The organism is Aestuariivita boseongensis (assembly GCF_001262635.1).
GTDB classification, from domain to species: domain Bacteria; phylum Pseudomonadota; class Alphaproteobacteria; order Rhodobacterales; family Rhodobacteraceae; genus Aestuariivita; species Aestuariivita boseongensis.
On the sequence record NZ_JXYH01000001.1, the window covers coordinates 115,344 to 170,919 of the forward strand.

Annotated in this window: 59 protein-coding genes, 1 tRNA gene and 1 other RNA gene (1 of these 61 running past the window's edge); 36 read left to right on the top strand and 25 right to left on the bottom strand. The window is 58.5% G+C overall.

The window, feature by feature from the left end; genetic code table 11:
* Window positions 1–120, bottom strand: partial view of a metal-dependent hydrolase gene (locus TR61_RS00535; RefSeq protein ID WP_050927584.1) — the 5' portion only. It extends 573 nt beyond the left edge of the window; 120 of the gene's 693 nt are visible here — the first part of the coding sequence; its start codon is at window positions 118–120; its stop codon lies beyond the left edge, outside the window.
* 52 nt (window positions 121–172) lie between these two features.
* Here TR61_RS00535 and TR61_RS00540 point away from each other — a divergent pair, with 52 nt between their 5' ends.
* Window positions 173–814, top strand: a complete 642-nt coding sequence (locus TR61_RS00540) for a ceramidase domain-containing protein (RefSeq protein WP_050927585.1) — start codon at window positions 173–175, stop codon at window positions 812–814.
* Here the strand turns inward: TR61_RS00540 and TR61_RS00545 are convergent.
* From TR61_RS00545 to TR61_RS00555, 3 genes are all read right to left on the bottom strand, one after another.
* Window positions 811–1,404, bottom strand: coding sequence for a ferric reductase-like transmembrane domain-containing protein (locus TR61_RS00545; RefSeq protein WP_050927586.1), 594 nt, complete (start codon window positions 1,402–1,404; stop codon window positions 811–813). The two genes, TR61_RS00540 and TR61_RS00545, sit on opposite strands and share 4 nt — an antisense overlap.
* A 7-nt stretch (window positions 1,405–1,411) precedes the next feature.
* Window positions 1,412–1,900, bottom strand: a complete 489-nt coding sequence (locus TR61_RS00550) for a peptidase associated/transthyretin-like domain-containing protein (RefSeq protein ID WP_050927587.1) — start codon at window positions 1,898–1,900, stop codon at window positions 1,412–1,414.
* A 120-nt stretch (window positions 1,901–2,020) separates the two neighbouring features.
* Window positions 2,021–2,428, bottom strand: a complete 408-nt coding sequence (locus TR61_RS00555) for a VOC family protein (protein WP_050927588.1) — start codon at window positions 2,426–2,428, stop codon at window positions 2,021–2,023.
* A 126-nt stretch (window positions 2,429–2,554) separates the two neighbouring features.
* On the opposite strand from TR61_RS00555, the gene gatC reads away from it, so the two are divergent.
* The 7 genes from gatC to TR61_RS00585 all read left to right on the top strand — a co-directional run bounded on the left by gatC (window position 2,555) and on the right by TR61_RS00585 (window position 7,343).
* Window positions 2,555–2,842 carry an Asp-tRNA(Asn)/Glu-tRNA(Gln) amidotransferase subunit GatC gene (gene gatC, locus TR61_RS00560; protein ID WP_050927589.1) on the top strand — a complete coding sequence of 96 codons (288 nt, stop codon included), beginning with the start codon at window positions 2,555–2,557 and terminating at the stop codon, window positions 2,840–2,842.
* Window positions 2,842–4,329 carry an Asp-tRNA(Asn)/Glu-tRNA(Gln) amidotransferase subunit GatA gene (gatA, locus tag TR61_RS00565; RefSeq protein WP_050927590.1) on the top strand — a complete coding sequence of 496 codons (1,488 nt, stop codon included), beginning with the start codon at window positions 2,842–2,844 and terminating at the stop codon, window positions 4,327–4,329. The genes gatC and gatA overlap by 1 nt, the downstream gene beginning before the upstream one ends.
* 42 nt (window positions 4,330–4,371) lie before the next feature.
* Complete coding sequence (locus tag TR61_RS00570; protein ID WP_050927591.1) at window positions 4,372–5,169, top strand: excalibur calcium-binding domain-containing protein; 798 nt, start codon at window positions 4,372–4,374, stop codon at window positions 5,167–5,169.
* Complete coding sequence (locus TR61_RS00575) at window positions 5,130–5,846, top strand: N-acetylmuramoyl-L-alanine amidase (RefSeq protein WP_425394194.1); 717 nt, start codon at window positions 5,130–5,132, stop codon at window positions 5,844–5,846. Before TR61_RS00570 ends, TR61_RS00575 begins: the two co-directional genes overlap by 40 nt.
* 63 nt (window positions 5,847–5,909) lie before the next feature.
* Window positions 5,910–6,389, top strand: an RNA gene (rnpB, locus tag TR61_RS00985) — RNase P RNA component class A.
* A 193-nt stretch (window positions 6,390–6,582) separates the two neighbouring features.
* On the top strand, window positions 6,583–6,750 hold the full coding sequence (gene rpmG / locus TR61_RS00580) for a 50S ribosomal protein L33 (protein WP_050927593.1): 168 nt from the start codon (window positions 6,583–6,585) through the stop codon (window positions 6,748–6,750).
* An 80-nt stretch (window positions 6,751–6,830) separates the two neighbouring features.
* Window positions 6,831–7,343, top strand: coding sequence for a GNAT family N-acetyltransferase (locus TR61_RS00585; RefSeq protein ID WP_050927671.1), 513 nt, complete (start codon window positions 6,831–6,833; stop codon window positions 7,341–7,343).
* Between the two features lie 65 nt (window positions 7,344–7,408).
* On the opposite strand, the gene TR61_RS00590 is transcribed toward TR61_RS00585, so the two are convergent.
* Complete coding sequence (locus tag TR61_RS00590; protein ID WP_050927594.1) at window positions 7,409–8,146, bottom strand: Bax inhibitor-1/YccA family protein; 738 nt, start codon at window positions 8,144–8,146, stop codon at window positions 7,409–7,411.
* A gap of 191 nt (window positions 8,147–8,337) precedes the next feature.
* Entirely contained in the window at window positions 8,338–8,547 is a 210-nt protein-coding gene (locus tag TR61_RS00595) for a DUF1127 domain-containing protein (RefSeq protein WP_050927595.1), read from the bottom strand.
* A gap of 127 nt (window positions 8,548–8,674) precedes the next feature.
* Between TR61_RS00595 and TR61_RS00600 the strand changes: the two genes are divergently transcribed.
* On the top strand, window positions 8,675–9,556 hold the full coding sequence (locus TR61_RS00600) for a LysR family transcriptional regulator (protein ID WP_050927596.1): 882 nt from the start codon (window positions 8,675–8,677) through the stop codon (window positions 9,554–9,556).
* A gap of 33 nt (window positions 9,557–9,589) precedes the next feature.
* On the opposite strand, the gene TR61_RS00605 is transcribed toward TR61_RS00600, so the two are convergent.
* Window positions 9,590–10,549 carry an NADPH:quinone oxidoreductase family protein gene (locus TR61_RS00605; protein WP_050927597.1) on the bottom strand — a complete coding sequence of 320 codons (960 nt, stop codon included), beginning with the start codon at window positions 10,547–10,549 and terminating at the stop codon, window positions 9,590–9,592.
* A 363-nt stretch (window positions 10,550–10,912) separates the two neighbouring features.
* On the opposite strand from TR61_RS00605, the gene TR61_RS00610 reads away from it, so the two are divergent.
* The 3 genes from TR61_RS00610 (at window position 10,913) to TR61_RS00620 (ending at window position 13,548) form a co-directional block, all read left to right on the top strand.
* Entirely contained in the window at window positions 10,913–11,287 is a 375-nt protein-coding gene (locus TR61_RS00610) for a helix-turn-helix domain-containing protein (protein WP_050927598.1), read from the top strand.
* A gap of 74 nt (window positions 11,288–11,361) precedes the next feature.
* Window positions 11,362–12,162 (top strand): histidinol-phosphatase, encoded by an 801-nt coding sequence (gene hisN / locus TR61_RS00615; protein ID WP_082181769.1) that lies wholly within the window; start codon window positions 11,362–11,364, stop codon window positions 12,160–12,162.
* Between the two features lie 48 nt (window positions 12,163–12,210).
* Complete coding sequence (locus TR61_RS00620) at window positions 12,211–13,548, top strand: 8-oxoguanine deaminase (RefSeq protein WP_050927599.1); 1,338 nt, start codon at window positions 12,211–12,213, stop codon at window positions 13,546–13,548.
* A gap of 62 nt (window positions 13,549–13,610) precedes the next feature.
* Here TR61_RS00620 and guaD read toward each other — a convergent pair whose 3' ends face one another.
* Window positions 13,611–14,906, bottom strand: coding sequence for a guanine deaminase (guaD, locus tag TR61_RS00625; protein ID WP_050927600.1), 1,296 nt, complete (start codon window positions 14,904–14,906; stop codon window positions 13,611–13,613).
* 164 nt (window positions 14,907–15,070) lie between these two features.
* Between guaD and mgtE the strand changes: the two genes are divergently transcribed.
* Both mgtE and TR61_RS00635 read left to right on the top strand, forming a co-directional pair.
* Window positions 15,071–16,465 carry a magnesium transporter gene (gene mgtE, locus TR61_RS00630; protein ID WP_050927601.1) on the top strand — a complete coding sequence of 465 codons (1,395 nt, stop codon included), beginning with the start codon at window positions 15,071–15,073 and terminating at the stop codon, window positions 16,463–16,465.
* The gene (locus tag TR61_RS00635; RefSeq protein ID WP_050927602.1) at window positions 16,462–17,028 is read left to right on the top strand and encodes a 5-formyltetrahydrofolate cyclo-ligase; all 567 of its coding nucleotides are present in this window, start codon (window positions 16,462–16,464) and stop codon (window positions 17,026–17,028) included. Before mgtE ends, TR61_RS00635 begins: the two co-directional genes overlap by 4 nt.
* Window positions 17,029–17,031: 3 nt before the next feature.
* Here the strand turns inward: TR61_RS00635 and modC are convergent, their stop codons facing one another.
* The 4 genes from modC to TR61_RS00655 are packed head-to-tail and all read right to left on the bottom strand — an operon-like array spanning window position 17,032 to window position 20,513.
* On the bottom strand, window positions 17,032–18,120 hold the full coding sequence (gene modC / locus TR61_RS00640) for a molybdenum ABC transporter ATP-binding protein (RefSeq protein WP_050927603.1): 1,089 nt from the start codon (window positions 18,118–18,120) through the stop codon (window positions 17,032–17,034).
* Entirely contained in the window at window positions 18,117–18,827 is a 711-nt protein-coding gene (gene modB, locus TR61_RS00645; RefSeq protein WP_050927604.1) for a molybdate ABC transporter permease subunit, read from the bottom strand. Before modB ends, modC begins: the two co-directional genes overlap by 4 nt.
* The gene (gene modA, locus TR61_RS00650) at window positions 18,824–19,588 is read right to left on the bottom strand and encodes a molybdate ABC transporter substrate-binding protein (protein ID WP_050927673.1); all 765 of its coding nucleotides are present in this window, start codon (window positions 19,586–19,588) and stop codon (window positions 18,824–18,826) included. Before modA ends, modB begins: the two co-directional genes overlap by 4 nt.
* 49 nt (window positions 19,589–19,637) lie before the next feature.
* Entirely contained in the window at window positions 19,638–20,513 is an 876-nt protein-coding gene (locus TR61_RS00655) for a hypothetical protein (protein WP_050927605.1), read from the bottom strand.
* 133 nt (window positions 20,514–20,646) lie between these two features.
* On the opposite strand from TR61_RS00655, the gene TR61_RS00660 reads away from it, so the two are divergent.
* The 3 genes from TR61_RS00660 (at window position 20,647) to TR61_RS00670 (ending at window position 23,471) form a co-directional block, all read left to right on the top strand.
* A tRNA-Thr gene (locus tag TR61_RS00660) sits at window positions 20,647–20,722 on the top strand.
* A 144-nt stretch (window positions 20,723–20,866) separates the two neighbouring features.
* Window positions 20,867–21,643, top strand: a complete 777-nt coding sequence (locus tag TR61_RS00665) for a hypothetical protein (protein ID WP_050927606.1) — start codon at window positions 20,867–20,869, stop codon at window positions 21,641–21,643.
* A gap of 25 nt (window positions 21,644–21,668) precedes the next feature.
* A complete protein-coding gene (locus TR61_RS00670) occupies window positions 21,669–23,471 on the top strand; it encodes a 7-cyano-7-deazaguanine synthase (RefSeq protein WP_245626779.1) in 1,803 nt (600 codons plus the stop codon).
* Here TR61_RS00670 and TR61_RS00675 read toward each other — a convergent pair.
* The 5 genes from TR61_RS00675 to TR61_RS00690 form a co-directional block, all read right to left on the bottom strand.
* On the bottom strand, window positions 23,461–24,528 hold the full coding sequence (locus TR61_RS00675; RefSeq protein ID WP_050927674.1) for a tyrosine-type recombinase/integrase: 1,068 nt from the start codon (window positions 24,526–24,528) through the stop codon (window positions 23,461–23,463). The genes TR61_RS00670 and TR61_RS00675 overlap by 11 nt on opposite strands.
* Window positions 24,506–25,042, bottom strand: a complete 537-nt coding sequence (locus TR61_RS19540) for a helix-turn-helix domain-containing protein (protein ID WP_342669384.1) — start codon at window positions 25,040–25,042, stop codon at window positions 24,506–24,508. The genes TR61_RS00675 and TR61_RS19540 overlap by 23 nt, the downstream gene beginning before the upstream one ends.
* A complete protein-coding gene (locus TR61_RS19545; protein ID WP_082181771.1) occupies window positions 25,012–25,215 on the bottom strand; it encodes a helix-turn-helix transcriptional regulator in 204 nt (67 codons plus the stop codon). Before TR61_RS19545 ends, TR61_RS19540 begins: the two co-directional genes overlap by 31 nt.
* 453 nt (window positions 25,216–25,668) lie before the next feature.
* The gene (locus tag TR61_RS00685; protein ID WP_082181772.1) at window positions 25,669–27,105 is read right to left on the bottom strand and encodes a mechanosensitive ion channel family protein; all 1,437 of its coding nucleotides are present in this window, start codon (window positions 27,103–27,105) and stop codon (window positions 25,669–25,671) included.
* Window positions 27,106–28,375: 1,270 nt separating this feature from the next.
* A complete protein-coding gene (locus tag TR61_RS00690; protein ID WP_157440772.1) occupies window positions 28,376–29,902 on the bottom strand; it encodes a ShlB/FhaC/HecB family hemolysin secretion/activation protein in 1,527 nt (508 codons plus the stop codon).
* Between the two features lie 527 nt (window positions 29,903–30,429).
* Here TR61_RS00690 and TR61_RS20325 point away from each other — a divergent pair.
* Window positions 30,430–31,140 (top strand): lysozyme inhibitor LprI family protein, encoded by a 711-nt coding sequence (locus TR61_RS20325; RefSeq protein WP_245626780.1) that lies wholly within the window; start codon window positions 30,430–30,432, stop codon window positions 31,138–31,140.
* Between the two features lie 1,038 nt (window positions 31,141–32,178).
* Here TR61_RS20325 and TR61_RS00700 read toward each other — a convergent pair.
* From TR61_RS00700 to TR61_RS00725, 6 genes are all read right to left on the bottom strand, one after another.
* On the bottom strand, window positions 32,179–32,535 hold the full coding sequence (locus TR61_RS00700; protein ID WP_245626781.1) for a GlsB/YeaQ/YmgE family stress response membrane protein: 357 nt from the start codon (window positions 32,533–32,535) through the stop codon (window positions 32,179–32,181).
* A gap of 10 nt (window positions 32,536–32,545) precedes the next feature.
* The gene (locus TR61_RS20330) at window positions 32,546–33,289 is read right to left on the bottom strand and encodes a hypothetical protein (RefSeq protein ID WP_245626782.1); all 744 of its coding nucleotides are present in this window, start codon (window positions 33,287–33,289) and stop codon (window positions 32,546–32,548) included.
* A 112-nt stretch (window positions 33,290–33,401) separates the two neighbouring features.
* Entirely contained in the window at window positions 33,402–33,707 is a 306-nt protein-coding gene (locus TR61_RS00710) for a hypothetical protein (protein ID WP_050927611.1), read from the bottom strand.
* Between the two features lie 65 nt (window positions 33,708–33,772).
* Entirely contained in the window at window positions 33,773–34,426 is a 654-nt protein-coding gene (locus TR61_RS00715; protein WP_157440774.1) for a hypothetical protein, read from the bottom strand.
* Between the two features lie 78 nt (window positions 34,427–34,504).
* Window positions 34,505–36,013 carry an alpha/beta fold hydrolase gene (locus tag TR61_RS00720; RefSeq protein ID WP_050927613.1) on the bottom strand — a complete coding sequence of 503 codons (1,509 nt, stop codon included), beginning with the start codon at window positions 36,011–36,013 and terminating at the stop codon, window positions 34,505–34,507.
* 20 nt (window positions 36,014–36,033) lie between these two features.
* Window positions 36,034–38,070 carry an alpha/beta hydrolase gene (locus TR61_RS00725; protein WP_157440775.1) on the bottom strand — a complete coding sequence of 679 codons (2,037 nt, stop codon included), beginning with the start codon at window positions 38,068–38,070 and terminating at the stop codon, window positions 36,034–36,036.
* Window positions 38,071–38,712: 642 nt separating this feature from the next.
* On the opposite strand from TR61_RS00725, the gene TR61_RS00730 reads away from it, so the two are divergent.
* Window positions 38,713–39,372 (top strand): helix-turn-helix domain-containing protein, encoded by a 660-nt coding sequence (locus TR61_RS00730; RefSeq protein ID WP_050927615.1) that lies wholly within the window; start codon window positions 38,713–38,715, stop codon window positions 39,370–39,372.
* A 59-nt stretch (window positions 39,373–39,431) separates the two neighbouring features.
* Here TR61_RS00730 and TR61_RS19555 read toward each other — a convergent pair whose 3' ends face one another.
* Window positions 39,432–39,950 carry a GNAT family N-acetyltransferase gene (locus TR61_RS19555; protein ID WP_082181776.1) on the bottom strand — a complete coding sequence of 173 codons (519 nt, stop codon included), beginning with the start codon at window positions 39,948–39,950 and terminating at the stop codon, window positions 39,432–39,434.
* Between the two features lie 645 nt (window positions 39,951–40,595).
* On the opposite strand from TR61_RS19555, the gene TR61_RS00735 reads away from it, so the two are divergent.
* The 17 genes from TR61_RS00735 to TR61_RS00815 all read left to right on the top strand — a co-directional run bounded on the left by TR61_RS00735 (window position 40,596) and on the right by TR61_RS00815 (window position 54,251).
* A complete protein-coding gene (locus TR61_RS00735) occupies window positions 40,596–41,135 on the top strand; it encodes a hypothetical protein (RefSeq protein WP_050927616.1) in 540 nt (179 codons plus the stop codon).
* A gap of 115 nt (window positions 41,136–41,250) precedes the next feature.
* Window positions 41,251–42,525 (top strand): adenylate/guanylate cyclase domain-containing protein, encoded by a 1,275-nt coding sequence (locus TR61_RS00740; RefSeq protein WP_157440777.1) that lies wholly within the window; start codon window positions 41,251–41,253, stop codon window positions 42,523–42,525.
* A gap of 338 nt (window positions 42,526–42,863) precedes the next feature.
* Window positions 42,864–43,508: a protein-tyrosine phosphatase family protein gene (locus TR61_RS00745; protein ID WP_157440778.1), complete on the top strand. Its 645-nt coding sequence runs from the start codon at window positions 42,864–42,866 to the stop codon at window positions 43,506–43,508.
* A 41-nt stretch (window positions 43,509–43,549) separates the two neighbouring features.
* Entirely contained in the window at window positions 43,550–44,962 is a 1,413-nt protein-coding gene (locus TR61_RS00750; RefSeq protein WP_157440779.1) for a hypothetical protein, read from the top strand.
* Window positions 44,952–45,917, top strand: coding sequence for a metallophosphoesterase family protein (locus TR61_RS00755; protein ID WP_050927620.1), 966 nt, complete (start codon window positions 44,952–44,954; stop codon window positions 45,915–45,917). Before TR61_RS00750 ends, TR61_RS00755 begins: the two co-directional genes overlap by 11 nt.
* A 29-nt stretch (window positions 45,918–45,946) precedes the next feature.
* A complete protein-coding gene (locus TR61_RS00760) occupies window positions 45,947–46,711 on the top strand; it encodes a hypothetical protein (RefSeq protein ID WP_050927621.1) in 765 nt (254 codons plus the stop codon).
* 19 nt (window positions 46,712–46,730) lie between these two features.
* Entirely contained in the window at window positions 46,731–47,552 is an 822-nt protein-coding gene (locus tag TR61_RS00765) for an SdiA-regulated domain-containing protein (RefSeq protein ID WP_050927622.1), read from the top strand.
* Window positions 47,553–47,670: 118 nt separating this feature from the next.
* A complete protein-coding gene (locus TR61_RS00770; protein ID WP_082181779.1) occupies window positions 47,671–48,327 on the top strand; it encodes a helix-turn-helix domain-containing protein in 657 nt (218 codons plus the stop codon).
* 172 nt (window positions 48,328–48,499) lie between these two features.
* Window positions 48,500–49,495, top strand: a complete 996-nt coding sequence (locus TR61_RS00775) for an META domain-containing protein (RefSeq protein ID WP_050927624.1) — start codon at window positions 48,500–48,502, stop codon at window positions 49,493–49,495.
* A 36-nt stretch (window positions 49,496–49,531) separates the two neighbouring features.
* The gene (locus tag TR61_RS19800; protein WP_050927625.1) at window positions 49,532–50,434 is read left to right on the top strand and encodes an SH3 domain-containing protein; all 903 of its coding nucleotides are present in this window, start codon (window positions 49,532–49,534) and stop codon (window positions 50,432–50,434) included.
* Between the two features lie 26 nt (window positions 50,435–50,460).
* Window positions 50,461–50,811, top strand: a complete 351-nt coding sequence (locus tag TR61_RS00785; RefSeq protein WP_050927626.1) for a hypothetical protein — start codon at window positions 50,461–50,463, stop codon at window positions 50,809–50,811.
* An 89-nt stretch (window positions 50,812–50,900) separates the two neighbouring features.
* On the top strand, window positions 50,901–51,167 hold the full coding sequence (locus TR61_RS00790; RefSeq protein WP_245626783.1) for a GlsB/YeaQ/YmgE family stress response membrane protein: 267 nt from the start codon (window positions 50,901–50,903) through the stop codon (window positions 51,165–51,167).
* Window positions 51,168–51,198: 31 nt separating this feature from the next.
* Entirely contained in the window at window positions 51,199–52,341 is a 1,143-nt protein-coding gene (locus tag TR61_RS20335; protein ID WP_245626784.1) for an SH3 domain-containing protein, read from the top strand.
* Between the two features lie 140 nt (window positions 52,342–52,481).
* The gene (locus TR61_RS00800; RefSeq protein ID WP_245626785.1) at window positions 52,482–52,697 is read left to right on the top strand and encodes a hypothetical protein; all 216 of its coding nucleotides are present in this window, start codon (window positions 52,482–52,484) and stop codon (window positions 52,695–52,697) included.
* A 76-nt stretch (window positions 52,698–52,773) separates the two neighbouring features.
* Window positions 52,774–52,974: a hypothetical protein gene (locus tag TR61_RS00805; protein ID WP_082181786.1), complete on the top strand. Its 201-nt coding sequence runs from the start codon at window positions 52,774–52,776 to the stop codon at window positions 52,972–52,974.
* Window positions 52,975–53,214: 240 nt separating this feature from the next.
* On the top strand, window positions 53,215–53,520 hold the full coding sequence (locus TR61_RS00810; RefSeq protein ID WP_050927630.1) for a hypothetical protein: 306 nt from the start codon (window positions 53,215–53,217) through the stop codon (window positions 53,518–53,520).
* The gene (locus TR61_RS00815) at window positions 53,517–54,251 is read left to right on the top strand and encodes a heparan-alpha-glucosaminide N-acetyltransferase (protein ID WP_050927631.1); all 735 of its coding nucleotides are present in this window, start codon (window positions 53,517–53,519) and stop codon (window positions 54,249–54,251) included. The genes TR61_RS00810 and TR61_RS00815 overlap by 4 nt, the downstream gene beginning before the upstream one ends.
* A gap of 35 nt (window positions 54,252–54,286) precedes the next feature.
* Here the strand turns inward: TR61_RS00815 and TR61_RS00820 are convergent, their stop codons facing one another.
* Window positions 54,287–55,456 carry a tyrosine-type recombinase/integrase gene (locus TR61_RS00820; RefSeq protein ID WP_050927632.1) on the bottom strand — a complete coding sequence of 390 codons (1,170 nt, stop codon included), beginning with the start codon at window positions 55,454–55,456 and terminating at the stop codon, window positions 54,287–54,289.
* Window positions 55,457–55,576: the final 120 nt, after the last annotated feature.

A 55,576-nucleotide genomic window follows, 5' to 3' on the forward strand; every position in this document is an offset into this window, starting at 1 on the left:
GGCGGCATCGTGTTGATCTTCGGGTAGGACGGGGTTGCCGGACAGCCAGGGGTCCAGCAGCAGGGTTTGTCCTGCGATTTCAAAACGGAAGCTGCCGTGGCCCAACCAGATGATTTTCATGTCACTCTCCCTATGTTCTGGCATGAGGCTAACACGGGGCGGGCAAAAATCCATGGAATTGACGCGGGCGATTGACGGTTATTGCGAAAGGCTCGATCCCGGCTATTGGGCGGAGCCTGTCAATGCGGTGACGAATGCAGCGTTCCTGATCGCGGCGTTTGTGATGTTGCGGCGCAGTGCGGGGGTTGCTCTGGCGCAGGTGCTGGTGGTGATCCTGTTTGCGATTGGAGTGGGGAGTTATCTGTTTCACACCCATGCACAGGTCTGGGCGGCGCTTTTGGATGTGGTTCCGATCCTTTTGTTCATCCTGGTTGATATCTTTGCGATCAACCGGGATGTCTGGGGCTTTGGCACCTGGGGCGCGCTGGGCCTGACGGCTATGTTTTTCCCCTATGCGGCCGCCACGGTGCCGGTGTTTCAGCTGTTGCCGATTGGCGGGACAGCGGGCTATGCGCCGGTGCCGCTCTTGATCCTGATCTATGCTTTTCTGCTGCGCGGCAGGGAGCCGGCATTGGCGCGGGGCTTTGTCATCGGGGCGGGGATTTTGATCCTGTCGATGACGATGCGCACGATTGATGAGCCTTTATGCGATCTGATCCCGATGGGGACGCATTATTGGTGGCATCTCCTGAACGCGATGATGTTGGGTTGGATGATCGAGGTTTATCTGCGCTATCTGCGACATCAGGCTTAGGCGCGGCGGCGGGTCCAGATGCGCAAGTCGTGGATCACCTTCAGCGTAGCGAGGACGACCAGCAGGCACAGGGCGGTTTTTGACACTGTGCCCATGGTCCCCTCGATCAGCAATGCGTGGGCAGAGGTCCCGCCGACAATCACCAGCGCCAGGGCGGTATGCGCGCGCCGCCAGATGCGGGGCGGGAGGCGCAGCTTGCGGCGGAGGCTGGCCAGCAGGGCAGCGGCAAAGACAGCCCACATGGCCATCACGCCCCAGATGGCGAAGGGCGTGGGGGATCGGAAGGTGAGCGCGTCGATCACATCGGGAGGCGATGTGATCCAGAGGCCCGCGACATGGAGGATCACAGCCGTAACAATCGCCAGGCCAATCCACAGATGCACCCTCCTGCCTTTGGGGGCGGGCAGGCCGGGCAGCAGGCCTGCCGCCAGCAGCGGTTGCAGGGCCATGAGCGCGAGACCGATGACGCCTGCGAGGCCTGCGATGATGTAGATGGGCTCGCGCCAGGCCAGCAGGGGGCTGGTGGCCGCAACCCAGAGCGGGACAAGCAGGGCAGCCCCAAGCGCGCCCCAGATCAGCACGGCGCGCATGAAAGGGTCAGGCCGGTTGCAGGACGAAATGCGCGGCCAGCGTTGTGTCCGAGGCGTTCGGCATGACGGGGCGCAGAAAGACCGTCTCGAATTCCGGATCGTCATAGGCCAGATGCCCATGAGGCTGGCCGAAAGCGGGGACGATCTGGGGCATCTCCAGTCGGAATTCGCCGTTTGCATCGGTTAGTGTGGCGCCGTGACTTTCTGGATCGCGTTCATGGCCTTCGGTGGTGTGCGCCCAGATCTGGATGCGCGCGCCAGAAATGGGTGCGCCGTCACCTGCGCGGCGGACGGTGCCTGTCATCCAGAAGCCGCCGCCTCCGATCCGGTCCACGATGGGCGCGCCGGGGCGGTAGTTGTTGGCCCCGCCGCGCATGGACGGGGTGGGGGCCAGACCGGCGGCACGTGCGGGGACCAGAAGGCCGCTAGCGATTGTGGCCAGCGCGGCCCCTGTGGTGGCGATCAGGCTGCGGCGGGTGAGGGGGGAGGTCTTCATGTCTGAGGTCTCCTGTCATCTGGGGTCTTGCCCCTAAGATAGAGCACCGCGCGTGGATTTCAGATGGGTCAGGCGGGCGTGGCGCGCTCACGTCTGCGTGAGATGGCGCGCTCTGCCCGTTCACTCATCAACCTGATGCACCTCGATCACGTTGCCGTCGGGGTCATAGAAGAAGATCTGGCTCCAGCCCGCGACGGCCTGATTGCCCCAATCGGCGTAAGGAATGCCGTGATCTTCGAGGTGTTTCTTGAAGCCGTCGAGATCGGACGTGCGATAGGCGATATGCCCACGGCTGACCGGGTTCACGAACTGACCCGAGTTGAAGCCCGCATGGATGTCTTTTTGCGCCAGATGCATCTGGATGGCGCCGTCGGTACGGAAGGCCACGTCGCCGGCATAGCCCTTTTTCTTTTCCAGCGTGGGCAGGCCGCCCGATTCCTCGGAAAGGCCCAGCACGTCGCGATAGAAACGGTCGAGCCGTTCCACGTTTTCTGTTGCGAGGTTGATGTGATGCAGTTTCAGGTCCATCTGGCCGCTCCCCCGGGGTCAAATTTCGGGCAGAGTGCCCCGGCGCGCAGTCTGGCGCAAGCAGGTGGCTTGCGGGTCGGGGCAGGGGGCGGTAAATGCCCGTGAACCCATCAGAGAGACTGCACCATGTCGATTGATCAGAACACCGCCGCGAAGGTCGCCAAACTGGCGCGTATCAAGGTTGAAGAAGATGCGCTGCCCGCGCTGGCGCAGGAATTCAACACGATCCTTGGTTTTATCGAGCAACTGGGCGAGGTCGATGTGGAAGGTGTGGAGCCGATGGTGTCGGTCACGCCGATGCGCCTGAAGCGGCGCGAGGATGTGGTGACCGATGGCGACCAGCAGGAGAAAATCCTGTCGAACGCGCCCGATGCCCGCGAGGGGTTCTTTGCCGTGCCGAAGGTGGTTGAATAATGTCTGATCTGAACAAACTGGGCCTGGCCGAGGCGCGCGATGCGCTGCGCAAGGGTGACACAACTTCTGTTGAGCTGACCGAGGCGTGTCTGAGCGCGATTGATGCGGCGGATGCGCTGAACGCGTTCGTGCACAAGACGCCTGAGATTGCGATGGAGCGTGCCAAGGCGGCGGATGAGCGGATCAAGGCGGGCGATGCGCCGTCGATGTGCGGGCTGCCGATCGGGATCAAGGATCTCTTTTGCACCAAGGGTGTTCCGTCGCAGGCCGCTTCCCGCATTCTGGAAGGCTTCAAGCCGGAATATGAATCCACCGTCAGCCAGAACCTGGCGGATGCCGGGGCGGTGATGCTGGGCAAGCTGAACATGGACGAATTTGCCATGGGCTCGTCGAATGAGACATCTGTCTATGGCAACGCGATCAGCCCCTGGCGGCGCGGGAATGACGACACGCCGCTGACGCCGGGCGGATCTTCGGGTGGCTCGGCTGCGGCTGTGGCGGCGGATCTGTGTCTGGCGGCCACCGGCACCGATACGGGCGGGTCGATCCGCCAACCTGCGGCCTTCACCGGGATCACCGGCATCAAGCCGACCTATGGGCGCTGTTCGCGTTGGGGGATCGTGGCTTTTGCGTCCTCGCTGGATCAGGCGGGGCCGATGACCAAATCGGTGCGTGATGCGGCGATCATGCTGGAGGCGATGTGTTCGCATGATCCGAAGGATTCCACATCCGCCGATCTGCCCGTGCCGGATTTCGAAGCGGCGCTGACAGGTGATATCAAGGGCAAGACCATCGGCATTCCGCGCGAATACCGCATGGACGGTATGCCCGATGAGATCGAGGCGCTGTGGGCCGAGGGGCGCAAGATGATGGAAGATGCGGGGGCGAAGATCGTCGATATCTCGCTTCCCCATACGAAATACGCGCTGCCTGCCTATTATGTGATTGCACCTGCTGAGGCGTCGTCGAACCTCGCCCGTTATGATGGGGTGCGCTATGGCCATCGCGCCAAGCTGTCCCAAGGCGATGGCATCACAGAGATGTATGAAAAGACCCGTGCCGAAGGCTTCGGGGCCGAGGTGCAGCGCCGTGTGATGGTGGGCACCTATGTGCTGTCGGCGGGGTTCTATGACGCCTATTACAACCGGGCGCGCAAAGTGCGGGCGCTGATCAAGAAGGACTTTGATGATGTCTTTGCGCAAGGTGTCGATGCGATCCTGACGCCTGCGACGCCCTCGGCCTCTTTCGGGTTGGGAGAGATGACGGACGCGGATCCGGTGCAGATGTATCTGAACGACGTCTTCACCGTGACGGTGAACCTGGCCGGTCTGCCCGGCGTCAGCGTGCCTGCGGGCGTGGACAAGCAGGGCCTGCCCCTTGGTTTGCAGCTGATCGGCCGGCCCTGGGAAGAGGGCGATCTGCTGAATTCTGCCTTTGCGTTGGAGCGTGCGGCCGGATTTGTGGCAAAACCTGCAAAATGGTGGTAAAAGCGGTCCAAACAAAAGACCGTAAGGCAGGACAGCAGAGCTATGCGAATTGCATTCACAGCGTTGGCGCTGATTACCCTTGGTGCATGTGCACAAGTCCCGGACAGTGCCGCGGGCGTCGGATTTAACAATTCTCTGGACGATCAGCGGGCGCGGCAGGCGGTTCTGGCGCAGCAGGCTCCGGTGTCAACACCCGTGCCTGCCGGCGCGATTTCGGCCGAGAGCACTCAGCGTGCGCCCGTGCCGCTGCAGGTGGCACGGCCCGCCACCACGGCGGTGCCCGCGCCAGCGCCCGTTTCGACCGCGCAGGCCTTGCCAGCCGCGCAGCTGAACCAGCAGGACACGATCGTAGAGGCCGCGGCCGCCCTGGAACTGCGTCAGGCCAATTCCGGTGTTGAACCGCTTCAGGCCAGCCCGTCGAACCCGGCGCCGCAGATCATCAGCAATCCCGGCATTTCGGACGAGAATGATTTCCAGGCAGTCTCGGCCCGGGAATCGATCCAGAGCGATGCAGAGCGGATCGCCCAGAACCGCCAGCAATATCAGGTGGTGCAGCCCACGGCCGTGCCCACGCGCAATGGCGTCTCGCAGCCCAATATCGTGCAATATGCGCTTGAGACCCGTCATCCCAGGGGCACGCAGATCTATACGCGGGTGGGGTTGAACCTGGCGCAGCGCTCGGCGCGGAACTGTGCGCAATTCGCCTCCGCCGATCTGGCGCAGATCGAGTTTCTGGCCAATGGCGGGCCGCGGCGTGACCGCAATGCACTGGACCCAGATGGCGATGGATATGCCTGCAGCTGGGATCCGGCACCGTTCCGGGCCGCGGTGCAGAACTGACCAACACTGCGGTGATCTGGCACCCAAGCCCGAATTTCGGGCCCCGCCGGGATGGGCTGACGCCGCAGTTTGTGGTCTTGCATTACACCGCAATGGAGGGCGCCGAGGCGGCGCTTGAACGGTTGTGCGACCCGGAAGCGGAAGTGTCGGCGCATTATCTGATTGGTCGCGATGGCACCTGCTGGCAGATGGTCGAGGAGGACCAGCGCGCCTGGCATGCAGGTGTGGGGTCGTGGATGGGTGTGGAGGATATCAACTCCCGCTCCATCGGGATCGAGCTGGACAATCGCGGGTCGGAACCTTTTGGAGAACCGCTGATGGCCGCGTTAGAGGGGCTTTTGCGCGGGATCCTTGCGCGCTGGGATCTGCCGGCGGAGGCGGTGATCGGGCATTCCGATATGGCACCTGGGCGCAAATGTGATCCGGGGCCGCGGTTTGACTGGGCGCGGCTGGTCCGGCAGGGGTTGGCCGCATCTGCACCGGATGGGGATGCGGTCAGCGATGTGGAAGAGGCATTGCGCGCGGCGGGCTATACAGCCGATGCAAGCCCAGAGGCGCGTTTGACCGCCTTCCGGATGCGCTTTGCGCAAGCGTCGGCAGGACCCGTGACAGAGGCCGAACGGCGTATCCTGGGCGGGCTGGCGGCAAGATCTTCTGCAACCATTTTGCGGGGTTGAGGTTTTTCTGCAAAAAATCCGGATCTTGACGGGATGGGAGGGGCGATACTACCTCCATATTGCGCGGAAGGCTGGATGGCCGCGGCGTGTTGTGCCCAGAATACCAAGGGTACCGCTTTGGGGACATTTTCCTTTTGGAAAATACCCTGTCGCGGCCTGGCGTGTATTCCGGGGAAAACACGCCGAGGAAAGTCCGGACTCCCTGAAGCAACGGTGCCGGGTAACACCCGGGCGGGGCAACCCGACGGAAAGCGCCACAGAAAACAAACCGCCCCGGCGTGCCGGGGTCAGGGTGAAACGGTGGGGTAAGAGCCCACCGCGCGACTGGCAACAGGAGCGGCACGGCAAGCCCCACCGGGAGCAATGCCAAATAGGACCCCCGCGCGGGCTGGTCCCTTCGGGGATACCGCCGCTAGGCCTGCTTCAGCCGAGAGGGGTCGGGTCGGCAGCTAGAGGGGCCGGGGCAACCCGGTCTTGAGAGGAATGGTCATCCATCGGCCTTCGGGCCGGGGACAGAATCCGGCTTACAGGCCTTCCGCGCATATCTTTCGGGCCTGCTGACCATCGCCACGTCACCGCTGGGGGATGGGCCGGGATGGGCATTCGCGCGCTGATTTTGCAATAACGGCGGGATGCCCGCGAAAGCGGGTTGACTCGGAAGGCAAGGCGGGTAAAAGCGGGCGCTCATAAGGAATTCCCCGAAAGGCTGCGCCTTTTGGATGCAGGAGACTAGACCATGGCGAAGCCGACGACCATCAAGATCCGTCTGAACTCGACCGCTGGCACGGGCCACTTCTATGTGACCAAGAAAAACGCGCGTACCATGACTGAAAAGATGTCGGTCCGCAAATATGATCCCGTGGCCCGCAAGCATGTCGAGTATAAGGAAGGCAAAATCAAGTAAGCCTGTCCTGACGGCAGAGATTGAAAGGCCACGCATTTGCGTGGCCTTTTTCTTTTCGGGTTATGGAAGGCCCTGATCGCATGACCGAATCTGATCCGACAAAGGCCGGTTTTCGTTTGCGCCGCGCGCTGGCGTCCGATCTGGCGGCGGTGGACGCGCTTTTGGCGCGCAGCTATCCGAAATTGCTGAAGGCGGATTACCCGCCATCGGTCCTGGTGACGGCACTGCCGCTTATCAGCCGGGCGCAATCCGCTCTTTTGAGCTCCGGTACCTATTACGTGGTCGAAGATGCCGACGGCAGCGTGATCGGGGCTGGCGGCTGGACACCTGACAAAGCCAAACGCGCCCTGGGTCATATCCGCCACCTGGTGAGCGACGACCGGCAGCTGCGCCGGGGCATTGCGCGGGCCATCGTGGCCCATGTGCTGGCAGAGGCGCGCGGGCGCGGGATCATGCAGATGGAATGCTGGTCGACCCGCACCGCCGTGCCGTTCTATACGGCGATGGGGTTTCGCGCGTTGGGTCCGATTGATGTGCCGCTGGCACCCGGCATCAGCTTTCCCTGCATAAGGATGCAGCAGGCGCTGGAGTGAGGCGCGCATGAAAAAGGCCGGCTCTGATCAGAGCCGGCCCTTGAATGTCCGAAAGAACGGAAGTGTTACTCGCGGTTGCCGAAGAGCGACAGCAGCATCATGAACATGTTGATGAAGTTCAGATACAGGCTCAGCGCGCCCATGATGCCCGCTTTGGCCAGCCACTCCTGATCGCCATGCGCGGCATGGGCGATGTAGGTGTTCTTGATGTTCTGCGTGTCATAGGCAGTCAGACCGGCAAAGATCAGAACGCCCAGAACCGACACGGCAAACATCAGGGCCGAAGACATGATGAACAGGTTGATGATCGAGGCCGCGATCAGGCCGATCACGCCCATGATCAGGAACGACCCCCAGCCGGAGATGTCTTTCTTGGTGGTATAGCCCCAGAGCGACAGGCCGGCGAAGGCGATCGCGGTGATCAGAAAGACCTGCGCGATGGAGATGCCGGTGAACGCTTGGAAGATCCACGAGATCGACAGGCCCATCACGGCAGCGAACACATAGAAGAAGGTTTGTGCGCCGGCAGCCGACAGACGGTTGATCGCAGCGCTGAACGCAAAGACCATGATCAGCGGCGCGAACATGACGATCCAGCCCAGGATATTCGGGGCCAGCGTCACCGGATCGCGGAAGATCGACAGCAGCTCGGGGCTTGAGCCAACGGCCCAGGCCACGGCGAAGGTCATAAGCATGCCTACGGACATTGTGCCGTAGACCTTGTTCATATGCGCACGCAGCCCCTCATCAATCTGGGCAGTGCGTGCGCCAGCACTTGTCCGGATTGTGTCGAATTCAGCCATCTAGGTCTCCATAAAACGACGTTTGACATGCTGCCGGAGGATACCGGCAGCTCTCGTGTGCAAATATCGGAAAGGGAGTCATCTTTTTCAAGTATTTCCGTCAGGAATTTCGGCAAAATCCGCGGAAACTGGCTGCGCCCGCTGTCCCAGGGTCAGGAAAGCGGGCGCTGCGGGGTCTTTTGGGGGGCGCTTCAGTCGCGCCAGGTGGCGGGCACATCCCAGACCGGGCGTGCGGCTTCGGCGTCCGCTTCGCGCCGGGTCAGGCCGATATCGGCCAGCGCGCGGTCGTCGAGAGATTTCAGCTGGCGGCGGGTCCGCCACAGGTCGAGGAGCGACACGAGGCCAATCCGTTTCCGGGCAGGAGCGTGGAAGCGGGCGGTGTGGGTGTTGATATAGGTCATCTTCTTTGTCCTTTCGTCAAATCGTGATGGCGTTTCGGCGTCTGATCAATTGCCTTGATGTATATGGGAAGATGTGGTCATATTGAAAACGAATGTTTGTGAGGCGATAGATCAAGGATTGTGATATATGCGAAATCTCGACATCACCACGCTCAGATCCTTCGTGGCGGTCGCCGATAGCGGCGGTGTCACGCGCGCGGCGGGGTTCCTGCATTTGACGCAATCGGCCGTGTCGATGCAGCTGAAACGGTTGGAGGAAAGCCTGAACCTTGAATTGCTGGACCGCAGCGGGCGCGGTGTGACCCTGACCGCAGCGGGAGAGCAATTGCTGGGCTATGCGCGCCGTATTCTGGAGCTGAATGACGAGGCCTGGGGCCGGTTGACGGCCAAGGAATATGAAGGCGAGATCACGCTGGGCGTGCCCCATGACATTATCTACCCGGCCATTCCGCAGGTGCTGCGCCGCTTTGCCACGGATTTCCCGCGTATGCAGGTCAAGCTGATCTCGTCCCCCACGCGGGCCCTGCGCGAGATGTTCGGGCGTGGCCAATGCGACGTGATCATCACGACCGAGGATCAGGCCGGCCCCGGAGGGGAGGTTCTGGTGCGTCTGCCGCTGGTCTGGATCGGCGCAACCGATGGCACTGCGTGGAAGCGCGATCCACTGCCCGTGGCCTTTTGTTCGAATTGTATCTTCCGGCCCGATGTGCTGCGCCGGCTGGACGGGGCGGACATGCCCTGGGAGATGGTTGTGGAATCCGATATCGACAATGCGGTGGAGGCGGTGGTGAGCGCCGATCTGGCGGTGACAGCCGTGATCAAGGGATCATTCCCGCGTCAGACCGGGATGGTTGATCATGGCGGAACGCTGCCTGATCCGGGCGAGACGCGGATCATCATGTATGGCGACCGCGCCGACAACCCGGTGATCACCGCACTGTGCGGACTGGTGCGCAGCACCTATCGCAATGTGACCAAGACCCCGGAGCACGCGCAGCTATCGGCCTGAGGCCCGGCGGCGGGCAGGCCGCCGCCGCAGGGGTCAGGGTGTAATGATGACCTTGCCTGTGGATTTGCGTGCGCGCAGAAGCTCCATACCCTGTTCCACCTCGCTCAGCGGCAGGGTGTGGCTGATATGCGGATGCAGTTTGCCTTCAAGATACCAGCCGGTGAGGGTTTTCAGACTGTCGATGATCACATTGGGTTTGAACGCCATGTATCCGCCCCAGTAGAACCCTTCGATGCTCAGGTTCTTCACCAGAAGATGGTTGGCGGGAATGGTGGGGATATCGCCACTGGCAAAGCCGATGACGATAAGGCGCGCTTCAGGGTTGCAGGCGCGGAAAGCGGCCTTGAAGGCGTCACCACCTACCGGGTCATAGACCACATCCGCCCCGCCAAGCGCCTTGATCGCACCGCGCAGATCGTCGGTTTCGGCGTCGATCACGTGATCGGCCCCGGCCTTGCGCGCGACCTCAAGCTTGTCGGCACCGCGGGCCACGGCGATCACGGTGGCGCCCATCAGCTTGCCGATTTCCACCGCCGTCAGCCCGACGCCGCCGGCAGCGCCCAGCACCAGCAGTGTTTCGCCCGGCTGAAGGCGCGCGCGATAATCCAGCGCGACGTGGCTGGTGCCATAGGCGATCTGGAAGGCGGCGGCGTGTTCGAAGCTCATCGCGTCGGGCAGTTTGACCACCCGTGCCGCGTCATACACGCCCTGTTCTGCAAGACCGCCCGCGCCGCCAAAAACGGCTACGCGGTCACCCACTTTCAGGTGTGAAACCGATTCTCCCACCGCGTTGACTTCGCCTGAAACTTCCATTCCGAGGGTGAACGGGGCCTCTGGTGTGTCCTGATATGTGCCCGATTGCATCAAAAGATCAGCAAAGTTCAGACCGCAGGCGCGGATCGAAATGCGGACCTGATGTTGACCTGGTTCGGGGACGGCTATGTCGGTGAGGGCCGGCGCGTCTCCGGCGGTGGCGATATGATAAGCAAGCATGTTATTTTCCCTGTTTCACGGGCAATTAGCGGGTAAAGCCGCCCTGGAGTCAAACCGCGAAATCGGGGGTGACGTGGCGAAAATTCCGCACGGATTCGAAAAAAATGCTACAAAATGACTTGGGGTAAAATTAGGCATGCGCGTTAACGCATTGTTAACCAGTTGCACGAAACACTCGCTAGTGGTGAATCATAATCCTTGTGCTCAACTGCAAAGTAAGACTACTGTTTTGCAAGGTCATTGCCGTTTTTGTTAGAGTGTGCTGTGGCCACAGTGTAAGAGTGTGAATGGAAGCGCATATCTGCATTAAGTGAAGCTCACAGCGGATCGGTTTCGAAGACATGCTTGTGACGGAGGTAAAGAATGGCTCACCCTGTTGACGTCCACGTGGGCAAGCGTGTGCGACATAGGCGCTGGTTAATTGGCATGACACAACAACAACTGGCTGAAAAAGTCGGGATCAAGTTCCAGCAAATCCAGAAGTACGAGACCGGTGCCAACCGGATCAGTGCATCGCGCCTTTGGGATATTGCCGATGCGCTTGATGTTCAGGTCAGCTTCTTTTTCGAGGGGCTTGAGGGAGAAAATGCTTCAGGCAGCACCGAAAACAAAAGCGTGCCCGCGGATCTGTTGGGCGACAAGGAAGCGCTTGATCTGGTCCGGTCGTATTACGCTATTCCCGAAAACCAGCGCAAACGCCTGTTTGAACTTGCCCGTGTGCTCAGCGACGTCGCCTGAAGAGGGCGGTCTCTGATCGGGCAGAATACCCCTGTGGCTTGCGTCATCCCGCGAAGGGTGGCACATCCGCATGTATGAATGCCCCTCGTCTTTCAGATCTTGATGTTGCCCACGCCATGGCGGACGCTGCGCGCGCGGCAATCCTGCCGTTTTTTCGCGCGTCTTCCCTGATCTCGGACAACAAGGATGAGACCGGGTTCGATCCGGTCACTCAGGCCGATCGCGCGGCGGAAACCGCCATGCGCGATATTCTGGCGCTGCACCGGCCCCAGGATGGCATCTGGGGGGAGGAATTCGGTCAGCAAAGCGGGTCGAGCGCGCGGACATGGGTTCTGGACCCGATCGACGGAACGCGCGGATTCATCAGCGGCACGCCCACCTGGGGGGTGCTGATCGCGCTGAGCGACGGTGAGGGCGCACCGCATCTGGGCGTCGTTGATCAGCCTTATATCGGAGAGCGCTTCTGGGGCAGTGCAGAGGGCGCGTTTTGTGCCGGGCCTTGCGGAACATCTCCCATTCGCACCCGTGCCGCCCGCAATCTGGGAGAGGCGGTTTTGTTCACCACCTTCCCGGAAGTGGGCGAGGCGCGTGACAGGCAGGGATTCGACGCAGTGGCGGCGCAGGTGAGGCTGGTGCGCTATGGTATGGATTGTTATGCCTATGCGCTTCTGGCGGCGGGGCAGATTGACCTGGTGATCGAGGCGGGTCTGAACGCCTATGACATCCAGGCGCCCATGGCCGTGATCGAGGCCGCAGGCGGGATTGTCACAGACTGGCAGGGCGGGGCCGCGCATCTTGGCGGCCAGGTTTTGGCTGCGGCCAATGAAAGCGTGCACGAGGCCGCGCTGAAGCTATTGCGCCCCTTTTCGGCATGAACCTCGCGTCGCGATGTGTTGCGCGGCAAACAGTCTGACGGGGGCACCATGGCGCATGTTCTGATCCAAAACGCGCAGGTGATTCTGACCATGAACGACGCGCGCGACGAGCTGTCGGATGCCGATATCCGCATGCGCGACGGGGTGATTGCCGAAATCGGCCATGGGCTTGAGGTGAATGGTGCCGAGGTTGTCGCCGGAGCCGGGATCGTTGTCACACCGGGGCTCGTGAACACGCATCACCATCTTTACCAGACACTGACGCGGGCGGTTCCCGGCGGGCAGGATGCGCTGCTCTTCGGCTGGCTGCAGACGCTGTATCCGATCTGGGCGCGGTTTGGTCCCGAAGAGATGTTCACCTCAGCCCAGATTGGTCTGGCAGAGCTGGCGCTGTCGGGCTGCACGATGAGCTCGGATCACCTGTATCTTTACCCCAATGGCGCGCGGCTGGACGACACGATTGCTGCCGCGCAGGAGGTTGGCCTGCGCTTTCACCCCACGCGCGGGGCGATGAGCATTGGCGAAAGCGACGGTGGCCTGCCGCCCAATGCGCTGGTGGAGCGGGAAGACACCATTCTGGACGACATGATCCGGGTGATTGACGCCTTTCACGACCCGAAAGAGGGCGCAATGGTCCGCGTGGGCGTGGCGCCCTGTTCGCCCTTTTCGGTCAGTCGGGAGCTGATGCGCGATGCGGCCCTTCTGGCGCGCGACAAAGGGGTGATGATGCACACCCATCTGGCCGAGAATGACGAGGATATCGCCTATTCTCTGGCGCAGTTCGGCTGCCGTCCGGGGCAGTATGCCGATGACCTGGGATGGACCGGGCCGGATGTGTGGCATGCCCATTGCGTCAAGCTGGATGGGCGCGAGATTGACCTCTTTGCCAAAAGCGGTACGGGCGTGGCGCATTGCCCCTGTTCGAACTGCCGGCTGGGCAGTGGCATTGCGCCTTTGCGGGCGATGCGGGATGCGGGCGTGCCGGTTGGGCTGGGGGTGGACGGATCGGCCAGCAATGATGCCGGTAATCTGGTGGCCGAGGCGCGGCAGGCCATGCTGTTGCAGCGTGTGGCACGCGGGGCGGACGCGATGAGCGCGCGCGAGGCGCTGGAGATCGCCACGCGCGGCGGGGCCGAGGTACTGGGTCGGCCGGATTGCGGACAGATCGCGCCGGGCAAGCGGGCGGATCTGGCGCTTTGGGATGTGCGCGGTTTGGAAAGGGCGGGCAGTTGGGATCCTGCTGCGCTGTTGCTGGCTGGGCCCACCCGGGTGCGCCATCTTTTTGTCGAAGGGCGGCAGATCGTGCGGGACGGCCAGATCACGACGCTGGATCTGCCGCGCGTGATCGAACGGCAGAACGTATTGGCGCGGCGGCTCGGAAACTGACACAGTTTCCGGCCGGTTTCCGACGCGGAAACCAGGGGTGCATGAGAAACCGCGTCGGTTTCTCAGCCGGTTTTTGCGTCAAAAACCGGCTGGCCCGCGATCCAGACCTGCGCGATGGCGCGGTCATCGCCCATCATGATCGTGGGAAAGACAGCCTCCCACAGATCATCGGCGCGCGCGCTGCGTTGCGCGATGGCAGGAGTTGAGGCGAGGTCGATCGCGATCACATCTGCCTCCATCCCCGGAGCAAGATTGCCGATCCGGCCGCCCAGCTTCAGCGCTTGTGCGGACCCTGCGGTGGCCAGCCACAACAGCTGCGAGGGATGCAGTACCGTGCCATTCAACTGGCCCACCTCATAGGCTGAAGCCATCGTGCGCAGCATCGAAAAGGACGACCCGCCGCCGGTATCCGTGGCAAGCCCAACGCGGATACCTTTTGCCACCAGCCCGCCCATATCGAACAACCCCGATCCGATGAAGGTGTTCGAGGTCGGGCAATGCACCACCGCCGCGCCGGTTTCGTGCAGGCGGTCGATTTCGCGGGGCTCAAGATGGATGGCGTGACCGAAAAGACCGTTTTCGCCCAGAAGGCCATGGGCCTCATAGGTATCCAGGTAATCGCGGGCATCGGGATAAAGCTCTTTCACCCAGGCGATTTCGTCGGTCTGTTCGCTTAGATGGGTCTGCATCAGGCAATCGGGATGCTCCGACCAGAGCGCGCCCAGCGCCTCAAGTTGTTCGGGCGTCGATGTGGGCGAAAACCGTGGCGTGATGGCATAGCCCAGCCGATCCACGCCCTGCCAGCGGGCAATCAGGGCGGCGCTTTGATCATGGGCGGTCTGCGCGGTGTCGCGCAGCCCTTCGGGCGCGTTGCGGTCCATGCAGGTTTTGCCGGCAATCACGCGCTGGCCCCTGGTCTGCGCCTCGGCAAAGAACGCGTCCACGCTTTCGGGGTGGATCGTGCAATAGGAACAGACGGTGGTGGTGCCGGCCTGTGTGGTCAGGTCCAGATATCGCGCGGCGATCTGCGCGGCATAGGCCGGATCGGCAAAGCGCATCTCTTCGGGGAAGGTATAGGTGTTCAGCCAGTCGATCAGCCGTTTGCCCCAGCTGGCGATGATCGCGGTCTGGGGATAATGCACATGGGCATCGACAAATCCCGCGAGGATCAGCTGACCGGAATGATCGGCGATCTGCGCATCGGGGGCCTGGGCGCGCAGGTCGGCCAGCGGGCCGATCGCGGCGATGATGCCGTCTTCGATCAGAAGCGCCTCATGGATCTTTGTGGCGTCTTCCGGCGTTGCATCAATGGGGGATCGAACAAAGGACAGAACCTGCCCGGTGATAATCGTTGCCATGCGCGTCCCTTGCGATCCTGTTTTTTCAGCGCCTTCGCTTGCGTCAAGGCGCGCAACAGATTAGCCCGGCGGCACGGTCCGGTAAATCGGGGCATTATCATTGTTTTCAAGCAGCTCTTTCTTCTAGCTTGGGCAGGGAGGGCCGTACGCAGAAGGGGGCAGGCATGAGCGCAGATGACATCGTGACAGAACCCGAAGCGGCGCGGGACGAGGATGCCTATGCGCTGGACCGCAAGGCGATCAGTGCAATCCTCAACGCGGTGGAAGAGGGCGATCAGGTCACCCTGACCGAGCTGATGGAACCGCTTCATGCCGCCGATATCGCGGACATGCTGGAGCAGATCACCAGCTATGATCGTGCGCGGCTGATCCGGCTTTATGACCGCGAGTTTGACGGGGAAATCCTGTCGGAACTGGATGAAAGCATCCGGGAAGAGGTCATTTCGATCCTCACGCCCGAAGTTCTTGCCGAAGCTGTGCGGGAGCTGGAAAGCGACGATGTGGTCGATCTGGTCGAAGACCTGGATGAACCGCAACAGGAAGCGATCCTTGATGCGCTTGAGGATGCCGACCGCGTCGCGGTCGAGCAGGCGCTGTCTTATCCGGAGTATTCCGCGGGCCGTCTGATGCAGCGCGAGGTGGTGATCGCACCCGAACACTGGACGGTGGGGCAGGCGATCGACCATCTGCGCAGCTCGGACAGCCTGCCCGAGCAGTTCTATCACATCGTTCTGGTCGATCCGCGGTTTCACCCGGTGGGCAATGTCACGCTGGGCAAGCTGATGCGCTCGCGCCGGGACGTGCCGCTGGCGGATCTGACCGAACCGGTGTTCCAGATTATCCCCGTCACCCAGGACGAGGGCGATGTGGCCTATGCGTTCAACCAGTATCACCTGATTTCGGCCCCCGTGGTCGACGCCGAAGGGCGGTTGGTTGGCGTGATCACCATCGACGATGCCATGATCGTGCTGGATGAAGAGCACGAGGAGGACATCCTGCGCCTTGCCGGTGTGGGGGAGGAAAGTTCGCTCTCCGACCGCGTGATCGACACCACAAAGCGGCGCTTTCCGTGGCTCTTCGTCAACCTGATCACGGCGATTGTCGCGTCAATGGTCATTGCTCAGTTCGAGGCGGCGATTGCCCAGATCGTGGCGCTTGCGGTGCTGATGCCGATTGTCGCCTCCATGGGCGGGAATGCGGGGACGCAATCGCTGACGGTGGCGGTGCGGGCGATTGCCACGCGCGACCTGACCGGGTCGAACGTCTGGCGCGTGATCCGGCGGGAAGTTCTGGTGGGCCTGATCAACGGGCTGATCTTCGCCGTTGTGATGGGGATTGTGGGGCTGATCTGGTTCGGCTCGCCCGCGCTGGGCTATGTGATCGCGGCGGCCATGGTCATCAACCTGGTGGTCGCGGGCTTCGCGGGCACGGTGATCCCGGTGATTTTGGAGCGTTTCGGGGTCGACCCGGCTTTGGCCTCGGGCGCGTTTGTGACCACGGTGACCGATGTGGTGGGCTTTTTCGCCTTCCTGGGTCTGGCGGTTGTGGTCCTGCTGTGAGCGATCTGGCCCAGGTGAAGGCCGACGCGCGCAAGGCGGCCTTTGCGCGCCGCAAGACGGCCCATGCCGCGGCGGGGCCGGGGGCTTCGGCGCTATTGTCCGAAGTGCTGGCGGGCTATCGCGGGATGCCTTTGTCGGGATATATGCCCATCCGGACCGAGATTGACCCGCTTCCCGCCATGGCCGAGGCGGCGGCCCATGGCCCGGTGGGCGTGCCAGTCATCCAAGGTGCGGGGCAGCCCCTGCTGTTTTCGCGATGGGAGCCGGATGCACCCATGAAAGAAGGCCCCTTTGGCGCGCTGATCCCGGCGCGGGATGATTTTTTCGAACCTGAAATCGTGATTGTCCCGCTGGTGGCGTTCGACGGGCAGGGCGGCAGGCTGGGCTATGGCGGCGGGTTTTATGACCGCACGCTTGAGCTGCTGCGCGCAAGGCGCGCCACGCTGGCGATTGGCTTTGCCTTTGCCGCTCAAGAGGCCGAGGCGCTGCCGCTGGAACCGACCGATCAGCCGCTGGACATGATCGTGACAGAACGCGATGTGCGCCAGTTTGCGCGCCGCTGAGCCCTAAGCCGTCCCGATATCGACCCGCGCGATGGAGACGGATTTGACCACGGCATAGACCGTGTCGCCGGGGGTGATCGCCAGCGCCTCGGCCGACCTGCGGGTGATACGGGCGAGCAGCTTGTCCTCGCCCGCGCTCAGCTGCACGACGACACCCGGCCCTGTGCCTTCCCGCAGAGAAATCACCGTCGCTTTCAGGATATTCAGTGCCGACAACCCTTCCGGCGCGGTGTTCGACAGGATCACGTCCTGCGCCAGAATGCGCACCCGCGTGGCGGTGCCTTCTTCCGTTTCCATCCGGGGCAGAAACAGCCGGCCGCCCGAGGCCTCAAGTTCGGTGAGCCCGTCGGGATGGTGGCGTTTGACGCGGGCGGGCAGGACGGCGCCTGCCTCCCGCACGCCGATCTGGCGCACCATGTCGGGATCCGACAGGATCGCCTCGGCCGGGCCTGCGCGGGCGACGCGGCCCTCTTCCAGAACGACCATCGTGGTCGCAAGGCGCGCGACTTCGGCGACGGAGTGGCTGACATAGAGGATCGGAAGCGCCACCTGATCGCGCAGCCGTTCCAGATAGGGTAGGATTTCCGCCTTTCGCGCGCCATCCAGCGCGGCCAGCGGTTCGTCCATCAGCAACAGACGCGGACGCGACAGAAGAGCGCGCCCGATCGCCACGCGCTGACGTTCGCCCCCGGACAGACCCGAAGGCACGCGGTCAAGAAGCGGCGCGATGCCCAGAAGCGCTGCCACTTCGGCGGTGGAGGGGCCCTTGGCACCAGAAGGCGCAAAGCGCTGGCCGTATTCCAGGTTCTGCCGGACAGAGAGATGCGGGAAAAGCCGCGCTTCCTGGAAAACATATCCCATGCGCCGTTTGTGCACCGGAACGAAGATCTGGCTGTCGGTGTCGTTGAGCGTCTCATCTCCCATCACGATCCGCGCGCGCTGGGGTTTCAGCAGGCCCGCGACCGAGTTGATCGCCGTGGTCTTGCCCGAGCCGGAGCGGCCGAAAAGCACCGTGATCCCCTCGGGGGCGTCGAAAGACAAATCCAGCGCGAAGTCGGGGAAGCGGTGTGACAGCGAGACGGAGAGCGTCATGGCGATCCCTCCCGACCTGTTGCGCGGCGCTGGGCGCGGCGGGCCAGCAGTTCGGAGGCCAGAAGGGCCGCCATCGCGATGACGATGGAGATTGCCACCAGCCGCAACGCGCCGCTTTCGCCGCCCGGTACCTGCAAAAAGGCATAGATTGCCGAAGGGACCGTCTGGGTCTGACCGGGGATGTTCGACACGAAGGTGATGGTGGCGCCGAATTCCCCGATGGCCTTGGCGAATGCCAGAACAGCGCCCGCAATCAGGCCGGGGGTGATCAGCGGCAGGGTAACCGTGGAAAAGACCTGCAGGCGCGACGCGCCAAGGGTGGCGGCGGCTTCTTCCAGCTTTGGATCGACCGCTTCGATGGCCAGCCGAATGGCGCGCACCATCAGCGGGAAGGCCATGATGGCGGCCGCCAGTGCCGCGCCGGTCCAGCGAAAGGCCAGCACAATGCCGAAAGTCTGTTCCAGGAACGCCCCGACCGCGCCGCGCCGTCCGAAGATCAGAAGCAACAGATAGCCGGTGACCACCGGGGGCAGGATCAGCGGCAGATGAACGGCCATGTTCAGCAGCTGTTTGCCGCGAAATTCCCACCGGGCAAGCGCATAGGCCACGAAAACGCCAAAGGGCAGGCTGAGAAGCGTGGCCCAGAAGGACACTTGCAGCGACAGGACCACGGCCTGCCATTCTTCGGCGCCCAGCCAGTTGGTCATTGTGCAGGCCCCTGCAGGAAGCCGTGAGCGGTAAGAATGTCTTGTGCCGCCGGGGAGGTCAGGAAGGCCAGCAGGTCGGGCGCCTTTGCGTGCGTGCTGTCGCTGACCAGTGCCAAGGGATAAAGGATCGGCGGATGCGTTTCCGGGTCAAAACGGGCCACAATCTGCACGTCGGTTTCCTGCGCGGCATCGGTGGCATAGACAATGCCAAGCGGGGCCTCGCCCAGTGCGACAAGCCGCAACGCGGCGCGCACGTTGTCGGTTTGCGCAACCGAAGGCGCAAGCGCGTCCCAAAGACCAAGGTTTTGCAGCGCTGCCTTGCCATAGATCCCGGCAGGCACCGCATCCACCAGCGCCATGGCCAGCCTGCCATCGGGGCCAAGCGCGGCCCGGAACGCCTGCGCCGTCAGATCGAGCGGCTGCGCCTGCCTGCCGATAACCACAAGGCGATTGCCGGCAAGCACCCGACGGCTGTTGGCCCGGACCAGCCCCTGATCCTGCAGCACATCCATCCACATCAGATTGGCCGAGATGAACAGATCCGCAGGCGCCCCCTGCTGGATCTGTCGGGCCAAGGCCGAACTGCCCGCGTATGAGACGGCCACGGACTGGCCCGTAGTGGCCTCGAAAACCCCGACGGCCTGGTCCAGCGCGTTCTTCAGGCTTGCCGCGGCAAAGATCACCACATCGCGCGCCTGCACCGCCCCTGCGGCCAGAAGCAGAAAGCCTGTCAAAAGAAGGGTATAGAGGCGTGTTGTCATCTTGGCCCGATAAGACAGGCGAAGGCCCGTCAGTGCAAGCGCCACCCTGTCACGGAGAGATGAATTGCACACCCGGAATGCGCTGGATGTCGAAGACATCTTCGTCATAGATCTCGGTGATCTCATCGACCAGCTCTTCGGTCCAGCCGGGGATGTCCAGTTCTTCCTCGATCTCTTCTTCCAGGGCGAATTTGTCCAGGAAAGCCGCGATAACCCGGCGTTTCTGCATCTCGGTCAGGTTGCGGTGCTCGTGCAGATAGGCGCGGAAGCGCTTCATGCCTTCCGCGCTCATGATCGTTTTCAGCAGGTCGAAACCGCCCGTGATCTTCTCCCCGTGTTCCAGGCCGGCCATTTCGCGGATGATCTGCGCCCAAAGCAGGGGCGTGTCTTCGTTGCACCACACGGTGATGGGCACATCCGGTGCGGCCTCGCGGATGGCTTCGATCATCTCGGACCAGCGCAGGCTTCTCGGATCATTGCCGCCCAGAATCTCGGGCATTTCGCGTTCGGGCGATTTTTCCTTGACCAGCGGCAAGAAGGTGGCGGGGTTTCGGATGGCGATGAACATCTCCAACTCGTCCGTCGGGAACAGCTGGCGCAGCCCGGCCATGCGTTCGGGTGCCGCCGGATAAAGCACGCCGTTGCGCACAGCAGCGTTGGCGACGCCGAAAAAATGCGCGTTCGACAGGATCATGCGGTCGGCATCTTCGTCATCCAGAATCGCATCCATAAGCACGTCGCGCGCGCCAGGATCGGGGGACGCGGATTGCATCGCGCGCAAGGTGGAACGCAAAAGCTGGCGGTATTTCCCGGGGCCGGGAACGGCGATGCCGCGTTTCGAGAAGTCATCCTTGTTGCGCAACAGGCACCGCATCAGCCGATCATCGTCGGTAAAATGCGCGCCTGTATGAAAAATGATCTCCATCGTTCGGGGTCATCTCCGCCTTCTATGCTGATCTTTGGCCTAGCGCTTTGCCCGAACTCAGTCAAATCGCTTTCGGCTGATGGCTTTTTCTGTCTTGCAGTAGCGCGGTCTTGCGGGTAATCCCCGCGGCGGAGCCCCTATAGCTCAGCTGGTAGAGCAACTGATTTGTAATCAGTAGGTCCGCGGTTCGAGTCCGTGTGGGGGCACCATTCTTTTCAAAGACTTGCTGGTTTCGCGAGCGTTTCCATTGGGCAGCGGGTAAGCGCAGGGTAAGCGTACGCGCTGCAGAGTTCCGAATTTTGTTGCCATTTTTTCTGCTGTGCCCCAGCCTTGGGTAAAACGAGGAGGAGAGCATGGGCCACATTCGGCTGGGGACTTTACCGCAGTCCAAAAAGTGGCGTGAGGTCGTTGCCCTTCTCAACTCAGACGCCCCGCTGGAGCAGATCGCACAGGCAGCGGCAGACGCCTCAGAGAGGGATCTGAAGCGGGCGTCCGACGATCCGGTTTTTCAACACGTCTCGAATCTTCTGGTAACCCTTCCGTTACAAGCACGTTCTCCATCCTTCTTGGAATTTGTTGCAGGCCTCGGCCTGAGTGAGGAGAACCTGACATCCGTCACGGGCCTGCTTGCAGGGCTAAACTCGTCGATAGATGCTCAGGCGTATGAACTTGGCCGCGCGTCTGATGCTGGGGATATTGCAAAAGCCGCGTTGTTGGAGACCTTGTCTGTCCAGCTTAACGACCGTTTGCCCTCCCTCTTTGATCCAACGCCAGCAGAAGTCCGTCGAGCATTAGCAGGATTTTCCAGTGGTCCGGGCTTTGCAGTCCTTGCGCGAGATTTCTTTGCGCGTCTGACATATCGATCGCTCGACTATTACCTCAGCAGGGAACTGGCAAACCACACTGGCGCCGGGAAGCGATTTGCGTCAGATGCCGAGAGAGTTGCGTTCCAGCAGGCGCTCAGACAACACGCATTTGAAGCGTCGCGCATCGTCCAGGAGTTTGCGGGCGGGTGGTATGGCAAGACCGTTTGGAATGAGCAGTCGCTTGATCAGGACGCGATAAACAAATTCACTCGGTACGCCTTCACCAAGATGCGGAGGGAACTGGGGCGTCGCCGTGCCGCCTGAATACAGAGTCCGTTGTCTGGCACCTGTGACCCGCAGCGGCGGCGATCAGGTCCTAAGGTTTGATCTGAATGGGGAAGAGCGCGCCATCTCACTAAAGATCTCGCAGCTCACGCAGCGAATGGTCGCCGGTTTGCCCGATCGCACATTGGACCTGCTGGAACTTGCCGCCCTTGTCTATGCAGTTGATTCATCAGTAAGCAGGGGCGGGCCTGCGCTGCAGAAAATGGGTGCGCAATGGCATAGACGGTTCCGCATCGAGATGGCCGTTCGAGACTTGGCGTTCTGGGAACAATCTGATGTCTCAGCGGCATTGGAAGCACTGCTGGCGTTCCTGAGCGGCGACACGTTCACATTCACATTCGGTGTGAGGAAGCATTCAGACGCAGAGCGGAACCGGTTCTTTAAGTTCGGTGAGGAGTCGGCTTGGTCTGCAGACCGTGTCCTGATGTTTTCGGGTGGCTTGGATTCGTATGCCGGGGCGCTAGAGGAAACCGTGCGCCAGGGTTTTAGCGTTGCGTTGGTGAGCCATGCATCGTCGACCAAGATTGAGCGCGTTCAAAAGGACTTGCTAGCTGCGCTGCGCGCGAAGCTGAATCCCGACTTGTTCCGGCATGTCCCGGTGCGGATGCAAATGGTCGGTGGTGTCAAAGAGGGAACCCACAGAAGCAGATCCTTTTTGTTCGCCACCCTTGGCGCTGTCACTGCATTTGGATTTGGTCAGGAGCGAGTATCTTTCTACGAAAACGGTGTGGTCAGTTTGAATTTGCCGCCCGTTGGCAACGTGCAAGGTACACGGGCAACACGCACGACGCATCCCAAGTCACTGCTGTTGATGAGCCAGTTTCTGGGTCTCGTGTTTGAAAACGGTATGCGGATCGACAACCCATTCTTCTGGCACACGAAAACAGAGGTTGTGGAGAAGGTTGCTCAGTTGGAAATGGCTGAGCAAATCCGCCATACACGGAGTTGTGCCGACGTGCACAACCAGACCAATTTAAACCCTCATTGTGGAAGGTGCTCACAATGCGTCGATCGACGCTTTGCGGTTCTGGCGGCAGGTCTTGAGACCCAAGATCCCAAAGAGGCTTATGCTGTTGAACTGCTCGATGGTTTGCGCAAATCCGTTATCGATAAAGAAACAGCGCTGTCCTATGTGCGTGCCGCGCAGCAATATGTGCATGCAACGCCAGACCTGCTGCAACAACGCTATCCCGAAGTCTTTCAGGCGGTTGAATGCTTCAATGAACCTGCGCCCACCGCGCTTTCGAGGATAGCGGGCTTGTTGAAGCGTCATGGCCAGTCGGTCATCAGTGTGATGAATCACACGCTGGATCATCAAGCAGCGGATGCATTCCCGGTGGGTAGCCTGCCGTGGATGTATGGGGAGGAAAAACGCCAGGCGGCCTTTAGCGCGGGCGCAGACATGCCCACTATCAGCCTGCAAACATCGGACCAAACCCATACGATCGTCTTTGATGATGAGCGGCAAACCGCAACAGTTGCGGATGTAGTGGATATTCCAAAGGGAGCAAATTTCAATCTGCTCCGGGAATTGGCGACCGAGCATCTTTGTGCAGCGGGTCAGGGCATAGATCCACTCGACTATCCCACTATCGCCGCTCCGGACTTGTCAGACCGCTTGGGTCTGGCATCTGACGAAGCACTGCGTCAGCGCGTCAATCGCGCGCGCAAGGCGCTTGGTCGGTTGTTTGAAGCCGCGGGCCTGGATGCCGACCAAGGTGCGGGACTTATCGAAAACATCCCTTGGCATGGGTACCGACTAAACCCGACCTTGGTCACTGTCAGGATCAAGTCTGCTACTCTATGATATCGTCGTCGTCACCGTCCAAGGGAAGGGGGCCGCGTTTGCGAAAACGCTCGATTAGCTCCATTTGCCGTCCTGGTGCCACAGATCCGTAAGAATTGAAGGTGGTCAAAACATTGTTGTGCCCAAGATTTTGTGACCAGGCTTTGTAATCTTCCGGTGAGCGGCAGTGCTCCCGCGACAACTCCGCAAGCGTGTCCCTGACGCGGTGGGGCGAGAATGGCGGCATGCCCACCGAGACAAATGCCTGTTTGAATATCTTTGCAGCACTTGAAGGGCTTGCCCAAGGTTCCCGCGCAATGCCAAGGGCTTTGAACTGACGACCATGTCCAAATCCGATCTTGGTTTTGGGGAACAAGGGGTCTGCATCAGAAAACAGATGCACGGTTTTCAATTCGTGAATCCAATCCTTGACGACTTTTTCGATTTCGGCGCCAACGGGGAAGAAACTGGTCGTGAAAGACTTGCTGAACTTGGTGTTCACCGTGGTTCCATCGAACTGCACACAAGAATTATGTAGATCAACATGACCAAGGCGCAGACTAATGGCCGCGCCCTCACGCGATCCACTGAGAAACAGGAAAGCGACGAGCGCGCGATCCCGTTTTTGGATAGCTGTTTCACTCGGCATTCGATCCAATAGGCTGCGGGCCTGTTCCAGAGAAGGATGGGGTTTCCATAGATTTGATCTACGCTGAGCCTCAGATTTTCGATCCGGGGTCAGATAGGCGACTTCCGAGTGAGAGATCTTGGATTTGTATCCCGGTTGGTCAGCCAGCCATGAGAAGAACGCTTTCACTTCGCGTAGCGTACTGGCGATGGTTGCAGCGCTCAAAGGTGCGCCCGATCGTTCGTTCTTCTGTGAAGCCAGGTGGCGCTTGAACGACCGCGCGCGCTCCGGGTGGAAAGCTCGAAAATCCTTACCGTCCAAGAACCGCTCGTAGGTCGAAATCGCAGCCGCTGCCTTGTCAATTGACGCCTCGGAGAACCCTTTCGCGTCCTTCAGCCAGACGAGGTATTTCCGTTTGATGCGCAGGTTATTTGGATTGCGTTTTGACATCGCACTCACGCTCCTGTTCGAAGGGTACATTTGAGGGGGTATCTTCAGGGGACACTAATCTTGGGTCCGCCCTCTGAATTGTGACCTCGATTTTCGCTCGGATCGCTTCCAAAGATGAGCGCCTGATCACTTTGTGCATCAAGCATCCGCAACTGGGGCAGAGAGCGGTCAACATGCCCGACGTTGGTGTTTGATGAACGTAGTCTGCCAGTTTGCCGTCTGGTTCCCGCGGTTCTTTGCAACTGAGGCAAAAGCACTGATGCAGCTCAAGTTTGCGGCGGCGTTTCCGCTTGCGATGTCCGAGAAACGCTTTCAGATCCCCTCCGTCGATCAACCACGGCCTCTGTGTTTTGTCGGCGAGCAGACCATGGTGGGAGATCCAACGCCGAACGGTTTGTTTGTGAACACCCAGGACATCCGCCGCCTCAGCTGGTGTATAAATGTTGTGGGTTTTGATCCGAGAGGGAGAGGGTCGCTTTGCCATTACAGGCCCTCCTTGGTCAGAGGGCCGCATGTATTTTGGCACAGCCGGTCCGCTTCATAAGCGGCTATGTCGTTCTCGTCATAAAGAACGCGTGCTCCGATTTTTAGAAACTTTGGCCCTTTGCCGAGCCAACGCCATTGTTCCAGTGTCCTTGGTGACAGGTGCCAGCGCTCTGCCAACTGCTGTTGTGTGATTTTCGCCATGACTGCCTCAACTGCTCGCTGCGGTACGAGGAGCTTCGTCCCGCTTCTGGCGAATAATCTGAGCGTCAGAAGGCCGAAAGTATGTGGTCACGCATCGGTAAGGCGTGACATTTCTGGCGGATAAGTTGTTGAAAAATATAGGGTTGAGGTCGGTAGCTGTGAACTGTCAGGAAACAAACGTGACAGGCCGTGACTTGGCAATTGAGAATCAGCCTTTTTGCTGTGGCACGGAGTTGCCTTCATCTCAGTTGAAGCAATCCCCTGATGATAATCGTGGACTCCGTTTGACCTCGTCGGTTCACTCCAATACGGCCGCGGCTGGTGGTTAGTCATCAACAAGGCTGTTCAATCAGAGCCTGCCAACACGCGAGCCACGCTGTGCAAGCGAAGCTTTTCAGCACAAGTGACAGTGGTCGACGGTGAGCAAGTGGCCGGGTCGTGCCTCGTTGCTATTTATGTCTTCTCTGTCTGCGAGGCACCAATATCATCCAGTTCTGTTGGCTTTGAGTGATGGTATATGTGCAGATCGCGTTGAGGGTAGGGGATCGAGATGCCCGCTTCGTCGAATTTTTCTTTCATTTGTTGTGTGAGATCCCAGAAAACTGTCCAGTAATCGGATGTCTTTGCCCAAGGTCGACAGATAAAGTTAACTGAATTGTCAGCCAGAGCATGAACACGAATGACCGGTTCTGGCTCCCCCAGAACGAGTGGATGTGCTTTCACCGTTCGAGTGATAACCTCCAATGCTTCTGGAATGGAGTCCTCATAAGAAATACCAAAGACGAGATCGACGCGTCGAGTCGCGCTCGCCGTCACGTTCGTGATGACGTTACCCCAGACGTTGCGGTTCGGGATGATGATCACTTGGTTGTCCGGAGTCACAACCTTGGTGGCAACAATACTAACCGACTTTACCGTTCCCGAAACGCCTCCGACATCCACGTAGTCACCTTCGTCGAAAGGCCTGTTGATCATTATCATAAGACCACTGGCAAGGTTTCCGAGCGTATCCTGGAATGCGAATGCAAGAATAAAGGAAGCGCCCCCAATCAGAGCAAAGACGGGAGAGATGTCGATGCCGAGTGCCGATAGAACGATGAGCAGACCGATTGCAAGGACAAGCCAATAAACAACTGTGGCAAGAAACACCTGCAAGAGTTTTGATAGATTTGGTATGCGACTCATCAGACGGCGAGATGTCCGTCTTGAGAGACGCGCGACAACCATAAGGCCGAGCAAAGCCCCGACAATCACCGCGATATTGAGGCCTACTGCGATTCCTCCTTCGCGATGAGTGGCCCACCGAAGCGCCTCGGCGACAAGAGTTTCCACATCCGTATTTCGGGTCTCGTCAACGATCACAGACGAGCGATAGGCGCGATACTCGGAAATGAGGTCTGGGTCTCCTCCCTTCCTTTCCCAAGACGAGACGACGCGGCTATACTTATCGAACAGCTGACCTCTTTTGATTGTCAACTCGGTTAGGTTTGATCTCACAGCGTCCTCAACGGCGCCATCGGTGCGTGCAATCGCGATTTGCGCAGCCATTACGCCCTCGGTCGCATTACGAACGATCTCCAACCACTTTGCAGCGAGTTTCTCGAGCTCACCTTTCGTCAAAGGGATGAGGCGAATGTCCAGTTCGTTTAACGGGATATCCGGATCCAGCAATTCTGCAGGAAGGCCTGTTTCAGTGTCTCGGGCGGCGTCACTCAACGCACTATCAGTCACGCTTTCTGCAATACGCTGCGTCAGCACTTCGGCCGTTGCCTCTTGCGCATGAGTCGTTGGAGCGAGCAGGAAAGAAAAAATCAATGCAGTTAGCAGAGCTATAAAGGGACTTTCCCTAATGACGAGAACGGCAGTCTTGAAATTGCAAGTGGCATGCATGGAAGTTTCCAGTTGTCCGAATGTCCGCGTGTTGAGTTTAGGCAAGTGAAGGATGCCGATTTCGCCTGATTTCTATTTGTTGCCTCGACGGCGGACAGAAATCACGCAAGACGCGTGCTGGGGATGAAGTGCGGGGAGATCGCGGCCTAGGACATCTACGGCTCCGATATGGCGCAGTGCGCCGCTTACTGCGACCTGGCCATCGACATAGCTGCGGCGCTTGCCGTGGCCGCTGGCGATGCAGTGCCAGTCCTTGCCTCCGTCGGATGCTCGGAAGCGGGGTGTGGCATGCGCCGGCTGCCGGCCTGTTGTGTTGGTAACAAGCGCTTGACCAACAGAAGTGGTCCGATGTTCCCGACTATGGATGATTCCAGAGGTAGGCTGGACTTGAGAGTGCGGGGTAGCCACCGTCAATTGTGGGATTTGAATTGGGCGAGCCTGAGGCCGGGGCTGGGGAACCTGGTTGGGCACGGGATAGGGTTTAGCAAGCGGTTTTGGACGCGGTACTATCACCGGCTGCGCTTGGGCCGTTGCCTGCGGCACGCGGTTCGGTACCTGCAAAGGAACGGCATTGGGTTGCGCGACGGGAACTGCGCCGTATCCCCCGAACGTGAGCCTCTGACCTGCAGGGATAATAATTGTCGGCGGTAAGGGGCCATATCCCGAAACGGTGGTCTGCGGGTTCGGCACGACAATGATCGTCGGCAATCCGTAGCCCGTGAAGGAAGGCCTCGGGAGTGTCTGCAGCGAAGGCACCGGCGATGTGCCGGTGAAGGTCGTCGGCGGGCTCGGTACAATCGTGACGGTGGGCGGCGTACCACCGGTGAAACTCGGTGTCGGGAGAGTTTGGATTGGCGGGACGGGACCCGTTCCGGTCAAAACTGTCCGGGGAAGTGGTTGTACATAAACAGGTTGTGGGGATGTGCCGGTGATCGTTGGTCCGGGCTGTCCTTGAATGGCTGGAACTGGGCTCGTTCCCGTAACGACCTGTCCCGCATCGGGCGTGACGACTATGGTCGCCGGCACACCGCCTGGTGAAGGCTGTTGGCCCGTGCCGCTTGGCAGTTCGTTAGCAAGCGGAACAGTCGCCGGCACTCCCACGTTTGGTTGTAAGCTGGTGCTTCCACCGCAATTGGCTGCTTGATGGGAGTTGCCGACCCCGTTGCACCACCCCAAGTGCAAACCCGTCGACCATGACGCAGATGGTAATCCGCATAGCAAGACTATCGCGAGCAAGGGGGTCAGTATCCGGTTTGGACTCTGCATTTTGTCACCAGCTTTTTGTTAATCCAAGGTAGAAGGCGGAATCGCCCGCGTCGGTCGACACTCCATCAGTGAGAGGGGCGGCGACGTAGCTGCGGATGAACAATCCGTTCGGTAATTCCGCGTCCATGCCAATTCCGAGCGAGGCCAGAGTGATATCGTCAATTTCTGTGGCTGACGGGGAGTTGTTTCTTACATAACCAATATCGACAAAGCCGAACGGCCGGAACCGATGCAACAATCCTGATGAGGGAAAGATGTCGCGCCCGACTTCCAGCGTGGCTGAAACGCCAATGTCGCCCTGTACCTCGGCGAAAAGGAAGCCGCGATCGTCATTACGGCCGCCGAGATGGAATTCCTCAATTCCTGGCAGGCGGTCTTGCGTGTATTGCGCCCAAAACTCGGCGCGGACCGCGCTGTTTGGACCGAACCACGAGACGGGCCTCTCTAAGCCCGCACCGACACGCAAGTGGAAAAAGCTGCTGTCGCCGTCGTCGAAGACTAGCGAGCCATTGTCGCGTTCGCCGACCGATAGGTTGATGGCGTATTCGAATGCGCCTCCGTGTGGTAAAGCCTTGCCATAAATCCAAGATGCGCCAATAACGTTGACGTCGCTTTCAAAGGATAGTCCGTTGACATCCACATCGGAGGCCGATCTTCGTAGTTCGAAGGTGCCATAGCCATACGTGTCGACATCGCGCACAAAAGGAAAGCCTAAAGCAAGTATCGCCGTGTTTCCACGAATATCGGTCGCGGCAAGCGTTCCGCTTGCGTCACGTCGCGCCGTGACACCGCCGAAATAGGCTTCGCCAAAAGCGCCGGATCCGCCGATTGGCGCCCTGTAGGTAAGTGCGCCCCAAACCGTATCGCCATTCTGTTCCGAGGAACCTGACAGCTCAAGGCGCAGCATGTCACCGGGAGTGAAGGCGCTCAGAAACTGTTGCCCAAAGGTAAGAACAGCTTCGTCGCCGAACCCACGCGATGGATGATCCAAGGTGAGGTAGCCCCAGGACCGATCCTCCGGCGTCGCCAGAATGCGCACCCGTGCAGTTTGAGCGCCCGGTGGATAGTCGATTTCTGCGACAGCGGAAATGGACTCGATGTCCTCGACCAGCATAATCGCGCGCTCAAATGCTTTTTGGGTAACAGCTCGTTGACCGATCACAGGCTCCATGTAGGACTGGATCAGGGCAAAAGTGCGGGCGTCGACACCCTCAATGGATATTTGGCCGATTTCACCTTCATCTACGATCAGCGTCCGGCCGTCTTCAGCCACGAACACTTCGGCAAGAAAGTATCCATCTTCGTGGTAGAGAAGCTCCAGCGTCGCAGCCAGATCATCGACTCGAACGGCTCCAGTCCGCTGCGCAACTATCTGCGCCGCAAAGGCGAGTATTTCGCTTGGCTCATAGACTGTTGTGCCCATCAACCGATATTCTGTCGTTGGTCGCGCCGCAGCTGGAAGGCTCGCCAAGACGATAAGTAAAGCTGCAATAACGCTTTTTGCGATTTGTTTTGGTTTCAAAAAATGCACGATTTCTTCCTAGCTTCTCGGCGAGCTGACAGTCAGGCCCAGTGTATCTTTGCTGTGGCCCCAATGTGCCTAATTTTCTTGAGAGATCGACGATCGGTAAGTCGGCAGAGCTGTTGCGTAGAACGTCCATCGCTCGCATAATGCAAATGACCCTGCACGCTATCGAGTGCAAGCCTTGTCGTCATCAGCCGATTTTCCCTTTTGATCGAGTAACATGATTTTGTTCTCCGCTATGAACGCGAGTGCCCATTCAGGATTAGCGTCATATTCTGCAAATTATCACGACTTTTGTCGTTTGCTTTCTAGACCATCAGCTGGAAACGCCCTCTGGAAAAGAGCGGAAATATGCGTTTTGGTGGTTCTTGTTCCCGTCACTGATGTTTGTCGAACGCGGCAGGCGATCTTAGGATCGGTGGAAAGGTGGGTTGACGGATTTTGTTAGTCCGCCACTGCGATACAGTGGCGCCGCGTTGATCAGGTTTTTCGTTCGGATAGCTTTGACAAATTCGCTCGCTGACGCTCTATAATTGGGCAAAAAAAAGACAATGCCGGAAAAAAACGTTGTTGCGATCAGATCACCGTTCTCGGAGATCGGTTCATTTCATCTAGTAAACATAACACGTTTGAATGTCTTCTGTTCGGTCAAGGTCGCTGTTCGAAGCAGTTTTGCAACCTCAAACTATTTGAACAAACGCTTCGCGAACGAAGCTGCCGCTCACGGATGTGCCTTCCCCTACTGCCACCTCGATCCGCACTTGGTTTTCTGTTTCTCAATCATGCGCGCGGTCCTATGCTTTTTTGCCGGCTGTGGGCCGTTCCGCCAGCCTACTATGACCAGAGGAGGTAAACACATGAGGAATATTGCGGCTGCACTGCTAGTTACGCTTTGCGTACCGAGCACAAGCTTTGCTGATCCGGCCACGGAGTGCGGTGGGAGCAGCCAGGTTGAGATCGGCAGTTGCGTCGCCGAGACGCTTCAGCGGGTGAATGCGACGATCGACATTTACATTGGCTTCGCGAAGCGTGCGGCGGAAGAATTGGACAATGCAACTGGCCGAGCTGAGACTGCCCCCGCACTCGATGCGGCACAGGCGGCTTGGAAAGAGTATCGGGACGCGCATTGCGACTATGTCGGATCGACTTTTGGCGGCGGTTCCGGAACCGGCATTGGAATCGACTCTTGCAAGATCGAACTCGGCCGGGACCGCGCGCAGGACTTAATGCGATACGCGCAATGAGCGCGGTACCGACAGTGGCTCACAGAGTGTCCAAGGCAAATTTATCGGAAGTATAGTTTGTACATGCAAAAAACCGACAATCCGTTTAATCCTGATGGTCCGGGCACTTTCATTGAGTGCAGGCACAATGGGCGGCAGGCGGGGTCATTTCGATTGTGGATGACATGCACATCTTTATCAAAGCGTTGGTTAGCGGTGGCCTTTTCCAATCTCCGGATACGCTTGCTGAGATTCAGGACACAGTGCCGATCAGTAATCCGGCATTGCAAGGTCAGGGGCTCGGCTGGGCGCTGAAGGGTCAGGGTCTCTTATCGCCTCATCACCAATGGGGCATTCGACCTGGAAAAAATTAAAGCCGACTTCTGGGGACGGTTGCCTATGAAGCAAGTTGCCAACGAATCAATGAAAGCTAATCGCACGACATGGGACTATGTCGTCGATCAAAAGGCGGGATCAGGATACATCAGGTCTTAGAGTCCCGGCAGCTCAGTGCGATGCTAGTATCGGCTCGAAGGGTAACATCACCAAAACTGGGTTTGCAGTGTTCGAGCAAGTCTGAGTAGGTGATCAGAAAGTTGTCCAGTCGTGCCGAGGTAATAAACACGACTGGACAGGATGCTCGTCGGCAAGGCCGACGAATTTCTACAAGTGACATCAGCAGTCCTCGGCCGGCAGCATGTCTACGCTGGAATAGCGCCCGTCTGACGTCGTAATACGTGCGCATGCTCCAGTGTCCCGATTGAACCAGAAAGTTGTCAGGCCTTCGCTTCGGATCGGCTCATAGCCGAGCGCCCGAAGACCGCCTTCCGCTTGACCCGCCCGCGCTCCCTGGAATGCCGTCACATCAGTCGAGCTGCCAACTGCGGGCGTTCCCTGAGCGGCTGCCGAGCTCGAGGTATCTTCCACACAGCCCGACAATGCAGTGACCGTGATCAACAGACCGGAAAAGGTTAGAGGTGCTTTCATGAGCAACTTCTCCTGTTTGGTTGATGTAGTCTTTAGAGCTCATGAGGGATTTGCTCTGCTGGATTTGTCTGGTCAGTTCGCTGCTTTTCGGATCAGTCGAACGATCAAGATCAGAATGACCGCTCCCACGATGGCGGCTAGAAAGCCGCCGATCGCACTACCCAGGGAAACACCCATCAGCGGTAGAACCCGTCCGGCCAGGATCGATCCCCCGATGCCGATAAGTATATCCATCCACAATCCCGACCCGCTGCCCTTCACGATGAGACTGGCCAGCCATCCCACAATGGCACCGATGATGATGAGAATGAGCAGACCTATGACGCCACCGATCGCCGCGCCGACAAGTTGGGCCGTCTCGTCCTGAGCCCATGCGGGGCCGACAAACGTTGTCATCAGGATCATTGCGCTGAGTATTTGGTTTTTCATTTTCTCACTCCTAGCAATCCTCGGCGGGTACCATGATGATCTCCGAGAAGACGCCGTCTGATGTTGTAATCTTCGCACAGGCACCAACCTCGCGGTTGAACCAGAAAGTTGTGAGACCTTCGCTGCGGATCGCTTCAAAGCCCAAAGCACGCAAGCCGCCCTCTGCCTGCCCCCCGCGTGCGCCCACAAAGGCAGACAGGTCAGTTGGGCTTCCGACCGGTGAAACAGTCTCAGAGTTTGCGCCGTCCAATGCCCCGCCTCCATCATCCGCCGCCGTCGTATCTTCACCCGACGCCGCTGCATTGATTTGCTCTGCCGTGGCGTTGCTTCCGTCGTTTGACACAAGGCAGCGCCATTCCCCGCCATTTGCATCCTGCAGCATCACCAGAGAGTTGGCTTCGGAGAACTCCGTTCCGGTTACTGTCCCGCCAACCGCACCATTTGTCGCCCGCACCGCATCTATGCAAGCATCAATTGCGTCCTGGCTGACCTCCGAGATGTTTACACCGGCTCCACCCGTGTCGGAGGCGCCATCCATCGCTCCTCCTCCGTCATCCGCCGTCGCAGTGTTCTCTGTCGATGCACCATCCATTGCGCCGCCTCCGTCATCCGCCGTTGCGGTGTTTTCCGCCGGCGCTGCGGATTGTGAGCTTTCAGTGGTGACGGATGTGGCAGTGTCCGAACTGGTGTCTTCCTCTTCGTTGCAAGCAGTAAGAGCAAGCGCGAGCAGTACAACAGTAAGCATCTGTTTCATATCAAAACCCTCAAAATGTGACGTATCAATGCGTAAGGAGCGTCTCGTTCGAGTTATCCGGCCGAAGGTTGCGCGTCCCGCCGAAAGGGCGAGACGCTTGGGTTGCTTATTGTCAGTTCGCAAACTCACTGAACACAGTCACACTGCCGTCGCTTTCCAGCCGACAGCTCAAGCGCTGACCGCCAGCGTCAAGAACTAGCAGTGGCCCTCCGCCTGTCCGAAGACGGTCAAGAATGTTGATATCCATGGCAGGGAAGTCGGCATACACAGCTGCCTGGTCAATACAGGGCGCGGTCATCGCATTGAATTGTGCCTCTGTACCACTCAGCCCGTCATTGGCTGGTTGGCTTGTCTCAACGCAAGCAGCGAGTGCTCCAAGAGCTGCAGTGAGTGCGGTTAACTTAACGATTTTGTTCATATTTGATGTCCTTTTAGTGGTTGTAGTTTTCTGGGGTAGAACCCAGTTGCTGAGTAAACGGCGGTTTAGTTCACTCCGAAGATGACGTTAAAATCGATCGATTGACCACCGCGGTTAACCACCTCGATGACGTGATCCCCAGACTGCCAGAGTTGGCCTCGATACTCCCTGTTTGCATTGATGAGTTCGAGTAGAAAACTGCCGTCAGGATTGAAAATCTCATACTCCAGCCGCCCGCGCCTGGGAGCAACGCGGACATACAGGTTTTGCCCATTTCGAGCGCCCAAGACATAGCGCACCGATGCGCCTGGCGCGACCGTCCCGGTCAGTTCCGTACCGGTCGATCCGGAAGGAAACTGCACGCGCACCGTTTGGGTTCCACCGGCTTCCGCATTTCCGGAGCCTGAGGCGCGAAGGAAATCGGTGTGGTTCCTGCCATCGACAAAAAACTCCGACATAGTGGTGCTGCCCTTCGGAAAGGCACAGGCGATATAGGCGGCGCGGGCTTCCAAATAGATATCGCCTCCGACGGTTTCTGTGCCATCGACGCGTGCGCCGTTGTAGTGCATTGCCGTTCTTGCATTTCGAACGCCGAAATATTCGCGCGCCGTTGCGCCACACTCGTCAATATAGAATCCGACGCCTTGCGCTGATGTGACCGTTGGCAGCGCGACAGCGAAGGCCAGCGTAGCTGCTGTACTCAGTAATAAACACTTCATGGTTTGGCTCCTTTTCTTCATTTTGGCCGTTTTCGGATTTGAGACGCATTCCCGGTGTCCCAGGATTTGCATTCTGTTTTAAGGAATAGCGAACTCAAACGCTCCCCGCTCGTTTGCGCAGCTTCCGTCCGGTTCTCTTGTTGGATCCGCAAAGAACTGCGTCATGATTTTGTGCGCACACGCGTCAATGGCACCCTGCACATGGTCTCCATATGCGAAGGTCACCATATAGGCGTTCGGAAGCGCCTCAGCGATTGGCGCAGCTGTCATCTCCGGCGTGACGGGATCGAAGCCGCCATTCAGGATCAGAACCGGCAAATTGCTGATGACCGGTTCATCTGTCTCGGCCGGCAGCGTGGGAAGATCCATATGCGCGCACATCGTGATGTATTCATTGGCATCGAGCGTCACGTAGTCGGTAACGAGATCGCCGAAACGCAAGTTGTCGAGGGTGAAGGCTTCGTCCAAGGACGAGGTCGGATCTTCGGAACAGATCACTGAAAAATGCATTAGGAACGCTAGGCTTGTCTCGGATTGAGCCGGGATCGGCGCAACGAAGAAACCCGGGGCGGTGTCGTTGGGACTGTCGTTTAGGATCGACCGGACGATCAGCGGGACGAAGCGAAGCTGCGTCACATCGTAGAGAGCGTCATAGATCGCCAGCGAGAACTGCTCGGCATCGACGGAGAAGGTGACGCCCTCCACCGAATACGCGTAGGGCGCTTCCTGCAACTGGGTGTGGACCGCCCTCAGGTCGTCCTCGAACTCGGGAAAGGCCGCGTTGCAGGCCTCGTCAGCGGAACACATCGCGACAAGGTAGGCCAGCGCGCGTTCGAAGCGGGCGTCGAGACCCGCTTCGAAGCTGGTATAGGTTGTCGTCAGCGCCCCATCGAGCACGACGGCGGAGAGGCGATCCGGATATTCGCGCATCAGATGCTGGCCAAGCATCGTGCCGTAGGACTCGCCATAGTAAATGATCTGATCGTATCCGAGGATCCCACGGACGCTGTCCACATCGGCGGCGTTCTCGAGGCTGTTATAGGCGGCAAGGTTCACGCTCGCGGCGACCGCCTCATCGAAGCACGCCTTCAATCGCTCCAGTTTGTCCCGTTCAAGATCCGCCCAGCTTGCGTAGACCCCTGAGATATAGTTGTCCGAGAGGTCATTGAGCCCAAAGCATCCGAGAAAGGGCTCGGAATGGGCGGTGCCTCGCTGTGCGAAAAAGACGAGATCATGATTGGCAAGCAATCGGCCGTAGTAACCGTCACTGTCATTCAAGGCCCCGATCTCGAGCAGCGTGAACGGCGTCCCGCCGGGCCCGCCGGCGCCGAAAAAGATCGGGTCGCGTGGCTCCTCTGACGTCGATTTCAAGCGAATGACACCCAGCGATATCGTGTTCTCGGAACGCCGGTCATGGAATTCGGGAACGATCACGTTCCCGCAGTCGAATGCCACATCCTCGGGCATGTCGAAAAAGCAGGTCTCCAGTGGTTCATATCGCGGGAGAACTACTTCGTCGGTAGCCGCTGAGTTGGCGAACGCCGCCGCGAAGATCGCAGCTGAAAGTGCAGTACCTGAAAGCCTCATTATATTTGCCTCTTTCCAAATCATTCTGGCAACGGCGAGTCCGGCTCCACGAACCGGGTTCTCGCTGCTTCAATGCAGGCGGTGTTCAGCGGGGTATTCGGCGAAAGGACGAAAGACTGGACAAGTGCCTTCCCGCAGTCATTGAAGATGCCGGCGACATGCCCCGTATGGGGTATGGTCACGACCGTTACGTTGCTCAGCGTTTCCGCCGCGCGAAGCCCCCATTCCGCCGGGGTCGCGGTGTCCAGGGCCCCGTTCACGACGAGCGTTGGAATGTCGCTGACCACGCCCGGAGGGGCCGGTTCATAGGCCTCGGCTGCCAGGCCCAGCTGTTCGCAACTGATCTGGTAGCTCGGCACCCATTTGGCCAACTCTCCGATCAGTTGCGGGGCCTCGAAGTCGGCGTAGGCTTCGAACGCAACATCATTGAAGAAGCTGTATGAGATGTCATTGCAGCGGATGATGCGGTGCGTGATCGAGTCTAGAATGGTCCGCCCGCGCAGGAATGCGGTTCGGGTCAGGTCGGCGAAAACGGCCGAGAGTTCGCCCTCGGACAAAAGGTCGATGAGCGCGACCATTTCGGCCTGCAGGGAGGGAATGATGACCGCCTGCTGAATGAAGCTGCGCAAGCCTTCGCGCGTGCGCTGATCGCGATGGATTAGAAGCGGTTCGAGATTGGTCATTGCGAGGTTGGCGACCGATCCCCCGGCGGCGTCGAGATAGCCTTCGAGGAGCGCTTCTAAGAGTTCAGTTCGATTTGTCGCCTTCAGGAGGGCTTCGCGTATGATCGCGGCCCCGCCGAGAATGAGCGAAATGTCTTCCTCGATCGCGTCGAACTGGTCCGAAATTGTTGCCAGCCGGGCATTCGCTTCAGCGAGAGCGCCTTCGTGTGCCAGTAACGCCGCCTGGACTTGCGCTTCCGGCAGGACGACTTCTGCCCGCGACGCCGCCTGCGCCAAATCGAATACAGCGAATTCCCCGCGCTCAAGCTCTGCGATCAATCGCGGCAGGAACGGGATCATGTTCTTCTGCAGCGTGATCGAAGACAGCAGGATCCCAGAGAGGTCTTGAACGGTGACCTCTGTCCCGTCATCTCGCAACAGAGAATCCGCTTCGAGGCTGGCCAGAAGGTCTACCGTGCGTTGGCGAATATCCGCGTAGCTTGCTGCACAGTCCGGGTCGGCCTCGCAATTGGCGAAGACGCGCAGGATCACATAGGCGTTCAGGAACCCCATCTCGTAGAACTCCGCGTTCCACGGGGCCACACCGTCGATCACGGCGACACGCAGAGGCGGCAGCTCGGCCTCGCCGGCTGTCTCGTAGTGGTCGAGGATCGACAGCGTGACCATGCTGCCGTAGGAACCGCCGAACAGGTTGTAGGCGGGATAGCCCAGATGCCGCATCAGCGCGATCGTGTCGCGGACGGTGCTCTGGGTGTTGTATTGCGTGATGTCGATCCTCTGATCTTCGAGATATGGAACGCAGCTTCGGTAGTCCACGACCTCCGCAGATGCGGCCACGACATCATAAACTGCTTGGGGGTCGGAACCGGCACCGATGTCCAGCGCTTCGAACCGGGCTTCGACCGCATCGAGGTCGTCCTCGTAGGTCTCGGGGCGTGCGATCCGGACATTGATGGGACACAGCAATTCGTTGCTGTGCGCCGTGCCGCGCTGGTCGAAGACGATGATGTCGCGGTTCTGGCGCAGTCCGGCGGTGCCGCCGCTGATCTGCGACAGGGAATTCAGGGCCGAGCCACCCGGCCCACCCTGAAAATAGATTACCGGATCTTCGAATGGCGCAAGGTTCGTGCTCTTAAGCACAACGTACGAGATCTGGATCATCCGTCCGTCCGGCGCATCCCAGTTCTCGGGAACCTCGACTTGACCACACGAGAAGGTCCCGCCAAGGGTTTCTCCGTCGGGGACCGGGATGGCGCAGTCCGATGCGGCATCCTGTGCCGGTGCCGCAAGAGGTGATAGAAGCGCTACAGTGCAAATAGCAATCAAGGTTGCGGTGAAGGGCTTTTTCATCCAGGCGATCTCCAACTCGCTCAATCGCTGTGTCGTTAAAGAGCTAGAACTGGAACGCAACGCTCAACCCAACAGTGAGGGGATCGAACTCTACACCCGACCAATCCAACCCCGGTGCTGGAGGTGCCACTACGACCGGTGCGGCGGAGGCCGGCGTATTGAGGCTCTCGCCATAAGTGGGCCCACAAGGGAGTATTGTTGCTGCCGCCAAGCAGAACTTCTTTATCATCTCAGACTTCACCTTTTCATTTAAAACTGGCTAATCGTTTCTGTTCAAATGCTGATCCAATGGGAGCCGTTTCGTGTCGTACTTGGGCGTCCTTTCATGCTTACATGGTTGGCGAGCCAAGAGCTCTTGCAAAGGGCGAAAATATGCATTTCCCGTTTAATTTAGCGCGTTGAGACAGCCGCGGAGTTGCTCTGGATAAAGCTTGGCTTGTGAGCTAGCCGCGCCGATTAACCCTTAACCTTACTGTATGGCTGTGGTTGAGAAATTGACTGAAGCTCTGCGCGCCTCACCACGCAGGCACAGCCCCTTTCGTCCACCGCCTGGTCAAGTGGTTTCAGAGCGCTGTTAGAGGTTGTGTTACTTCAGACCGCCTGTGAAAGTGAATCGATTGTTAAACCGATTGTTTCGCAACGAATAAGTCATATATTGAGAACGAAATGGAAGCAGAGTTCATCAGACTGGTCCGCCGTCGCACGGGGATTACTCAAACAGGTCTCGCAGCATGGTTGGACGTCGACCAGGGCACGGTCAGCCGCTGGGAGCGTGGAGTGTCTAGGCCCAGGCCCTCAACACTGGCCGCTATGCGCACTCTATTGATCCAAGACGAAGAGCGGCGGGTTCGTGATCGAAGCATCGCTATGGTCAGAAACAATCTCCTACCAGCAACTCTCATGGGCCCTGGGTTACACCTCAAGGAGTTCTCCAGTTTTGCGGTCGCTCACTACAATCAGAGAAGCGGAACGGATTTGCGCCGTCTCGTTGGCTCATCACTTGAGACGCAAGCGAGCCGCAGTGGATACCCGCAGCTTTGGGACTGTGTCTTGCGATCGGGGCTTCTCGAGGGAGAGGCGATTATATTTACGTTTGCCATCAACTCTCGCGGAAAGGGGCATGTGACAGTGTGTGAACCGTTCTTCGAAGACGGCGCGATTGCCGGTTTCTTGAACTACGTGACCCGCTACTTCGATTTTCCTGAGAATAAAGAGCGTACGCTTGAATTTGCACAGTTCGTGCCAGCCAGCGATCCGACCCAGAATAGGGTGTTGTATCGTGGTCAGCGGGCGGAATTCTGCGAACAGTCATTGATGTTGTGCTGACAACATCCGCACGCAGCTTCCCGCGATCTTGTCTAACGAAAGTTCTGCATAAGCAGCATTTATGAAAGGATCCCGTCCAAAGGTGGATGCCGCCACACTGGCAATCCGTCCGGTCTGCGTCTTGCTCTTTCGTCGCGAACGCAACCGAGTTTTTTGGCTAGGCGGATGGAGCGCTCGTTGCCTTCCTTGATGTAAGACACTGGCCGTTGAAGGCCTAAGGACTCGCAGGCCCAGCGACGTGCAGCTTCAGCCGCCTCGTAGGCGTATCCCTTACCTTCGAATTCTGGATCCCAGATTTGCCATCCGATTTCTGGCTCGGGCGCATCTGGCGGAAAGAATGGACCAGCAATTCCTATCACTTTGTTGGGCCTTACCCGAAGGTCACACGCCAAGAGACCGTACCCACGTATCTCCCAGTGACCAATCCACATTGCGAAGGTGCGCCAAGCTTTGCCTTCCGAGTATGGACCTCCTGAAGGGATAGAGCGGTCAGAGCCGGCATACATATTGAACTGCTGCCAATCTTCAGCTGCCAGCCTTCGCAGGGTGAGCCGCTCTGTTGTTATTGGTTTTTGCATTGCTCAGCCTCTGCTTTTCCAAGATCACTGGCGGCTTCTGTCAATTGGCGGCCGCATGTTTTCTCATGAAAGCACGAGATGTAGCTAGATGATGCTCAATCCGCACAAGGACACTGGCCGAATGCAGCTTTCTGTAACACATGGGGGCCAAGCCGCGTTCGTAACTTTTACGAAATTATTGGAAAAGTTGGACCCGTCAAACAAAGGTGAAAAACTTCGTTCCTTTTGCGGAGCGCCTCCAGCACTTTGAAGCAAACCGAGAAACCTCTGCTCTGGAAAAACATGAATGTTATTCAAATGGTCAAACCATTCGATGACTCCCAAATTTCACGCGTCAGTGGCAGATCGAATAAAACGGCGAGTTTGTAAAAACCAAGTATGCTACAATACTTAGCTGATCACGCAGAACGCATATTTTCGCCCTTCTCTGTTCGAGAGTTTACGATAACGTTTTAACTCGCGTTCTTAACTTCACATTTTCTGAAGCTGATCCCAACGCTGTTTCGAGTGGAAAGTAGGGTAGCTGCGAGAGAAAATGCATCGTTGAAGCGCTCGGTGAAGTGTTCTGCGTGCGCAGTCTGATTGCTTTTGGGGCCCGGTTCCACATACAACTTTTCAGAAAGTCGCGCGGTATTGGAGGAAGTTATGCGAAATTTGGTTGCGGGGCTTGTTGCGGGCTCATTGTTTTTCGGCTCAGCGTTGCCCAGTGCTGCGATGTCAGACGAAGAAAAGGCCGCTTTGGCCGCGGCTGCGATCTTGGGTATTGCGGCTCTCTCACACCATAAAAATCACTACCAGGAAGGTTACCGGCCGCAAGGTGAAAACGAGACGGCAATGTTCGAGGCTGGATACCGTGACGGTCTGCACAACGAGCAGTTCGATACTGGCTACGGCACCCGTGCCTATAGCGAAGGCTATGCGGCTGGACATAAAGAGCGTGAGAACCGTCTGGCGCACAAGCGACACAATGTTCGCGAGGTCAGGGTGCCATCGGCAGCGATTGCCGGTTGCAGAGATGAAGTTGCATCCAGCTTTGGCGTCAGGTCACGGGATGTACACATTATCAAGGCCGGCCAAGAGGGGTCCGACAACTACTATATTGAGATGTCTTCGGGCCACCGCCACGTAATTTGCGGTACGAACTCGCGAGGCCAAGTCTTCAATTTGCGCAACGGTAGATTGTAGCCAGACTTGAACAGCAGACCATGTGGCGCGGGTTTGTATCCCGCGTCGCACGAGTTCGAGCGAAAATGACAGTAAATTTTGGTGGGGCGCGTACCTCTCAGAGGTGCTGGATTTGGTGAAAGAACTCAACCTCATTAAAAAAGCGCCACGGTGGTTGGTCTGGTATCTGAGCTACAATTTTGAGGGAAAAACGGAGCGCCAGAAACGTCGGCAGTTTGCGATAAATTTTACCTGCCTGATCGGTGGAACGATCTCTCCCTTGTTTGGCCTCTATTACCTGACGCATGACTTATCGCTATGGTATGCAACCATTGTCGCGGTTGCGCTTGGATTAGGTGCATACGCATTGCCCCTGGTCAGCCGATTTGGGGATACTCCGTTCGTTTTCGCGACTACTGTTCTACTGTGTGGTAGCTGTATCGCCCTGACGTTGTTGCTTGGGGCCCGAAGCGGTATTTTCATGTACATCCTTATCATCACGACGATGATGATTATTTATGTGGGGTCGGAACGCGTGGCCCTTCTTTTATTCTCGACGCTAGTCAGCATTGCCAGCATCACCCTTTGTTTCTTTTTGCCCAGCGACGGATGGTTGACAGCTGCGAACACTCCTCCCTTGCATACAGTTCTTTTGATATCATCGGTCCCAGTGCCGATTTTGATGATCGCAGGAGTAATGTTTGCGAGTTTTCGTAGAATGGAGCGCGCGGAGGACGCCTTGGAGGCAGAATATACGCGCTCGGAGGCCTTGCTTTATAATCTCCTTCCGGAAGACATCGCGGCACGGTTAAAAATCGAACCGTATCGCACTATCGCTGACAGCTTGCCCCAGGTGGCGATCCTTTTTGCAGACGTAGTGGATTTCACGCCTCGCGCCGCTTCTTTGCCTCCGGAAGAAATCGTGGGCTTTCTGAACCGTATCTTTCGGTCCTTCGATCAACTTGCAGCAAAGCATGGGCTGGAGAAGATCAAGACCATTGGAGACGCCTATATGGTGGCCGCAGGAATGCCAAACCCGGTGGGCGACCCTGTGCATCGGGTCGCAGAAATGGCTTTGGACATGCAGCGGACAGCTGAGAAGATGGCGTCTGACCTCCCGGGGGGGCTGCAGGTGCGGATTGGGCTCCATGCTGGGCCGGCAGTGGCGGGCGTCATAGGGAACCGGAAGCTGTTTTACGATGTTTGGGGAGAGACCGTAAACACTGCCAGCCGGATGGAAAGCCATGGGGAACCAGGACGTATTCAGGTGACGGCATCGGCCAAGAAAGAACTGGAAGAGGACTACGACTTTCAGCTCAGAGGTATGGTGAAAGTAAAGGGTATGGGTGATGTTGAGACATGGTGGCTCACAGGCAGGCGAGCTGAAACCAGGATACGGAAAAATGATTAGCAGCGCAGCGGGTCAATTGGCTCGATTGAACGGCCTCTTCGCGGGCGAAACAAAGGGTCCACCGGGCGTTGTAGGTTCCATTTCATCTGGCAGTCTGCAAAAGTCCGACGGCAAAAAAAGAACAATCGAGTTTTGGTGGTTTGATCGGCTGAAACGTTGCTTATTATGAAAATGACAGAATTCGGCTGCGTGCCCCGGCGTGGAACAATAGGACTTGGCCGATCCGAGCTGGCTACGACCAGCCTTGGCTATCTCGACCATTTGGCTTGCGTAACTTATCCGCGTTGCAATGCTTCCGGAAATCAAGAAAGATCGAAACAACTTAAAGGGAGGCGTTTGTGAGAAAAACGTTTATTTGCTTTGCTCTGAGTTTTGCCGCAACCATCGCGCAGGCCGATGTGACGTCCCGATCTGGCGGCCCATCAGAGAGCGAAATGCTCGCACGAAATGTTGACGGGGCGCCCGATGGGATGACATTTTTCCGCCCGGTTCTTTCAGGTGTTTTGTATCGGAGCGGGTTCAAGGGCGGCGACAAGGCGCGTTCCGGCCTATCGAATGGGCAGCGCAGCGAACTATGCGATGCCGGGTTCGAAACCGCGTTCTATGCCGATTTCGGGAAGAACACCGAATATGGAAGCACCAGTTGCGGTAGCAATGCGCTTGACTACAAATCGGCGCGCTCTTCGCGGCCTTCGGCTGTAATGGAGGCCGTTTATCAGACCATAAAGAACCCTGAGAAGGGACCAGTATTGGTGCATTGCATGTGGGGCGTGCACGCTTCAGGTGCGCTGTCGGCGATGGCGCTAGTGCAATTCTGTGGCTGGTCCGAAGATCGCGCCAAGTCCTATTGGAACGAGGCCCGAAACGGCGCCCCTTGCGCCAATGGTTGTGATGCTTGGATCGATGCGAAGTTCGAACGTTTCCGCGTCAACCCGGATTTGCAGATCACTGACGCGGAACGCGCAGCGATCTGTCCCAAGTGAACCGGATTGAAACGATGAAGCCATTCCGATTTATTCTTCTCGTGCTGGCCTCGACCGCAGGTTCGCCTCTGCTGGCCAGCGATGCGGTCGAGGGCAATGTAACAGAGTTCACCAGTCCCCAAGGCGTCATAGAGCGTTGCGTGCGGATCGCCGCCATTCCCGGCGGAGAATATTCAAAGGGCGATCTGAAAGATGAGGCCAGCTATTGCGGGATTGACCTCTACGCGTCCAACGTGGCCCTCTGCCCGAAGACTTGGAGTACCAGCCCGGGCATGATGGTCTACGATATTTCTGGTGGGCCCTATTCGAATGACCGTGCAGAGTTCGAACGGAATGCCTGCAAAGAAGGTAAGTCGGCCGGCCGGCTTTCTGAGGGCGATCTGGCAAAGTTTAAGGTGACGATGAACGCGAAGGGAACAAGCGGTACCTTCTCGGCCTCGCCTCTACTTTATTACCACTTCTCTCGGTATTTCGATATGACGGTCAAGGTCCCAGTGTCGGTCTGGCGCACGATGGATGTGGCCATGCACGCCTCGGAAGTGGCGCGCCCGGGGCTGGCAATTTCGGGCCACAACCGCTCGGCCCGCATGAACCATGCGGGGTGGCAGCATCTGGTCGATGCCGAGGTCAACCCGTCATCCTACAGTCCAATGGACGATATCTTTACCGCAGACCGCAAGCAGATCTACGGCGTGCTGACGTCGAGCCCGGGTCACCGCTACGGCTCCGAGATCAACGGCACGCGGCGGTCGGGCTGGGGCAAGGGGCAGAATTTCGACTTTCAGGAAACACCCGCCTTCCTGGCCTTGCGCCGAGATGCACCGCTGGTCGAGGCGATCGACGCCGGGTTGCGCGAGGCACGCAAGGACGGTCAGATCAACCGCGACCTGGGCCCGGATGTCCCTCGCGAGCAGATGGCGTACTGGATGCGCGAGATCTCGGAGATCGTGCTGTTGGATTTTATCTTCAGCCAGCAGGATCGCGTCGGGAACATCGACTTCACGCCGTATTACTACTGGATCGAAAACGGTAAACTTGCGCATAAAAAAGCCAAACATCATGAACCCGGCGACAGTTCGGTTCCCGCGGGAGCGATGCTGTTGCGGCGCACCAACCTGAACGACAACGATGCCGGCGGACGCGTGGCCTATGCGAATTTCGCCAAATCGACGCAGATGCTGGAAAAGCTGCGCCATTTCGATGGTAAGGTCTATGCGCGCCTGATCGCGCTTGACCGCGATCTCCAGAACAGCGGACCCATCTATCAGTGGCTCGCGTCGAGCCTTGGCCTAAAGGAGGCCGAGGTCGCGCAAGTGGTGAAGAATACTCGTCTGGCGACAGCTATTCTGCAAGATAGCTGCACTGCAGGGAAACTGCACTTTGACCTGAACCCTAAACAGTTCTTCGTTTCGGGCGATGTCACGCCGGAAGAGATTTCTTGTGATGGCACCTAGGCTCGCGCTGGTCCTTTTGTGCTGGGCGCTGAGCTTCGCTCATGCCAAGGCAGAGGCGATCAGGGTTGTGGTCATCTCGGACCTGAATGGGTCCTATGGATCCACAGAGTATTCCGCAGATGTGCACAGGGCCGTCAAGGCCATCATCGCGATGAAACCCGACTTGGTGATTTCAACCGGTGATATGGTGGCAGGCCAGCGCCGCCCACATTTGAGCGAAAAAGAGGTCAAGTCCATGTGGACCGCCTTCCACGCGGCTGTAACGGACCCTTTGAGCGAAGCGGGCATTCCGCTTGCGGTCACGCCCGGCAACCATGACGGATCGGCCTATTCCGGCTTTGAGATGGAACGGCGCATCTATTCCGCTGAGTGGCGTGCGCGCCGGCCCGATCTTCGCTTTGTAGGTCCTGACACATACCCGTTCTTTTACGCTTTCGATTTTGGATCTGCCCGCTTTGTGTCGCTTGACGCGACCACCGTGGGGCGGCTCGATCCCGATCAGATGCAGGCGCTGGAAACCGCATTCGAAGATGCCGGCCCCGCCAGGATCGTCTTCAGCCACCTTCCGCTTTGGCCTTTCGCAGTCCGTCGCGAGACTGAGATCATCGGGGACCCGGGACTTGAGGTTCTGCTTGAGCGCCAAGCAGTGGACCTGCACCTGTCAGGGCACCATCACGCCTATTATCCCGGCCATCTCGACCGGTTCGCCGTGATCTCGCAGGCCGAGCTCGGCGGCGGGTCGCGCCGGCTAATCGGATCTCAGATCAGGCCGCCTCGCGCCTTCACGCTTCTGGAGATCGACGACGAAGGTTCAATCCGCGCCACGGCCTTTCAGGCGCCCGATTTTCGCGAACCCATCGATATCACTAAGCTGCCTAAAAGTCTGAACGTCGGTGACCGGGTGATACGACGGATTGATACCGTTCAATCCGGTGCGGTAGAGATGCTCCGATAAAACAAGTCCATGCAGCAGACGAGATCCACATGATCCGATCTTCCATTCCCCTTATCCTTGCCGCGCTTGCCTTGGCGGTCGCGCCGGCGGCCGGCTTCGCACAGATGGAGGACGCCTCGATTTTGCTGCCTACGGATATCTCGATCCACGATGTGGGATGGGGTCAATTGGGCGATCTGGACGAAATCAGGGAATTCGTGTTGGCCGTCGTGGAAACGATTGTCTTTGTTTCCGCTTTCGCCTTCCACCCCCGGGCGAATGCGCTGAGAACCGATGCGCGCGGTTGGGTTGTGCAGTCAAGCATGTTTCTGTTCGGGCTGATCGGCATGCTGATCGGCTTCCTTGTTGTGCATCACGGGTTTCTGATCGGGTTTGTCGTATTCGGTATCGGTGGGCTTTTCCGGTTCCGGATGGAGTCGAGTTCTCTGATGGATGGCGCGATCTTGATCCTTGTCACGCTGATCGGGCTGTCGGTGGGTATGAACCTGCCGGTCATGGCCCTCATTGCCACTGGAGCCGCGTGGATCACGATATGGTTCATCACGACGCGCACTGTTTCGGTTCTCGAGCTGAAATTCGAAGACGAAGATATGCTCAGTGGCGCGATGACACGTCTGCGCGCGGCGCTGGCGGATGAGGACTTTCGCATCGTCGATGTCAAGAAAACCGATTTCAAACCGGTGATCGAGATCGTGCTGTCGCACCGCAAGCCCGATGCCGGACAAATCATACCCGGCATTATGGAAGAGCTTGGGAAATCCGGATACGGACCGAAAGGCTGGTATGTGGTCTAGGAGCCTGCTTGCAGTTGGCTTGTTCTTTGCCGCGTCCGTCTGGGCCGAAGCCGGAGCTGGTCGGCTGGAACCCGTAGCGACCCTGTCTCTCTACAAACCGGATACTGGGCTGACAGAGCCGTCGGGCCTGGCCGTTGACCCCTCCGGCACGGCCTTTTGGATCGTGAGTGACAACACTGAGGTTATCTTCCGCCTCGCCTTCGACGGCGCGCTTGACCGGTTCACGGGCGTCGATCCCCGGCTGACGGACCTCGAAGGGATCACGGTCGATGTCCGCCACAACCGTCTTCTTGCGGTCTCTGAACGCCGGTCGAGCATCCTGTCGGTGGATTTGCGACCGCCGCACCGCATCGCCGAATTTCCTTTGAAAGACCTTGCGGCTCAGCCCCATGCGCGCAAACTGCTTTCAGACCGCCAAAATGGTCTTGAAGGTATCGCGGTCGATCCGAATTCCGGTCTTGTTTATGTGCTCAAAGAGGCCAAGCCGCGGCTGCTGATTACTCTTTCTCCCACGCTTGACAAGCTGATTGCAATCAAGGCTCTCGACGGTCTGTTTAAAGGCAGCCCGGCGTCTGAGGTGGATGCATCGGGTCTGGCTTTAGATACCCATCGGGGTGGGCTCTGGATCGTCAGTGATACAGGCAAGTCTGCGCATTTTCTGCCCTTTGATGAAGGTCAGGTGAAGTTTTTTGAACTCACCTACCGGGCTGAAGGCTCGACGTACCGCCTCGATAATCCGGAGGGAATTGCGCTTTCGGCCAATGGCGCATCCCTCTACGTGCTGTCGGATAATGGACGCAAATCGCGGCTGGTTCAGTATGCTATTCCGAAGTTTGATTAAGCCTCTTAGGAGTTGTGTTCTTGCGGCTTCGCAAGACTGCGCTATCTTTACTTGACGTGAGACGGAGTACTTTTTCGGCGCCTGACCGACTGGGCGAATTGGAGCGTCGCTAATCAAAATGGATCGAACGCTTATAAAGGACTTGCGTAGGCGACTTGGCCTGACCCAACGGCAACTGGCTGACAGCCTTAACGTGGATCAGGCAACGGTTAGCCGATGGGAACGCGGCGTTGAATCCCCGCGCCCGGCCCGCCGGGCAAAATTACAGCGTCTTTTGATGCGAGACGAAAGCCGCCGGGCGACCCAGCGCAGCCTTGCATTCCTGCGTCACGATTATTTACCTTCGACCTTGCTCGACGACCAGTTGCGGCTCGTTGACATCTCTGCATCGGGTCGTCGCCATTTCGAGCAACGGGGGCAGGACCCGGACGCGCTTCTTGGGATGAGTCTTGAGCGCTACGCCAATCGAGCCGGGCGGCCCGAACTTTACGAGCAACTGATCGCCTCCGGGATGATTGATGGTTCCGCCTTGCTGTTTCGCTTCGTCCAGAATGTGCGCGGCCGTGGTCACGCAACGGTGTATGAACCGATATTCGAAGACGGGATCCTGAGCGGAATGCTCAATTATGTCACAGCTTATTTCGATCTTGGCGACAGTGATAGTGAAACGCTGGAACTGATCGAAGTCGTGCAAGCCGATGACCCTATGCAGGCCCAGATTTTGCATCGCGGCCCCGGCGCAGAATCGGCCCTGCGCCACATTCGCTCAGCGTGACTGCCAGTTTCCGGCAAACGCATATTTTCGCCCTTCGCAATGCTCCAGCGCACGTTGATATTTGCTTTAGGTAGAAGGAAGCCAGATGATTCCTTTGGGTTGTGCGACGGGGCCGAACAGGGCAACGAATGCCATTCCGGAGTGAGAACCATCCGATAGTAATGAGATCGATATGCGAGACCTGCCACTAAGCTATATCAAGACCAGCGGGGCGGCGGGGTTTGGGCTGATGTTTGCCATTCTGGCGGTCACTCCGTTATCGGCTGGGGAATGGCAGATCACCACCTTGAATGGAGGCGCTGCATTGCAGTCGCCAAGCGTGACATTTTCCGCCGATGGCGCGCTGTTAGGCACCACCGGGTGCAATAGATTTTCGGGTCACGCGCGGACAGAAGACGGACAGCTTTTCAGTGCCGGGCCGCTTGCCACAACCCGCATGGCTTGCGGGGGGCAAGAGTTGACTGCGCAGGACGATACAATAATCAGTCTGTTCTCGGGCCAGCTGTCGATTGCCTTCGATCCCCTGACCTCGACCCTCACATTGTCGCACGGTGCTGATGAGATGACACTGGTACGGGTTGATTCCGGTATGTCGCACTATCCGGAAACACATGCCGGATTGGAACCTCCGATGGGCGAAACGCCCTATATGACGCCGTCTGGACAGCAGCCTGAGGTGCCGATCAGGGCGGCCCCCGCGGCGGACGCCAGCCAGGTTGGCCGTGTAATGGTCGGCACGGTTCTTCGGAACGATGACTGCACGGAGGTGGCAGGTCTGAGCTGGTGCGAGGTTTCGACTGTAGACGGGCGAATTACCGGCTGGGCCGAGCATCGTTTTCTTGAACAAGCAGACAGCGCGCTACGCGCGGGCCAGCAGATTTTTGATGTAGCCGGACGGCTTCCCTGTGCCAAGGGCGTCGGCGCTCCGATGTCGACTTGTGCCTTCGGCGCAGCCCGCGATGCCGGCGGTAGCGCGACGGTGTCAGTGATGCGGGCCGACGGCACCGACAGGGGTCTGTTCTTTACCGATGGGGTCTTCATCAGTGCGACCACAAGCCAGGTAGACGGTGGATTTCAGCAGCAGGCAACGCGCGAGGGTGATCTGACCCTCATCCGTGTCGGCGACGAACGCTACGAGGTTCCGGATGCGATCATTTTCGGGGGCTGAACGGGTAATGCTTAAAACGTGCAAGGATCAAGACACATGAAACGAACCGCACTTCTTGCTTCGATAACTTGCGGGTTGCTTGCGGTCGGATCGGCAGTCCATGCGGAGATGCCAATCTTTTCGGCGACGTGCCTCTCCAACAATGTCGATGCCGACCGAACAGGCACTGTCCGGATCAACGGGATGCCGATGGAGGTGAAGGAATTCAATCCGAACTACTACGAGGCCACGATGGAAAGCCTGACCATCAGTATCAGCCATGCCGGCGGTGGGCGCGATCTGATCGTCAGCTTCACTGGCTCGGGCGGCGCAAATGGCGTCTGCCAGGTTCTTTCGTCCGCCGCCGCGCCCGTTGCCGATACCAGTACGGGTCCGACGCAATGGCGGATCAGCGTGAACGGGTCGCTCAACATCCGCCAGTCTCCATCGACATCGGCGCAGGTCATGGCCCGACTGCCGGACGGAATGATAGTCGAGAACCGAGGGTGCGTGGAAAGCGGCGGGCGTACCTGGTGCGAGGTTGCCGACGGCGATGCAAGCGGTTGGGCCGCACGCGAGTTCCTGGTTGCCGCTGGGGGCGAGAACGCCAATTCAGATGATGGTGGCGGCGCCATGGCGGGGTCTGGAAGCTCGGAAGAGCGTGTGCGCTTCGCCGCTGGCACGACTGGGGCGGAGTATTCCGGCAATCTGATGCCTGGCGACTCCAAGCGCTATGTTCTCGGCGCATCGAACGGTCAAAACCTCTATTTCCGGCTCGCTGCGAATGGGCCCAGCATGTTCTACCAGATATTCAACCCCGACGGCTCTTTCCTGCTAGATCAGACTAACGCTGACCAGGAGTATCGGGGGCAGCTCTGGCAGTCGGGAGATCATTTGGTCGAGGTAATAAACCGAGGTAACGGGGCCCAATCCTACAACGTCATTTTCGGAATTCAGTAAGCAGGTCACAAGTTGAAAGGACAGTCATGACATCCGCAATCAAGGCTCTGATCACCATAGCCGCGCTCAGCACGCTGGCTGCGTGTGTGGAAACCTCGGGCGGTGGAAGCGCCTCTCAGATGCCGGTCGCTCCAAACAGCCCGCCGTTCATCACAACAATGTCGGGCTCAGTTTCGCAGGCCTCGATCAATGCCTGCCGCAATACGCTTGCCGCGCAGACCGTGGGAGGTGTGACTGTCGTGGGTGGCGAGACCTCGGAAGCGGCGACAGCGATCTACATGCGCGTGGGTCAGAACGGTGCGCCTTGGCGCTGCCTTGTTGGTGCCGACGGCAGCAATCCGTCGGTCATGTTCATGGGCAGCGAAGGGACGCTTTGAACCGGTGGTGCGAGGCCGCGGGCTCGCGCCACCGTCGCGATACGCGATCCCAAGATAGCTGAGCGCACGCGGGTAGAAGGAGCAAAGACTTGGAAGACACGGTTGGGACAGTCATGGGCGGGGTGGCTGGACTTATCATCATCATGGTGATCGGGGCCATCGTCGGGTGGATCGGCAGTCTTATTGTCAAGGGGACGGGGTCGGGGCTTTTTGCCGATATCGGGATCGGTATCGGCGGCGCTCTGGTCGCGGGCTACCTCTTTCCAGCGATCGGCCTGCCGGTTCATGGACTCTTGGGAGCGGTCCTCGGCGCGGTCACCCTGCTGGTGGCCATCAAGCTAATCCGTCGCGTCTGAGTTATTACCCGAAATGAGGAACATTTTTCCAATGCGGCAACTTCAAAAACTATTGGAAGCGATTGTGCTCTCGCTACTTGCTGGCGTGTCTTGGGTGGGCCCCGGCGCCGCACAGTCCACGGATTTCATGCTTAATGAGTGTTCGAGTGCCGGACAAACCTATTTCCGCGATTTCAACGCTCGCACCGATATGCGCTATAACGGGCAGCGCACCGACGGCACGCATGCCATCAATGGCCGGATCTACCTTGAAACGCGGTACGAGGATTTTGCCTGCTCCTACGAACGTGGCGGTCGTCGGATGGTGGAATTCTTCGCTGAAGGCCGGGTGCGGAACGCATACCTGCCGGATGCCGGGACCCCAAGTGAAGGCAGCGTCGTGCAAGTCACCGGGCTTAGCGCGGGCGACAGGCTTAACCTGCGCGCCGGGCCAGGCACGAGCTATGCACGTGTTGGGGCGCTGTCGAATGGCTCATCAGTTCGCAATCTTGGCTGCCGAATGCAGGGGAGCACGCGGTGGTGCCAAGTCGAGCTGATGACCAACCGTCGCGAACGCGGCTGGGTGGCAGGGCGCTATCTCACACTTGCAGGCGCGGCGCCGCCGCCTGCGTCCGGGCCGCTTGTCCGCGTAACCGGTGTTCCGACCAATGATGTGTTGAACGTGCGCGCCGGCCCCGGAACGAGCTACCGTATCGTTGGCGCCCTAGGGAACGGTGCGCAGGTTCGGGAACTGGGCTGTGAGATGCAGGGCGCTGCCCGCTGGTGCCAAATCGAGATGCTGACTGACATGCGGGAACGCGGCTGGGTCAACGCCCGCTATCTGTTGCGCGAGGGTGGGCAGGCGACCCAATTGCCCAGTGCCTCGCGCATGCAGCGGATTCGCTTTCAGCCGGGCGCTTCGGGCACCGAATTCACCGACGATCTGGGCCCAGGCGCGACCGTCACATACCTATTAGGTGCGCGTAACGGCCAATTACTTACCGTCGAATTGATAGGCGCCGGCCCGAATGTTTACTACCGCATCTTCAATCCTGACGGCAGCGAGCTTCTTGGGGCGGTGAACGCGGCCCAAGTCTATCGCGGTCAGCTTTGGCAATCCGGAGATCACAAGATCGAGGTTACGAACCGCGGATCGCGCGTGCAGCCCTATTCGGCCCTGATCAGTGCGCGCTGAACGACTCCATCAAATTACCCCAAACTGGCGAAGGAAAAAGGGACATGACAATGAAATCCAGCTTAACTTTGATGACAGGCGCCGTAGCGCTTTTGGCTCTGGCTGGCTGCGTTGAGGATACTGGTAGCAGCTCACAAAGCATGCCGAGCGTTGGCAGTTCCACCGATCTGACCGCTTTCGAGGGTGCTCGCGCGGGCCAGGCGGAGATGGGCATTCGCTCTCTAGGCTATGAGGCGATCCGCAGCGCCGGGCTGACGACCTACTGGTTCAACCGTGACACCGGGGCCTGTGCGGCGATTACCACGGCAGATGGCCGCTACAGTAATGTAACGATGCTGCCTGCCGAAGACTGCTGACGAAAGGCTTTGACCGCCAGTGTTGTGCAGAGCTGTCATATGGGTCGTCGGGGCACTCTACCTCGTTGCCCTCGCGATGCTCCTGATCGGGACCTACGGGCTCTTCGGTCAGGAGCAAGACCCTCTATCGGGGGTGTTCCTGCTGCCGCTTGGACTGCCTTGGGTGCTTCTGCTCGATGGGTTGCCCGAGCCGCTTTTGCCCTGGTCCGCCATTCTTGCGCCGCTATTGAACCTGGCGATACTGATCTTGCTCTGCCGCCGTTTTGCCCGCGGCTGACCAGATCCGGTCCAATACAAAGGAGGTCTTAATGACTTTTGATATTCCCCATATGATCGTGACCGCGGTGATCATGTTTGCCGTGCTCTGGGGCCTGGACCGGACATCGCTTCTAGGCTCAATGTCGAAAGGCAGGTAGACAATGGTGAAGTTCGTTGTCCTCTTCGTGGCACTCCTCGTGCTGAACCTTTTATGGCCCTATGGGTCAGGTCAGTAGGCAATTTCAGAAAGGGTTTTCAAATGGGTAAGGCTGTTCTCTCTGTCGTTTTCCTGATCATCGGCCTGATCATAGGTCTTTTGGGCAGCGGCTTTGTCGGTGGCGCTGCGATGGGTGTCGGCGTCGCGACTGGTGCATCATCAGGCATCTGTATGACACTACAGGCCGCTCAAGAGGAAGGGTTGATCAATGATGAACAGGTTGATCAGGTTTTGAATCGCGCGGCCGCAAATTTTGCGGAGCTCTCAGGCGACGCAGCCCCTAGCGAGGTCGTTGGCGCAGCAAGTGATTGCGCCTCGGTCCTGGAGAAGCTGCGCAAAGCGCAGTGAAAAACGCATCTGAACGAGCTGAAAAACCGCGACTAGTCTGGCTTGATGGCGCGCGCAGTTTTGCCCTCTTGGCAATGATCGTGTTCCACACGGCGCGCGACATGGAAATATTTGGTTATCTCGAACCGGGAACGACCCTTCACGGCGGATGGGCTATCTTTGCCCGTCTTATTGCAGGGTCGTTCCTGTTTTTGTCCGGTATCAGCCTCATCGTTGCGCATGGGCAGCATTTCCGCCTGCGGTCTTGGCTGAAGCGCCTGTCTTTGATTGTCGCTGCTGCAGCATTGGTCTCTGCTGTGACCGCCGTCGTCTTCCCCGAACGTTTCGTGTATTTCGGTATTTTGCATGTAATTGCAGTGTCGAATGTGATCGGGGTCATACTGCTGAGGCTACCGGCAATGGGCCTTGCAAGTTTAGCTGCATTCGTACTTGTCGTGAGCAGTTTGCCGAACTCTCATTTGTTCAGTACCGCCTGGCTCTCCTGGACTGGCCTCAGTGCGTCTGTGCGTCCATCGCTAGATTTCTTACCTCTTTTCCCTTGGCTGGCACCACTTCTTGTAGGAATGGCTGTATCAAAGTGCCTGACATTCAAAAGTGCTTTCCAGATTTCGCAGAATGAAAGATTGAGCTACCTGATCACGTGGCCCGGGCGCCACAGCCTTTCGATCTACCTTGTGCATCAACCCATCCTTATTGGCTCGATCTGGCTTGTTTCTAAGGTAGTGGTGTAGGATCCCTATACCGATCGAGATCATACTCGTTCAGCCTAATTCTCCGCGTCGTTGTCTTTTATTTTCTTGCCTATAACCTCTGCAGCCTGCCGTAGAGGATCATCTGCCAAGTGCGCATATCGTTGCGTCGTCGACGGGTTAGTGTGGCCCAGTAGGCGACCGACGATTGGCAAGCTCAAACCACTGGAGACGAGATGGGAGGCGTGGGTGTGGCGATTGTCATGTATTCGGTAGTCCTCAAGGCCTGCCGCTTTGGTCACAACGCGCCAAAATGCCTTTAGGTCTTTGTACGGATGCTCGGGCGACCGGCTTGGGAAAAGCCATATACTTTGTTCAGCTCTTTCTTCTTTCATTCGGGTCACTAGCTCGCACGCAGCAGAAGATAGCGGTAAATGCTCGCGGCGCTTTTGTTTCGTGTGGTGGGACGGCTTCGTCCACACGCCGCGCTCTATGTCGAAGTCTGTCCATGTTGCAGTCAGTACCTCGCCGATGCGCGCGCCTGTCAAGAGTTGTAAGCGGATGGCATCGGCTGCGACTTGGTTGGAATGCTCAGCGAGTGCAGCCAACAATCTGCTCAGCTCATCATCCGATAGCCAACGATCCCGCTTCTCTTCTGGGAATTTCTCAACACCGCGAGCCGGGTTGTCAGGGCGCATGCCCCAACGCACAGACAGTTCGAACATTTTTGACAGTAGGGCCAACGTGCGATTGGCCTGGTAGGGTGTTTTCCGCATTTGGTTGTGGAGTTTTTGAACGTCTTGATGAGCGACTTCAACAACACGAAGCTTCCCTAGCTTGGGTAAAATGTATCCATCCAACATAGACTGATCATTTCGAACGCTGCCTCGTCGTTTCTTTGGAATGGCGTGTTCCGTCATATACAGCCTGGCCAGTTCGGAAACGTTTGGCGAACGTCGAACCGCTTGCGCATTTGCTACGGGGTCTTCCCCCCGGATCACGTCGGCAAGGAGCGACCGTGCCATGTCTCGCGCTACTTGCAGGGACATTGTAGGGCCGTATTGCCCCAGTGTTTTTCGCTTTGAGCGTCCGGTCTGTCTGTTCCGGTATTGAACCACGAAGCTCTTCACACCAGTGGACTTCACGCGCAAGCCAAAACCGGGAAGACCTTCGTCCCAGTATACCGTGTCCCGTTCACTAGCGGCTATTTCATCAATGCGTGATTTGGTTAGACGTGCGATGGGCATAGTTCGGATCGAGATTGAATAGGTAAGCACGAGGTAAGCGCCAGGTAAGCAAGAACGCTCGAATTCTTTAGTGCTTGGTCGAAGTCCAAACTCACTTGCGGTTCCCAAAATGTCAATAAA

Bases quoted from the DNA above. Each gene is read 5' to 3' on its own strand.
- TR61_RS00540 (WP_050927585.1), top strand. From the start codon at position 173: ATGGAATTGACGCGGGCGATTGACGGTTATTGCGAAAGGCTCGATCCC.
- TR61_RS00545 (WP_050927586.1), bottom strand. From the start codon at position 1,404: ATGCGCGCCGTGCTGATCTGGGGCGCGCTTGGGGCTGCCCTGCTTGTC.
- TR61_RS00550 (WP_050927587.1), bottom strand. From the start codon at position 1,900: ATGAAGACCTCCCCCCTCACCCGCCGCAGCCTGATCGCCACCACAGGG.
- TR61_RS00555 (WP_050927588.1), bottom strand. From the start codon at position 2,428: ATGGACCTGAAACTGCATCACATCAACCTCGCAACAGAAAACGTGGAA.
- gatC (WP_050927589.1), top strand. From the start codon at position 2,555: ATGTCGATTGATCAGAACACCGCCGCGAAGGTCGCCAAACTGGCGCGT.
- gatA (WP_050927590.1), top strand. From the start codon at position 2,842: ATGTCTGATCTGAACAAACTGGGCCTGGCCGAGGCGCGCGATGCGCTG.
- TR61_RS00570 (WP_050927591.1), top strand. From the start codon at position 4,372: ATGCGAATTGCATTCACAGCGTTGGCGCTGATTACCCTTGGTGCATGT.
- rpmG (WP_050927593.1), top strand. From the start codon at position 6,583: ATGGCGAAGCCGACGACCATCAAGATCCGTCTGAACTCGACCGCTGGC.
- TR61_RS00585 (WP_050927671.1), top strand. From the start codon at position 6,831: ATGACCGAATCTGATCCGACAAAGGCCGGTTTTCGTTTGCGCCGCGCG.
- TR61_RS00590 (WP_050927594.1), bottom strand. From the start codon at position 8,146: ATGGCTGAATTCGACACAATCCGGACAAGTGCTGGCGCACGCACTGCC.
- TR61_RS00595 (WP_050927595.1), bottom strand. From the start codon at position 8,547: ATGACCTATATCAACACCCACACCGCCCGCTTCCACGCTCCTGCCCGG.
- TR61_RS00600 (WP_050927596.1), top strand. From the start codon at position 8,675: ATGCGAAATCTCGACATCACCACGCTCAGATCCTTCGTGGCGGTCGCC.
- TR61_RS00605 (WP_050927597.1), bottom strand. From the start codon at position 10,549: ATGCTTGCTTATCATATCGCCACCGCCGGAGACGCGCCGGCCCTCACC.
- TR61_RS00610 (WP_050927598.1), top strand. From the start codon at position 10,913: ATGGCTCACCCTGTTGACGTCCACGTGGGCAAGCGTGTGCGACATAGG.
- hisN (WP_082181769.1), top strand. From the start codon at position 11,362: ATGAATGCCCCTCGTCTTTCAGATCTTGATGTTGCCCACGCCATGGCG.
- TR61_RS00620 (WP_050927599.1), top strand. From the start codon at position 12,211: ATGGCGCATGTTCTGATCCAAAACGCGCAGGTGATTCTGACCATGAAC.
- guaD (WP_050927600.1), bottom strand. From the start codon at position 14,906: ATGGCAACGATTATCACCGGGCAGGTTCTGTCCTTTGTTCGATCCCCC.
- mgtE (WP_050927601.1), top strand. From the start codon at position 15,071: ATGAGCGCAGATGACATCGTGACAGAACCCGAAGCGGCGCGGGACGAG.
- modC (WP_050927603.1), bottom strand. From the start codon at position 18,120: ATGACGCTCTCCGTCTCGCTGTCACACCGCTTCCCCGACTTCGCGCTG.
- modB (WP_050927604.1), bottom strand. From the start codon at position 18,827: ATGACCAACTGGCTGGGCGCCGAAGAATGGCAGGCCGTGGTCCTGTCG.
- modA (WP_050927673.1), bottom strand. From the start codon at position 19,588: ATGACAACACGCCTCTATACCCTTCTTTTGACAGGCTTTCTGCTTCTG.
- TR61_RS00655 (WP_050927605.1), bottom strand. From the start codon at position 20,513: ATGGAGATCATTTTTCATACAGGCGCGCATTTTACCGACGATGATCGG.
- TR61_RS00665 (WP_050927606.1), top strand. From the start codon at position 20,867: ATGGGCCACATTCGGCTGGGGACTTTACCGCAGTCCAAAAAGTGGCGT.
- TR61_RS00675 (WP_050927674.1), bottom strand. From the start codon at position 24,528: ATGTCAAAACGCAATCCAAATAACCTGCGCATCAAACGGAAATACCTC.
- TR61_RS19540 (WP_342669384.1), bottom strand. From the start codon at position 25,042: ATGCGGCCCTCTGACCAAGGAGGGCCTGTAATGGCAAAGCGACCCTCT.
- TR61_RS19545 (WP_082181771.1), bottom strand. From the start codon at position 25,215: ATGGCGAAAATCACACAACAGCAGTTGGCAGAGCGCTGGCACCTGTCA.
- TR61_RS00685 (WP_082181772.1), bottom strand. From the start codon at position 27,105: ATGCATGCCACTTGCAATTTCAAGACTGCCGTTCTCGTCATTAGGGAA.
- TR61_RS00700 (WP_245626781.1), bottom strand. From the start codon at position 32,535: ATGAAAAACCAAATACTCAGCGCAATGATCCTGATGACAACGTTTGTC.
- TR61_RS20330 (WP_245626782.1), bottom strand. From the start codon at position 33,289: ATGAAACAGATGCTTACTGTTGTACTGCTCGCGCTTGCTCTTACTGCT.
- TR61_RS00710 (WP_050927611.1), bottom strand. From the start codon at position 33,707: ATGAACAAAATCGTTAAGTTAACCGCACTCACTGCAGCTCTTGGAGCA.
- TR61_RS00715 (WP_157440774.1), bottom strand. From the start codon at position 34,426: ATGAAGTGTTTATTACTGAGTACAGCAGCTACGCTGGCCTTCGCTGTC.
- TR61_RS00720 (WP_050927613.1), bottom strand. From the start codon at position 36,013: ATGAGGCTTTCAGGTACTGCACTTTCAGCTGCGATCTTCGCGGCGGCG.
- TR61_RS00730 (WP_050927615.1), top strand. From the start codon at position 38,713: ATGGAAGCAGAGTTCATCAGACTGGTCCGCCGTCGCACGGGGATTACT.
- TR61_RS19555 (WP_082181776.1), bottom strand. From the start codon at position 39,950: ATGCAAAAACCAATAACAACAGAGCGGCTCACCCTGCGAAGGCTGGCA.
- TR61_RS00735 (WP_050927616.1), top strand. From the start codon at position 40,596: ATGCGAAATTTGGTTGCGGGGCTTGTTGCGGGCTCATTGTTTTTCGGC.
- TR61_RS00755 (WP_050927620.1), top strand. From the start codon at position 44,952: ATGGCACCTAGGCTCGCGCTGGTCCTTTTGTGCTGGGCGCTGAGCTTC.
- TR61_RS00760 (WP_050927621.1), top strand. From the start codon at position 45,947: ATGATCCGATCTTCCATTCCCCTTATCCTTGCCGCGCTTGCCTTGGCG.
- TR61_RS00770 (WP_082181779.1), top strand. From the start codon at position 47,671: ATGGATCGAACGCTTATAAAGGACTTGCGTAGGCGACTTGGCCTGACC.
- TR61_RS00775 (WP_050927624.1), top strand. From the start codon at position 48,500: ATGCGAGACCTGCCACTAAGCTATATCAAGACCAGCGGGGCGGCGGGG.
- TR61_RS19800 (WP_050927625.1), top strand. From the start codon at position 49,532: ATGAAACGAACCGCACTTCTTGCTTCGATAACTTGCGGGTTGCTTGCG.
- TR61_RS00785 (WP_050927626.1), top strand. From the start codon at position 50,461: ATGACATCCGCAATCAAGGCTCTGATCACCATAGCCGCGCTCAGCACG.
- TR61_RS20335 (WP_245626784.1), top strand. From the start codon at position 51,199: ATGCGGCAACTTCAAAAACTATTGGAAGCGATTGTGCTCTCGCTACTT.
- TR61_RS00800 (WP_245626785.1), top strand. From the start codon at position 52,482: ATGCCGAGCGTTGGCAGTTCCACCGATCTGACCGCTTTCGAGGGTGCT.
- TR61_RS00805 (WP_082181786.1), top strand. From the start codon at position 52,774: ATGCTCCTGATCGGGACCTACGGGCTCTTCGGTCAGGAGCAAGACCCT.
- TR61_RS00810 (WP_050927630.1), top strand. From the start codon at position 53,215: ATGGGTAAGGCTGTTCTCTCTGTCGTTTTCCTGATCATCGGCCTGATC.
- TR61_RS00820 (WP_050927632.1), bottom strand. From the start codon at position 55,456: ATGCCCATCGCACGTCTAACCAAATCACGCATTGATGAAATAGCCGCT.